Raw genomic sequence first — 56,224 nt, forward strand, 5'->3', positions numbered from 1 at the left:
ATCATGCTCACCTCCGGCTTCGCGTTCTCCGCCGCCGCGATGAACATCAGCGACCTGTCCGGCGCCGGGCTCGGCGTGCTGATCGTGCTCGGCGCGACCTCGTTCGCCGGCGTCGAACAATCGGTGGTCTACATCGAGGAGAGCAAAGACCCCCGACGCACCATCCCGACCGCCACCTACGTCACCATCGCCGTCATCGGCACCGCCTACGCCCTCGCGTCCTGGGTCCAGATCTCCGCCGCCGGACCCCGACCCATCGAACGCGCCACCGCCGAAGGCGCTGATCTGTTCTTCAACCAAGCCGCCGTCCTGCTCGGCGATACCGCGCTCACCGTCGGGAAAATCCTGCTCGGCACCGGCCTTGTCGCCGCACTCCTGGCCTTCCACAACGCCATCGCCCGCTACACCTTCGCCCTCGGCCGCGAAGGCGTCCTGCCTAGAGTGTTCGGCCGGTGCACGATCAAGGGCGCACCCCGCAACGCCTCCCTCGCCCAGACCACCCTCGCCCTGGCCGTACTGGTCCTCTACGCCATCGCCGGCTGGGACCCCCTCGTGCAGTTGTTCTACTGGGGATCCACCACCGGCGGCCTCGGCATCCTGCTGCTCTACACCCTGACCAGCATCGCCGTCATCGGCTTCTTCGCCCGCAACACCCACGGCGAGAACCTGTGGCAACGCCGCATCGCACCGCTGATCGCCACCGCCGTACTCCTGGTCGTCGCCTACCTCGCGATCGACAACCTCGCCGGACTGTACGGCGTCACTCCCGGCACCGGCCCCGCCCGCATCGTGCCCCTCGCGCTGGTGGCGATCTTCGCCACCGGCACCGCCTGGGGACTGATCCTCCGCCGTACCAATCCGCAGGTCTACCAAGGCATCGGTCGCGGTGCCCGCAGCGCCACCGCCTCCACCTCCGGCCTGTCCGCCCTCCTCTGACGAAAGGCAAACCGATGACCAGCACCGACACCGCCCCGACGCTGCGCCTCGCCGGCCCCGACGACATCAGCACCGTGGCCGACATCGTCGCCGAAGCGTTCGACCACCTGAAGGTCATCCACTACCTCGTCCCCGACCCCGGCCGGCGCAAGACGATCACCCGGGACTGGTACCGGCTCTACATCGCCCACGCCATCAACGGCGCGGGCCAGGTCGTCGTGACCGCGGACGCCGGCGCCGCCGCGGTCTGGTTCGACCGCACCCGTCCCTTGAGTGAGCCCGAAGGCTACGAGAAGGACCTGGCGGAGCTCGCCGGTGAGTACCTGCCCCGGTTCCAGCACCTCGATCTGCAGATGGAAGCCCACCACCCCACCGATCCGCACTGGCACCTGCTGTTCCTCGCCGTACGCCCGGACCGGTGGAGCCAGGGCCTGGGCAGCCGGCTGATGGACCACACCCATGCCCGGCTCGACGCCGACGGCATCCCCGCCTACCTGGAAGCGACCGGGCTCCAGAACCGGAAGTTGTACCAGCGGCACGGCTACCAGGACATGAGCCCGCCCACCATCGCGGTCACCGGCGACACGGTGCTGTACCGCATGTGGAGGCCCGGGCAGAGCGGCTGAAGTCCCCCGCCCCGCGTTCTCCGCCCGACGTTCAGCCAAGGACCCCGATCGCCATGACAGAACCCTCACCCGACTCGCGCGACCCCGCCGGCCTGATCGCCGAGCATCACCGTGACGTCGAGCGGCACGTCGCCTCCTTCGGCGAGGATCGCATCGACGTTTCCCGCCCGTCGCCGGCCCGCCGCTACAACGACCTGCAGGGTGGCAAGGACAACTTCCGGGCCGACCGTGACTCCGCCGCGAAGTTGCAGCAGGCCCTGCCCACCATCCGCCTGGCCGCCAAGGAACTACGCCGGTGTATGGAGCGTCAGGTCGCGTACCTCGCCGAACGGGGTGTGCGTCAGTTCCTCGACATCGGATGCGGGTTGCCGCAGGAGCCCAACGTTCACGAGATCGCCCAGGCCGTCGATCCCAGCAGCCGCATCGTGTACGTCGACTGCGACGAACTGGTCGGCTCACACGCCCGCGCGCTGCTCGTCAGCAGCCCGGAGGGCACGATCCAGTTCGTCGCCGGCGACCTGACCGACATCGGCACGGTCCTGCGCCACCGGACCACCCGTGACGTGCTCGACTTCAACCAGCCGATCGCGGTGCTGCTCCTGGCCGTGCTGCACTTCATCGTCGACGACCAGCGGGCGTACGCCGCCGTCGACCAGATCAAGGCCGCCCTGACACCCGGCTCGTACGTAGCCCTGACCCACGTCACCTTCGACGCGCTCGAACCCGAGACAGCCGAGCATCTCGCCGGGCTGGCCGCGAGCATGGAACACGGACCGTTCCGAGCGCGCACTCACCGGGAGATCGCGACGTTCCTCAGTGGATCGGAGCTCGTGGAGCCAGGTCTGGTGTCGACCGTCGAGTGGCACCCGGAGCGAGCCCCGGAGCCGCAGGCCACCGCCGAACAGGCAGTCGCATATGCCGCGATCGGCCGAATACCGTGATCATCCTGCGCCCGCCGAGACCAGGCGGTTCCCGGCACTCGTCACGCAGCCCGGCGTGGCGGCAGGCTACCAACTCGGTGAACGTCTGGACGTAAATACCATGTTATGGAGCATCATGACCACGTACCGTGAAGGTCATGATCGACCCCTCGGCTGACCGGGCGGTTTTCCGCCAGCTCGCCGATCTCCTGCGCGACCAGATCCAGTCGGGTGCTCTCGCGCCCGGTGAGCCGCTGCCCAGCGAGCTGCGGCTGGCCCAGGAGTACGGCATCAGCCGCACCACCGTGCGCCAGGCCATCGGTCAGCTCCGGACCGAGGGTCTGGTCACGGTGGACCGGCCACGAGGGACGTTCGTCCGCGTCCCGGAGCCGACCGAGCTCATCACCCTGCGCCGCGGCGAGAAGGCCGGCGCCCGCATGCCGACCGATGCGGAGCGCCGCGCCCACCGCCTCGCCGAAGGCGTGCCCGTCCTGGTCATCACGGCACCCGACGGCACCACCACCGTGCACCCGGCCGACCGGGTCCAGCTGACCCGTCCCTGAGCCGCACGCGGCTCGTCACTTCCGGGCCCGGCGGCGGAATCCGTGGGCCGCGTCCCACGACTCGATGACGAGGTGATCCGCGGGCACCCCGAGATACGTGAGGGACACCTCCGTCACGTCGATGCGGAAATAACCCGCCCCCGGCACCGAATCCTCTCCCGGCGTCGGCATCTCCACCGCCCGGCCGGCCAGCTTCGCGTCACCGGGCCACTGCTCCGGTGCGTCCGCCGGCGGCTCGAGGGTCGGGCTGTGCACCGCTATCCGCGGATCACGCCGCACGTCGAGCAGCTTCATCGAGCCGCCCATCATGCCGAACGTCACCTCGCCGTCCTCGAATTTCAGCTCTGTCGCACTGATCCGCGGTGCACCGTCACGGCGCAACGTCGCGATCGTCTTGTTGGTCCCCGCGTCGAAGCGGGCCCGCACCTTCGCCGCGAACTCGGCGAACTCGTCCTCGATCTCCTGCCACCTGGCCATGCACCGACCCTAGAAGCCGGGTCTGACAAAAACTCAGAACAGGTTGTACTGCTCGATCGCGACGGTGAAACCGTGCCCCGACTCGGTGTTCTCGCAGCGCATCGCCTTGCGGTCACTGCTGCACAGGAAGTCCCCGGCCCGCAGCGACCTGCCGTAGGCGAGCGTCTGCTTTCCACCCAGCACGGTGTCACCGGCACACGTGAACGTGGCCTCTTCCGTCCGGTGGACCGAGATTCCCGCACCCCAGTCGAGGTCGCAGTCGTCCGGCGCCGGCGGTGGCTGCCAGTTCTTGCGGACGATGTCGCAGCGGGCCCCCGACTCGTCGAGGTAGCAGCCGATGTTCCCGGACGGCGACACGAAGTTCGCGTCGCTGACTTCCTGCGGCGGCTGCGGAGACGGCAACGCGACACCGGTCGACGGCGGGCCGCTGGGCGGCGGCGCGTCGCCCAGCGCCGCGTTTGTGGCGATCGCCTCAGTGGTCGGTCGCGGCTCCACCCGGTCCGGCGACGCCGAACACGAAGCCAGGGCCGCCAGGGCTGCCACCAGCGTGATCGCCCCGCCCAGCCCGGCCCGTCCGCGCGCTGCTGCCACGTCACCTCCCAAAGGCGGAATGATAAGGGCGTGGAGCAAGAACAGTGAGCACCCGCGACGTACACGAATCGCTGCCGCCCGCGATGCGTTCCGCGGTCGACGACTTCGCGGTGCACCTCGCCCGCGTCGACAACCGCTCCGCGCACACTGTGCGGGCTTATGTCGGAGATGTCGTCTCGCTTCTCGATCATGCGGCGGCGGCCGGCTGTGCCGCCCCGGCCGATCTGGACATCACGGTGCTGCGGGGCTGGCTCGCGCAGCGGATGACCGACGGCGCCGCGCGTACCTCTCAGGCTCGTCGGGCCGCCGCGGCCCGGACCTTCACCGCCTGGGCGCACCGGTCCGGGCTCTGCCCGGCCGACGCCGGCGCGCAGCTGGCCAGCCCGCGGGCCCACCGCGACCTGCCGTCGGTGTTGCGCGCCGACCAGGCGGCGGACCTGGTCGTCACCACGGCCGACCCCCATGCGGTACGCGACCGAGCGGTCCTGGAACTGCTCTACGCAACCGGGGTACGGGTCAGCGAGCTCTGCGGCCTGGACAAGGCGGACATCGACGGGGGCCGCCGGGTGATCCGGGTCTTCGGCAAGGGCGCCAAGGAACGCATGGTCCCGTACGGCATCCCGGCCGAGAAGGCTCTCGACGACTGGCTCCGCCACGGCCGCCCGGAACTGGCCCGTCCCACCAGCGGCGACGCCCTCTTCCTGGGCGCCCGCGGCGGCCGGCTCCAGCAGACGGTGGTCCGCCGGATCGTGGCCGCGGCTGCCCAGGCCGCGGGCCTGCCCCACACCAGCCCGCACGACCTGCGCCACTCGGCGGCCACCCACCTGCTGGACGGAGGCGCAGACCTCCGCGCGGTCCAGGATCTCCTCGGCCACTCCTCACTGTCGAGCACCCAGATCTACACCCACGTCTCGACCGAGCGCCTCCGCGCCGCCTTCAAACAAGCCCACCCCCGAGCCTGACCGGGGCCGGCAACTGGCCGACGCCCCGCCGGCGACCGCAGGCCGGCCTCGCCCGGGCGGGCGACCGCAGGCGCACCGCAACCGGACGGCGACCGCAGGCGCGGGCCGGGAACGCCAGGGCCAGCGGCGGGCGGATCTCACAACCGGGCGACGACCGCAGGCGCGCCGCGCCCCGGCGGCGACCGAAGGCGCGCCGCGGCCCGGCGGTGGCCCGTCCGGGGAACGGCAGCGACGGACCCGCCGGCACCACGTACGATCAGGGCGTGAGCGTCGGAGATCCGCCCCCGCCCATCCCGGGAGCGCGGCTCCTCTTCTCGCTCGACCCGGCCACCGCCTACCTCAACCACGGTTCCTTCGGCGCCGTCCCCATCGGGGTGCAGCGCACCCAGCAGCGGCTGCGGGACGAGGTCGAGCGCAATCCGATGTCGTTCTTCGCCCACCCGGGGCTGACCGACCGGATCGTCCATACCCGACGGCATCTGGCGCACTTCCTCGGCGCCGATCCGGACGGCAGCGCCCTGCTGCCGAATGCCACCGCCGCGGTCTCGCTGGTGTTGCAGTCGGTCCGGCTCAAATCCGGCGACGAGGTGCTGCTCACCGATCACGGGTACGGCGCCAACGCGCTCGCCGTCCGGCGTCAGTGCCGGCGGGACGGGGCCAGCGCGCGCACGGTCGCCCTGCCGCTGGATGCCACCGATGCCGAGGTCGTGTCGCGGATCCGGGGGGCGTTGCGGCCCGGCAAGACCAAGCTGCTGATCGTCGACCAGCTCACCTCGCCGACCGCGAAGGTGCTGCCGGTGCGCGCGATCGCCGACGCCGCCCGGCAGCATGACATCCCGGTGTTCGTCGACGCCGCGCACGTGCCCGGCATGCTGCCCGTGCGGGTCGACCGGCTGGGCGCCGACTTCTGGGTGGGCAACCTGCACAAGTGGGCCTTCGCGCCGCGGGGCACCGCCCTGCTCGCCGTGGCCCCGGCCTGGCGCCGGCGGATCGAGCCGCTCGTCGTCTCCTGGGAGCACGACGCCGGCTTCCCGCTGTCGGCCGAATACCAGGGGACCATGGACTACTCGTCCTGGCTCGCCGCGCCGGCCGGGCTGTTCACCCTGCGCACCCTGGGCGTCGAGGCCGTGCGGCGGCACAACGCGGCGCTCGCGGCGTACGGTCAGCGGCTCGTCGGGGCGAGTCTCGGCCTGGCGCCCACCGACCTGCCGGACCCGGGCGCGGCCGAGGCCGCCATGCGGATCGTGCCGCTGCCGTCGGGGATCGCCACGACGCAGCCGGAGGCGCACGCTCTGCGCCAGCAGATCGCCGACAAGCTGGCGACCGAGGTCGCGGTGAACGCGTGGGGCGGCCGCGGCTGGCTGCGGCTGAGCGCCCAGATCTACAACCGCCCCGAGGAGTACGAGAACCTGGCGGAACGCCTGCCGCCCCTGCTGGCATCCCTGCGCTGAAGTCCGCAACACGATCACAGCGGCAGCAGCCGGACGCGCCCGAGGCCGAGCAGCGTGAGCGGGTCGAGGTAGTCCGCGCCGCGGCGCAGCCCCCAGTGCAGACAGGCCGCCGACGGACAACCGGGGTGACCGGCCGCCAGTGTGCCGAGCGCATCCCCGGCCGCGACGGCGTCACCGGGCCGGCGCGCCTGGACGACCACCGGCTCATACGTGGTCCGCAGGCCGCCGGGATGCGCCACGCTGACGACCCCACGCCCCGCGACCTGCCCGGCGAACACGATCGTGCCCGCTCCGGCGGCCCGCACCACCGAGCCGGGAGCGGCAGCCAGGTCCGTTCCGCGATGACCGGGCAGCCACGGGCGTGGCGGCGGATCAAAACGCCGCACGACCCAGGCGTCGTCGACCGGCCAGCCGAACGCCCCACCGGCCTGCGCCGGAACCGCAGCCGGGAGACCGCCCAGGACCATGAGCGCCGAAAGCAAGAGCACCATGCCAGGCATGGTGCTCTCTCCTGGGATCAGCCGCGACCCGCCCTGTGGACAACCGCGGTCGCCCGCCTAGCTGCCGCCGAAACCGGCCTCGTCCGGCAGCGAGATGTCCGGCTTCTCCAGCTCCTCCACGTTGACGTCCTTGAAGGTCATCACGCGGACGTTCTTGACGAAGCGGGCCGGCCGGTACATGTCCCAGACCCACGCGTCGTGCATCTCGACCTCGAAGTAGACCTCGCCGTCGGAGTTGCGGACGTGCAGGTCCACCTGGTTCGCCAGGTAGAACCGGCGTTCCGTCTCCACCACGTAGGAGAACTGTCGGACGATGTCGCGGTACTCCCGGTAGAGCTGCAGCTCCATCTCGGTCTCGTACTTCTCGAGATCCTCTGCGCTCATCGCTTCTCGCCCTCCATGGCCTCATCTTCCCCCACCGGCACCGGCGGCCGAGGCTGCTCGCCCGACGCCACGCCGACGGTACCCTCCACTGCTGGCCAGAGCATCAGCGGCTCGGCGTTGACCGGGGGCAGATCCGCCGGGCGGCGGGCCCGCGGCGGCCGGTTGCCGCGCCCGGAGACGGCCGCCACGTTCACGTACGAGAAGCGGTGCTCCGCGCAGGGCCCGTGCCGGGTAAGCGCCGCGCTGTGCTCGTCGGTGATGTAGCCCTTGTGCACCGCGAACCCGTAGTCGGGGAACTTGCCGTCCAGCTCCACCATCAGCCGGTCCCGGGTGACCTTGGCGAGCACGCTGGCCGCCGCCACGCAGGCCGCGACCCGGTCACCCTTCCACACCGCCAGACCCGGTGCCCCCAGCCCGTCGACCGGGAAACCGTCCGTCAGGACGTACTCGGGGCGGGTGGTGAGCGACGCGAGCGCGCGGCGCATCGCGGCCAGGTTGCAGACGTGCAGGCCGCGGCCGTCCACCTCGGCCGGCGGGACGATCACCACCGACCAGGCCAGCGCCCGCGTGACCACCTCGTCGTAGACGCGTTCGCGGGCGGCCGCGGTGAGCAGCTTGGAGTCGGCGAGCTCGTCGATCTCGCCGCGCTTGCCCTCGGGCAGGATCGCCGCGGCGGCGACCAGCGGTCCCGCGCAGGCGCCGCGGCCGGCCTCGTCGGCCCCGGCCACGTGCCGGAAGCCGCGGCGCTGCAGGGCGCGCTCGAGGGCGTAGAGGCCGCCTTCGCGGCGCACCACCGTGCGGGGCGGGCTGAGCATCAGAGGACCTTACGCAGCAGGTCGGCGAGCCCGATCGGGAAGATCTGCTCGGTCGTGGTGTCCAGCTCGGCGGTGGACCACCAGCGGTTGCCGGTGATGCTCCGCTGCTCATCGGCGTCGAAGCCGGCGGTGTCGACCTGCCACGACTCCACCCGCAGCAGGAAGAAGTCCTGCTCCTGGCGGTACTGCCGGTTGTCGTAGCTGAACTCGGTGGTCTCGTGGTGCACCGGCTCGCCCAGCTCGGCGGGGTCGGTCCGCAGGCCGGTCTCCTCCCGCAGCTCGCGCGCCGCGCCCTGGACGGGCGTCTCGCCCTCGTTCAGGCCGCCGCCGGGGGTGAACCACCAGTGCTGGTCCGCGCGTGCCGGGTCACCGCCGTGCAGCAGCAGAACCCGCTCCGCGGCATCGATGAGAAGCACCCGGGCCGCCCGGCGGTCGATGAACGTCACGCCCCCAGCCTATTGCGCCGATGGACGATCTTGACGCCGGGTCAGTTGGCCGGCGCCGGGTCCGGGACGTCGTCGAACTCCCTGGGCACGGACAGCCAGGTCGCGCGGGACACCGGCCAGAAGATCGTGAACGCGCGCCCGATGATGGCGTCGGTCCTGATCGTGGCCGCCTGGATGTTGCCCTCGGTCTGCTCGTAGTGCTCCAGCGAGTCGCCGGACGCGGAGCGGTGGTCACCCATGACCCAGAGCCGGCCGGCCGGCACGGTGACGTCGAACTTCTGGTCCGCCGCCGGGTCCTGCTTACCGTCCGCGTCGGTGTAGATGAACGGCTCGTCCAGCGAGTGCCCGTTGATGATCAGACGCTCCTGGTCGTCACAGCAGACCAGGTGGTCGCCGCCGACGGCGATGATGCGCTTGATGAAGTCCTCGCCCTCGGCACCGCTGCTCTGCCAGTCGGTCGGGGCCTTGAAGACCACGATCTCGCCCCGGCGGGGCTCCCGGAAGTCGTACACGAGCTTGTTGACCAGTACCCGGTCCCAGATGTTGAGCGTGTGCTCCATCGAGGGCGACGGGATGTAGAAGGTCTGCAGCACGAAGAAGCGCACCAGGACGGCGACGAGGATCGCCACTCCCAGCAGGATCGGAAGCTCGCGCCAGAACGAACCGCTGCGCTTGGTGGGCTCGGTGTGCTCGTCAATCACGATCGGAGCCTACGTCCCCGGGGCCGCAACCACAGTCCGGAACGCGCGGATACGCCGACACTTAAGAGGAACGGCAGCATAACGGCAGCGGTGACGGGATCGGGGGCGCGCCGGGGAGATTCACCGGTTTCCGCGGCCGCGACCGGGTGGGCCGCCGCGTACGCCTTCCAGTTGTCCGGCACGGAAAGGCTGGTGAAGTGGCTCGTCGGCCACACCACCACGAAGGCCCGGCCGATGATGTTGTCGATGGGCACCGGGCCCTGGCAGCGGGCGTCCTGCGACACCAGGCGGTGGTCGCCCATGACGAACATCTCACCCGCGGGGACGGTCACCTCGGCGAACCGGCGGCTGGTGCACTGCCGCGGATTCGGCGGGGCGTCCAGCGGCGAGTCCTCGAAGATGTACGGCTCGTCGACGGGCTCGCCGTTGACGGTGATCCGGCCCTGCTCGTCGCAGCAGGCGATCTTGTCACCGGGCAGGCCGATCACCCGTTTGATGAAGTCGCGTTCGCCCGGACGGCTGACCCCGACGAGGTCGCCGATGGTGCGGCCGAGCTTGGCCCCGAAGGTGTTGCTGATCGGCTCGGTCGGCTGCTCGGGTGCCCAGTTGTCGGTGCCGCGGAAGACCACGATCTCGCCGCGCAGCGGATCGCGCATGTCGTAGACGACCTTGTTGACCAGGACGCGGTCCTTGATCGCCAGGGTGTTCTCCATCGAGCCGGACGGGATGTAGAACGCCTGCACGAGGAAGGTGCGGATCAGCACAGCGAGGCAGAAGGCCACCACCAGCAGCAGCGGCAACTCCTGCCAGAGGGGCATCTCCTTGCGCCGGATCACCCGCCCGCGGCGACGTCCGGAGGAGGAGGGTCGATACCCCTGCATCGGTTCCACGCTACGCATCTCCCGCCGCCGTCCGGTCGAACCGCCCCGGATACAGCACTACCGCCCGGGATCCCCGTGAGGGACGTGTCGGGCGGTAGTGCGAATGGTCCACCAGCACGGCGACTGCCGCAGTGGCACTGATTCCCATCCGTCACTGACGCAAGCGTAATGCGCCCGCGCAGCAAACGTCAGTCCGAGTGAATACGGCCCGGACCGTTAGTGGGTTCAGCTGACCGTCTGCTTCTCGCGGAGCTCCTTGATCTTGGCCTTCTTGCCCCGGAGCTCACGCAGGTAGTACAGCTTGGCGCGACGCACGTCACCGCGGGTCACGACCTCGATGCGGTCGAGCTGCGGGCTGTTGATCGGGTAGGTCCGCTCGACACCGACGCCGAAGCTGATCTTCCGGACCTTGAAGGTCTCGCGCAGCCCGCCGCCCTGGCGGCTGATCACGACGCCCTGGAAGATCTGGACGCGGGAGCGGTTGCCCTCGACGACCCGGACGTGCACCTTGACGGTGTCACCGGCCCGGAAGTCGGGGATGTCCGTGCGCCGCGACTGGGCGTCGAGCTGGTCCAGCGTGTTCATCGCTGCATCCTCGTCGTACTCAAAGCGCACCGGGAGTTCGATGCGCGATTGGGTGATCCTGACCCGCTGACATCGGTGCAGGGGGTCCTCGTCCGGCCGGCCACGGCGTGGGGCGCGAACGGCAACCTCACTACTTTGCCACACCCGGGGGCGGGATCTGAAATCCGGCCTCGTCCAGGGCGGCCCGGTCCTTCTTGTCGAGAAGGTCGACCGGATAGCCGGCCATCATGTCCGGGCGCCGGGCCGCGGTGCGCAGCAACGATTCGGTACGCCGCCAGCGCGCGATCCGCCCGTGGTCCCCCGACCGCAGCACCTCGGGCACCGCCCTGTCCCGCCACACGGCCGGCTTGGTGTAGACCGGCGCCTCCAGCAGCCCGGCGGCGTGCGACTCCTCGGTCAGCGAATCGGCGTTGCCCAGCACCCCGGGCAGCAGACGGGTGACCGCTTCCATGATCACGATGACCGCGACCTCGCCACCGAAGAGCACGTAGTCGCCGAGCGACACCTCACGGACCGGCATCCGGGCGGCGGCGTCGTCGAGGACCCGCTGGTCGATGCCCTCGTACCGGCCGCAGGCGAAGATCAGATGCTCCAGCCCGGCCAGCTCGTGCGCGTCCGCCTGGGTGAACGGCTTACCGACCGGTGACGGCACGACCAGCGTGGAGGAAGGCCCGGCGACCGCGTCCAGCGCCGCCGCCCACGGCTCCGGGCGCATGACCATTCCGGGACCACCGCCGTACGGGGTGTCGTCCACCGTGCGGTGCACGTCCGAGGTCCAGGTGCGCAGATCGTGCACGGCCAGGTCGAGGATCCCGGTGCCGCGGGCCTTACCGATCAGCGACAACTCCAGCGGAGCGAAATACTCCGGGAAGATGGAGACGACATCAACGCGCATCAGAGGTCGAGCAGACCCTCGGGCAGGTCGACGAGGATGCGACCGCCGGCCAGGTCGACCGTCGGCACCATCTGGCTGACGAACGGGATGAGCGCCGTACCCCCGGCGGCCTTCTTCAGCACGATGAGGTCGGAGGAGGGCGCATGGTCGATCCGGTCGACCGTGCCCAGCACGGTGCCGTCGACCGACTCCACCGACAGGCCGGCGAGCTGGTGGTCGTTGAACTCGTCGGGATCGTCCGGTTCGGCGATCTCCGAGCTGTCGACCTGCAACAGCACGCCGCGCAACGCCTCGGCGGTGTTGCGGTCGATGACGCCCTCGAACTGGGCGATGCCCTTGCCCTGATGCCAGCGGATCGCCTCGAGGACGAGCTTCGCGGGCACCTGGTAGGGAATCCCCACGACGGCGGCAGCCGCCGGGCCGGTGCTCACCCGGCGGTCCCGGGGGACCTCCGTGGTGAACGCCGACCCGGCGGCGAATCTCGCCTCTGGATCATCGGTCCGCACCGTCACCAGCACTTCCCCACGGATTCCGTGGGGCTTCCCGATCTGACCGACGACCAGCAACATCAGGCGGCAGCTCAGTACGCGTCGACGATGTCGACGCGGATGCCGCGCCCACCGATCGAACCGATGACCTGACGCAGCGCCTTGGCCGTACGCCCGCCACGCCCGATGACCGTTCCCAGGTCCTCGGGGTGCACACGCACCTCGAGCCGCTTACCGCGGCGCGAGTCGACCAGCCGGACCCGGACGTCGTCCGGGTTGTCGACGATGCCCTTGACGAGGTGCTCCAGCGCAGGCCGGAGCGCCCCGTCAGTTCCCGTCGGCGCCGGCACCGGCCGGGTCCTTCGCGTCCGCCGCGACAGCCTCGCGGTTCGGCTCGGCCGGGTCGACGGCCTTGGTGTCGCTCGGGCGGGTCTCGGCAACCTCCGGCGCGGCCGGGGTCTTGTCAGCAGCCTTGTCGGCCTTGTCGGCCTTGTCGGCAGCCTTCTCGGTCGCCTTGGCCTTCTTGGCCGGCTTGGCAGCCGGAGCCTCCGCGACGCCGGCGGCGGCCTTCGCCTCGGCCTCGTAGGTCGCCAGGCGGCTGACCTTCTCGGCCTTCATGAGCAGCGGCGGCGGGGCCGGCAGGCCCTTGAACTGCTGCCAGTCGCCGGTCTTCTCGAGCAGACGCTGCACGGCCTCGCTCGGCTGCGCGCCGACCGAGAGCCAGTACTGCACCCGCTCCGACTTCACCTCGATGATCGAGGGGTCTTCCTTGGGCTGGTAGATACCGACGTACTCGATGGCGCGGCCGTCACGCTTGGTGCGCGAGTCGGCGACGACGATGCGGTACTGCGGGTTGCGGATCTTGCCCATCCGCAGGAGCCGGATCTTTACGGCCACGGTCTTGTTCGCTCCTGTTGCGATGACGACCGGCCCGCCTGGGAGCCGGTACGTGGGTGAGAGAACGGAACCCACGTGGGGATATGGGACCGATGCCTCGAGGACTGGCGGTGCGTGGAGGAGTTAGAGGGCACCTCACGCACGCCGGACCCGTCCATTCTGCCAGAGAGCCCGGGCTCGTCCCAATCGGGCCTGCATCCTTGGCTCTCGGCATCTCGTTCTTGGATGTCGTGCCTGGTTGCATGGTTCTGACCGTCGCTCCCGCCGATTGCCGGGTTCGTGCTTTGTTCCCTCTGGTTTGCGCTGGTTGCATGGTGGGGGCAACGGCTGAGTCCCGCGCACAAGCGCCGGCCCGTCGCCGAACAGACGAGGCCGCGCAGTAGACCAGTTCGAGTGCTATCGCACTCACTGCGCCGTCTGTCTCACCGTGGGAGCTGCGAGGGAAGGTCGAGGTGCTGGTTTGAAGCGGCTTCACCGTTGCGGCGCACAGCGACGTCAACTACGACGACAGCCCAGCCGGCAAGTGGCACCGACGGGTTGGTGAGCAGTGGTGTGGCTTGAGTGGTGCTCGGGGCTTGCTCGCGTTGCTGTGTCAGCGCTCACCAGCGAGTCCGCGGACTTTCGGGTTCGGGTCGGTCCGGGGATCGCGAATCCGTGGATTCGGGGTTCGGGAGGGTGGCGGGGTGGCAGGTGTGGGTGAGGTGCACGGGCTTGGGGGCGGGGATGACCCACGCGGATATCAAGCCTGACGGTCCGCGTGGGTCATCCCCGCCCCCAAGCCCCACCATGCAACCACCAGTACTTCAGACCCGGGGAGCAGCGGGCCGGTCCCAGCCGGGGGGCAGGGAGGTGGGGACGGGCCAGGACGGGTCCGGGTCGTAGGAGGTCCAGGTGCCGTCGAAGGGGAAATCGCCCGCCTCGATCGTTTTGATCACGCGGAGTCCTTCGGCTCGGACCGCTGCCGCGTCGTGGACCCAGTAGTGGTCCGGGAAGGCGAGGCGCTCGGTGAACTCGTCCTCGTCCTTCCACTTCCACGTGCGGTCCGGGGCCACCACCAGGTCCAGGTCCTGGTCGATCACGTCGACGCCCGCCACCCCGCCGTCGTCCCAGCGAATTGCTCTTTCTTCCAGGTTGACGTACCAACCCGTGAAGGCGCCCTGGTCGTCGCGGAAGAGCCAGACCGAGTGGTCCGCGTCCGGCGGGATGAACTTGAGCAGGCCCGGGCCCTGCCAGGTGTCGGCGGCGAGCCGGGTGCGCAGGCCGGTCCATTCGCTGAACGGCATGTCGCGGATGCCGCGGCCGTCCTCGGCCACCTCGATCACCACCGCCGAGCCGCGGGCCAGCCAGAGCAGCAGCCCGCGGTCGTCGTCGGAGACCACCCGGCACGGGCGTACGGACGCCAGCCGCGGCCCGTCGATGTTGCGGTAGAGGACCTCGCGGCCCGGCGCGTAACGCACGGGCACGCTCAGTACGACCGGGCCAGGATCGCGACCAGGTCCGGCTCGTCGTCGCTGTCCGGCATCGAGCCGTCCTCGCGGAACAGGCAGCGCACGGTCACCGCCTTGCCGTTCGCCTCGGCCTCGCCCTCGGTGCCGACGACCGACCACGGCACCCGCGCCCAGCCGGTCTGGGCCGCTTCGATCGCGTCGCCCAGCGTCTTGACGTCGACCGTGTTCGTCTCGCGGAACGCCAGCGCGTCGTCGTACATGCGCTGCTGGTCGGTCTCCAGGGCGGCGGCCACGGTCGCGGCCACCTCGCCCAGCGCCACCGGCGTCTTGCTGCCGTCGATGCGGCGGGCCACCACGGCGTTGCCGGCGGCCAGGTCGCGCGGGCCGACCTCGATGCGTACCGGAATGCCCTGCAGCTCGGCGTCGACGGCCCGGCGGCCGAACGGGATGTCGGCCCGGCCGTCCAGCTTGACCCGCACGCCGGCCGCCTTGAGCTCGTCGGTCAGCCGGCCCGCGGCCTCCAGCACGCCCTCGCCGGCCTTGACCACCATGACCTGGGCCTGGATCGGTGCGATCCGCGGCGGCAGGCGCAGGCCGTTGTCGTCGCCGTGCACCATGATCAGTCCGCCCATCATCCGGGTGGAGGTGCCCCAGGACGTGGTCCAGGCGTGCTCGACCTTGCCGGCCGCGGACGAGTACGTGATGTCGAACGCCTTGGCGAAGTTCTGCCCCAGCTCGTGCGACGTGCCCATCTGCAGGGCCTTCATGTCGCCCATCATGGCCTCGACGGTCATCGTGTTGGTCGCGCCGGCGAACCGCTCGCCCTTGGTCTTGCGACCGGGTACGACCGGGATGGCCAGCATCGAGACCATGAAGTCCTCGTACACGTTCTTGTGGATCTCCCGCGCGTGCTCCCGGGCGTCCTGCTCGGTGGCGTGCGCGGTGTGGCCCTCCTGCCAGAGGAACTCGGTGGTGCGCAGGAACGTGCGCGGGCGCAGCTCCCAGCGCACGACGTTGGCCCACTGGTTGAGCAGCAGCGGCAGGTCCCGGTAGGAGTCGACCCACTTGGCCATGAACTCGCCGATGACGGTCTCGCTGGTCGGCCGGACGACCAGCGGCTCGGCGAGCTCCTTGCCGCCGGCGTGGGTGACCACGGCCAGTTCGGGCGAGAAGCCCTCGACGTGGTTGGCCTCGCGGCGCAGGTAGCTCTCCGGGATGAACAGCGGGAAGTACGCGTTCTGCACGCCCGCTTCCTTGATCCGCCGGTCCATGTCGGCCTGCATGTGCTCCCAGATGGCGTAGCCGGCCGGCCGGATCACCATCGTCCCGCGCACCGGGCCGTTGTCGGCGAGTTGCGCCTTGGCGATGAGGTCCTGGTACCAGCGGGGGAAGTCCTCCGCACGGGGAGTGAGCACGCGAGCCATGAGGCAGCATCCTAGCGAGACCCGTGCGCAACCGACCGGGCGGCCGTCCCGTGTCCATCTGCGAGGGGCGGTGGAGATGACCGACGACTTCGACGATTTCTACCGGGACACGTCCCGCAGGCTCGTCCGGTACGCGTACGGGCTCACCGGGGACCCGGCCGAGGCACAGGACCTGGTGCAGGAGGCGTACGCCCGGGCGTGGCAGCGGTGGCGGCGGTTGTCCGGTTACGAGGAGCCGGAGGCGTGGTTGCGCCTGGTCGTCAACCGGCTCTCCGCGGACCGGTGGCGGCGGCTGGGCGTACGCCGGTCCCGGGCCGCGGCCGATCCGCCGCCCGCACCCGCGGCACCGCCGTCGGAGGACACGGTCCTGCTGGTCCGGGCGATGCGGACGCTGCCGCCGGCCCATCGCCGGGCGCTGACCCTGTACTACCTGCTCGACCGGTCCGTGGGCGAGATCGCCGCCGAGACCGGGGCCTCGACCGGCACGGTGAAGTCCTGGCTGGCGCGGGGCCGGGCCGGTCTGGCCGCCACGCTCGGCACGCTGGAGGCCGCCGCCGACCCGGCGCCGGCCGCGGGAACCCGGAAAGGAGCCGGCCATGCCCATTGACCTCGACGACCTGTTCACCTCGCTGGGCCGGCACGCCGACGCCATCCCGCTGGCGCCGGCGGAGCAGGCCCGGCACCGGGGACGGCAGCGCACCCGGACCCGGGCGATGGTCGCGGCGGCGGCCGCGGTCGCTCTGATCGCCGCCGGCGCGGGCGCCGTCATAGTGCGGCACGATCGGCAGTCCGCGCCGGTGACGTCGAAGCGCGCGCTGCCCGCGGTGGGCGCACCGATCGAGTTCGGTGACAAGGCGCGGGCCGCCACCGTGGCGGGCACCGACGGCCGGCTCTACACGGCCTGGCAGACCCTCAACGGCCAGATCAGCATGACCGCCGTGGAGCTGCGTACCGGCGCGGTCGCCTGGCCGGCCCGGCCGCTGGGCAGCCGCACCGATGAGCTCCTCGCCGTCGACGTGTTGCCGCGGGCGCTGGTGGTCACCCTGCGCCACGGATCCGGCAACACGATGCACATCTACGACCCGGCCGACGGCCGGCAGCGGTGGGCATTGCCCATCGAGGACGGGGACGAGGTCGTCCAGCACCAGTCTGTGCTGGTCCGGGCCTCGGCGAACGGCCGCACGGAGGCGTTCGACTGGGCGAGCGGGACACGGCGCTGGCAGCTGCCGGCCCAGGCCGACCGGCCGGTGTACACGCTGGGCACCTATCTCGACCGCAACGAGGACCTGCTGCTGGGCCGGCCGTTCTTCTTCACCGACGACCGGCTGGTGCAGGTCACCCGGGCGGGCCAGGTCCAGGTGCGGGACATCACGACCGGCGAGCTGCGGCGTACGGTCACCGCCGCCCCGCCGGACACCGATCCCCGCACCTATCTCGCGTACGACGGGTGGCTCTACAACGACGAGCACGAATGTTGCGAGCAGAACGGCTTCCGGGTGCGGGCGACGGACCTGCGTACCGATGGGGGCGGTTCCGAGGTGGTGTTCACCCGGGGTCCCGGGCATCAGGTCGACATGGTGCAGATGTGCGGTGAGCTGCGGGTCTGCGTGAGCGACCAGGACCGGGACGGCACCGGTACGGTCTCGGTGCTCCAGGGGGCGACCGGCCGGCAGCTGTGGCAGGTGCCCGGGGCGAAGAACGGCACCTCGGTCGCCACCGTGCACGGCTACACGCTGGTCGGCGGGGCCGAGGGCGAGCGGGTGGTCTACGACCGGGACGGCGAGCGGGTCTTCTCGACGCCGGCCGGCTCGGTGACCTGGCTCGACACGGACACGCTGCTGTTGCTGCCGAGCTTCGTGCCCGGTCCGGCCGGCAAGGTCACGCTGCCGGACGGGAAGGTGACCGTGCTGGGTGAGGTGCCACCGGCGTCCGACGCGTGCGCCTGGACGCCGGACCGGCTGGCCTGCCCGGTCGGCACCAGCCTGCGGATCTGGGACCTCAGCGGATGACCGCGCCGCGCAGCACGATCCGGCTCGGGGCGCGGACCACCCGCAGGTCCCGGCGCGGGTCGGCCTCGTAGACCACCAGGTCGGCGAGGCCGCCCTCGACCAGGCCGGGAAAGCCGAGCCAGGCCCGGGCCCGCCAGGAGGCGGCGGCCAGCACGTCGGCGGCGGGGATGCCGGCCTCGTGCAGCAACAGCATCTCCTCGGCGGCGAGACCGTGCCGGATGCTGCCGCCCGCGTCGGTGCCCACGTAGATCGGCACGCCGGCCTCGTGCGCGGACGCCACCACCTCGGGGAAGCCGTCGCGCAGGGCCAGCATGTGGTCGGCGTACCCGGGGAACTTGGCCCGGGCCTGGTCGGCGATGCCGCCGAAGGTCCGAATGTTGATCATCGTGGGGACCAGGGCGGTGCCGCGGCGGGCCATCTCGTCGATCAGCTCCAGCGACAGGCCGGTGCCGTGCTCGACCGAGTCGACGCCGGCCCGGACCATCTGGGCCACGCCCTCCTCGGAGAACGTGTGCACGGCGGCCCGGGCGCCGGCGGCGTGGGCGGCCTCGACGGCGGCGGCCATGGTGGCGGGATCCCACGAGGGGGCGAGGTCGCCGACGGACCGGTCGATCCAGTCGCCGACCAGCTTCACCCAGCCGGTGCCGGCCTCGGCCTGGGCGGTGACGGTCGCGACCACGTCGGCCGCGTCGACCTCGATGCCGATGTCGCGCAGATAACGCCGGGTGGGGGCGACGTGCCGGCCGGCGCGGACCAGCCGCGGGATGCCGGGCTCGTCGTCGAGCTCGGGATAGGGGTACGGCGAACCGGCGTCCCGCAGGGCCAGCACACCGGCGTCACGGTCGGTGTGGGCGAGCTCGCGGGCCTGGTCGAGGCTCTCGATGGGCTTGGCGCCGTACTGGATGCCGAGGTGACAGTGCGCGTCGACCAGCCCGGGAACGACGTAGCCACCGTCACTGATGGTCTCGGCGCCGGCGACGGGCTCGAGGGTGATGCGGTCCCCCACCAGCCAGAGATCGCGGATCTCGTCATCGGGCAGCAGAACCCCACGCACATGCAACGCCATGCGTAAGTCCTACCCGATCAACACCTCACTTGTCCGGAGGGGTGACCTCGCGGATCCGGTCACGGCGTCGGGTCCAACCCGGCAAGTCAAGCGTGACTTCCCAGGGACGTGCGATGGTGAGCAAGCCGTCGGTCTGCAGTCGTTGCTGGTAGGAGCCGCCTGCACCGAGGAGGAGCTCGGTCAACGTGATGCGCTCAGCCAGCGGATCGATGATCCAGTAGGCCGGGATGCCTGCATAGGCATACAGCTGAGCCTTCTCGTGGCGATCACTGACCGCCGATGACGGCGACACAACCTCCACCACCAGGACCACGTCCGCGGCCAGGACCGGGCTGCGATTCGCACCGGTCTCGCGCATCACCAGCACGTCGGGACGCGGTTCGTTGCGGCTGTCGATCAGAACCGACGAGTCCTCGCCGGGCATCAGGCCGTCAGGGCAGTTGACGTCCAGCGCATTTGCAGTCATGCGAGCGATGAATGAATGAATCGGCATGGGTGCCGGGGTCAAAGCAAGCCTTCCGTTGATCAACTCATAGTGAAGATCCTCGGGAAGGCTTGCCACGTCGTCGACGGTCCAGTCTCGCTTGTCCGACAGGTGCACAGCAGCAGTCATCGGCTCCTCCTCAAGGGGATCACCGATGACCATACTAGCTCCATGCCTAGTTGTCGTGCGTCAATATCAGCGCTTGTCGTCGCCGGGCTTTTTGGGGTTGTTGAGCTTGTTGAAGTCGATCTTCGGGAGCTTGAAACCCGGGGGCAGGCCCTGTGCCCCGCCCAGCGCGTTCGGGTCCAGGCCCGGCGGCAGCTGCGGCATTCCGCCCGGGAAGCCACCCGGCATCCCGCCGCCCACGCGCGGCCGGTTGCCGCCCTTGGTGCCCTTGCGCTTGTTCTTCGGGCTCTTGGTCGCCTTGCGCCGGTTGCCGCCGGGCAGGCCCATCATGCCGCCCATCTGCTTCATCATCTTCTGCGCGTCGGTGAAGCGGTTGAGCAGCTGGTTGACGTCCATCACCGTCACGCCGGAGCCGTTGGCGATGCGGGCGCGGCGGGAGCCGTTGATGATCTTCGGGTTGGTGCGCTCGCCCGGGGTCATCGAGCGGATGATCGCCGTGACCCGGTCGAAGTGGCTGTCGTCGAGCTCGGCGATCTGGTCCTTCATCTGCCCCATGCCGGGCATCATGGCCAGCACGTTGGCGATCGGGCCCATCCGGCGCACGGCGATGAGCTGGTCGAGGAAGTCCTCCAGGGTGAACTGCTCGCCACCGAGCAGCTTGGAGGTCATCTTCTCTTTCTGATCCTCGTCGAAGGCCTGCTCGGCCTGCTCGATGAGGGTCAGCACGTCGCCCATGCCGAGGATGCGGCTGGCCATCCGGTCGGGGTGGAAGACGTCGAAGTCCTCGAGCTTCTCGCCCGTGGAGGCGAACAGGATCGGCTCGCCCGTGACGTGCCGCACCGACAGCGCCGCACCGCCGCGGGCGTCGCCGTCGAGCTTGGAGAGGACCACGCCGGTGATGCCCACGCCGTCGCGGAACGCCTCGGCCGTGGTGACCGCGTCCTGGCCGACCATCGCGTCGATGACGAAGATGACCTCGTCCGGGTCGACGGCGTCGCGGATGTCGCGGGCCTGCTGCATCATCTCGGTGTCGATGCCGAGGCGGCCGGCGGTGTCGACGATGACGATGTCCTTCGCCGTCCGCCGCGCGTGCTCGATCGAGTCCTTGGCCACCTGGACCGGGTTGCCGACGCCGTTGCCGGGCTCGGGGGCGTACACGTCCACGCCCGCGCGGCCACCGAGGACCTGGAGCTGGTTGACCGCGTTGGGGCGCTGCAGGTCACAGGCGACCAGGAGGACCTGGTGGTTCTGGCCCTTGAGCCAGCGCGACAGCTTGCCGGCCAGCGTGGTCTTACCGGAGCCCTGCAGACCGGCCAGCATGATCACCGTGGGCGGCTGCTTGGCGAACTGCAGCCGCCGGCCCTCGCCGCCGAGGACGGTGATGAGCTCCTCGTGGACGATCTTGATGATCTGCTGGGCCGGGTTGAGCGCCTGCGACACCTCGGCGCCGCGGGCCCGCTCCTTCAGATTGGCGATGAACGACTTGACCACCGGCAGCGCGACGTCCGCCTCGAGCAGCGCGAGACGGATCTCGCGCGCGGTGGCGTCGATGTCGGCGTCGGTGAGCTTGCCCTTGCCGCGGAGCTTGGTGAAGATCCCGGAGAGGCGGTCGCTCAAGGTGTCAAACACGGCGCAACTTCCCGTTGGTCAGAGGTGAGGAGATGACCGCAAGCCTAGCCGCCCGGTCGCACGCTCACCGGTTGCGCATCCGGTACGTCTTCGCCGCCGCCTCGATCCGCCGCTGGTTGCGGGTGCCCGGGGCCAGCGAGCGCTTCGCCCGGCCGTACAGGTAGACGCCGCCGCCGACCACGATCGCGCCGACGATCAGGTAGGCCAGCGCACCGACCAGCACCTGCAGCAGCTGGACCGCGATCCAGCCCACCACGACGACGCCGGCGATCGTTGCCACCAGGTACGCGATTGCCTTGCCCATGTCAGCCTCCCGAAGAGATACCCACCCGTGGTCCACCATGCCTCGCCCACGCAAGCGGGCGCATCGGGGCGGACCCGTAGGGGTGGCCGGGCGGCGTTCGGCCCCGCCACCTGCGTAAATCGCGTATACCGCAAGTAAATGGGCCCAACCCCGACATAGTACAGATGTCCGAAAAGCCGACATCGACCGCAACCTTCTGATGAATCACGCCGTTGAGGCACGAGGAACCGGGCGGCTGATCGATCGGCCCCGACGAACATCCGGCGGAAGGACTACGGCGTGCCCCTGCGGCGGATCCTGCGACTGGCGCCCTGGGGAGTCCGGGTGCGCATCCTGAGCACGGTCCAGCGCCGGGTTCTGCCGCACGTCGCGCCGGAGCAGCGGCTCGGGATGGCCCGCCGGATCGTGCACCTGTCCGCGCCGCCGCGGCTGCCGCTCATGCGGACCGCGACGGACGCCCCGACGATGCGGGTCCGGGCCGGCCGGGGCTGGGTCACCGCCCGCCGGGACCCGGCGGCCAGCCCGGCCGGGGTACGGCGGCAGAACCTCGACCGCGTCATCGCCGCCCTGGAGGCCGCCGGCGTCGACTGGTTCCGGGTGCCCACCCGCGCGCTGCTGCAGACCGCGGTGGCCGTACCGGTGCAGCACCGGGCCCTGGTGGTCCGCCTCCTGGAGGAGCTCACCGGGACCGACGCCGGGGTTCTCCAGGTCGTGCGCCCGAGCGGGCACAAGGGGCGCCGGGCCCGGCGCACCGCGGAGATCCTGCGGGTCTGCTGGCCGGTGACCGATCCCGGCGGCAGCATGCTGCTCGGTCTCGACGTGGGCTGCGACATCGAGTTCTGGCGCCAGCAGGACGGCATCCTCAGCGGGCCGCGGGCGAACCCGATCGCCGACGTGATCCCCGCCGGAGAGCCGGTGGTCAGGGCCGGCGAGCCCGCGTTCGGCGCGTTCAGCGCGCCCGACGATCCCGTCCGCTACCGGACCCGGGAGATCTTCACGACGCCCAGCCTGGACCGGATCAGCTTCCCGATCGACGCCGTCTTCACCTGGGTCGACGGCGGCGACCCGGCCTGGCAGGCGCGCAAGGCCGCCGCGCTGGCCGACAACACCTGGCTGCACGGGGCCAGCAAGCTGGCCAACAACGACTCCCGGTACGCCTCCCGCGACGAGCTGCGCTACTCGCTGCGCGCGCTGCACTGCTTCGCCCCCTGGATCCGGCACATCTTCCTGGTCACCGACGACCAGGTGCCGGCCTGGCTGGACACCACGCATCCGCGGATCACGGTGGTCAGCCACAAGGAGATCTTCGGCGAGACCGGCACCCTGCCGACGTTCAACTCGCAGGCCATCGAGTCCCGGCTGCACCGCATCCCCGGACTGAGCGAACACTTCCTCTACCTCAACGACGACGTCTTCATCGGCCGGCCGGTCGGGCCCGAGCTGTTCTTCACGCCCGGCGGGCTGACCCGCTTCTTCCCGTCCACCGCACTGGTCGACGCGGCCCCGCGCAGCCCGACCGACCCGCCGGCGGACTCGGCCGGCAAGAACAACCGGGAGCTGATCCGGGCCGCCTTCGGCCGCGTGCTGACCCGCAAGATGAAGCACACCCCGCACCCGTCGCGGCGCAGCGTCATCGCCGAGATCGAGGAACGCTTCGCCGAGTACGTCGAGGCCACCGCCGACCACCAGTTCCGGCACCCCGACGACATCTCCCTGCTGTCGTCGCTGCAGCAGTACTACGCCTACCTCACCGGGCGGGCGGTGCCGGGCACGATCCGGTTCCGCTACACCGACCTGGCCGCGCCGGTGACCCCGTTCAAGCTCGCCGAGCTGCTGCGGCACCGCAACCTCGACGCGTTCTGCCTCAACGACATCGACTCCGACCCGGCCGTGGCAGCCGACCAGGAGGCGATGCTGGCCGACTTCCTGCCCGCGTACCTGCCGTTCGTCTCGCCGTACGAGCTGAACTCGCCGCGGGCCGCCACCACCGCACCGCCGGCCCCGCCCGCCCTGCCGGGCCGCCAGGTCGGCCGCGCCGCCGTGGCGGCCACGGGCGCGCTGCCCGCGCAGCACGACCGCGGCACCGGAGAACAGACCTCCACCAACACGCCCGTCGCCTGACCGGCGCCCGACCAAGGAGTTGCATCCCGTGAGTTACGACGCCGTCATTCTCGGCCTCGGCTACGTCGGCCTGCCGCTGGCCCAGCAGGCCATCCGGGCCGGCCTGTCCGTGCTCGGCTTCGACGTCAACGCGGCCGTGGTCGATGCGCTCGGCGCGGGCCGCTCGCACGTCGACGACCTGTCCGACGCCGACGTGGCCGAGATGCTCGCCGGCGGTTTCCGGACCACCGTGGACGAGAGCCTGATCGCCGCCGCGGACGTCGCGGTGATCTGCGTGCCGACGCCGCTGTCCGACGGCGACGGACCCGACCTGCGGGCGGTCACCGGCGCCACCGAAGCCATCGGGCGCAACCTGCGTCCGGGCATGCTGGTCGTGCTCGAGTCGACGACCTACCCGGGCACCACCGACGACGTGGTCCGCCCGCTGCTGGAACGGCTCTCCGGCCTGGTCGCCGGGCGCGACTTCCACCTGGCGTTCTCGCCCGAGCGGATCGACCCGGGCAACGAGCAGTTCGGCCCGCGCAACACCCCGAAGGTGGTCGGCGGTTACACCGCCGGCTGCACCGAGCGGGTGGCGCAGTTCTACGGGCGGTTCATCGACACGGTGGTACGCACCCGCGGCACCCGGGAGGCCGAGACGGCCAAGCTGCTGGAGAACACGTACCGGCACGTCAACATCGCGCTGGTCAACGAGATGGCGCGGTTCTGCCACGAGCTGGACATCGACCTGTGGGACGTGATCCACGCCGCGTCGACCAAGCCGTTCGGCTTCCAGGCGTTCTATCCCGGGCCGGGCGTCGGCGGGCACTGCATCCCGATCGACCCGAACTATCTGAGCCACAACGTGCGCAGCAAGCTCGGGTACCCGTTCCGGTTCGTGGAGCTGGCCCAGGAGATCAACGCGACGATGCCGGCGTACGTGGCGCGGCGGGCGCAGAACCTGCTCAACGCCGACGGGCAGGCCGTGCACGGGGCGCGGGTGCTGCTGCTCGGGGTCACGTACAAGGCCAACATCGCCGACCAGCGCGAGTCGCCCGCCACCCCGCTGGCCCGACAGCTCGCCGCGCTCGGCGCCAAGCTCAGCTACCACGACCCGCACGTGCTGCGGTGGCACGCCGGCGACGTCGAGGTGCCCCGCACCGACGATCTGGAGGGTGCGGCCGCGGCCGCCGACCTGGTGATCCTGGTGCAGCACCACCGCGAGTACGACGCCGACCACCTGGCCGGGATCGCCAAGCGGTTCTTCGACACCCGGGGCGTGACCCACGGCGCGGAGGCGCACCGACTGTGACCGAGATGAGCACCGCACCGGTCACACCCGCGCCCCGGCGGCACCGGCCCACCGGCGCGGGACCGGGCGTCGCGCCGGTGCCGGAACCGGCGCGCTTCCGGCGGGACATCGAGGGGCTGCGGGCGGTCGCGGTACTGCTCGTGGTCGCGTACCACTGCGGTCTGCCCTTCATCGGCGGCGGCTACGTCGGCGTCGACGTCTTCTTCGTCATCTCCGGCTTCCTGATCACCGGGCTGCTGCTGCGCGAGGCGCAGCGGACCGGCCGGATCTCGATCCCGCGGTTCTACGCCCGGCGGGCCCTGCGGCTGCTGCCCGCCTCGACCGTGGTGATGGTCGCGACGGTGGCCGCCTCGGCGCTGTGGCTGCCGCCGTTGCGGTTGTCCGAGATCGTCTCCGACGCGCTGCACACCTCGATCTACGCGATGAACTGGCGGCTGGCCGCCATCGGCACCGATTACCTGAGCGCGGAGTCGGCACCCTCGCCACTGCAGCACTTCTGGTCGCTCGCCGTGGAGGAGCAGTTCTACCTCGTCTGGCCGCTGCTGCTGCTCCTCGTCGTGCGCCGCGGTGGCCGGGGCCTGACCACGGTGCTGGCGGTGCTGACCGCCGGCTCGCTGGCGGTCTCGATCTGGCAGACCCGGCACAACGCCGGGTGGGCGTACTTCGGGGCGCACACCCGGGCCTGGGAGCTGGGCGCCGGTGCGCTGCTCGCGATCGGTGCCGACCGGTTGCGGCGGCTTCCCCCGCTGCCCGCGAAACTGCTGATCGGCAGTGGACTCGCGGCCGTGGTGGTGTCGGCGCTGAGCTACACCGCCGCGACGCCGTTCCCCGGGTACGCCGCCCTGCTGCCCGTGCTCGGCACCGCGGCGGTCATCGCCGGCGGCTGCGCGCGCCCGGCCGGTCTGCTCGGAGTGCCGGTGCTGCAGGGCATCGGCCGGCTGTCGTACTCCTGGTACCTGTGGCACTGGCCGGTGCTGCTCATCGCCCCGTTCGCGCTCGGCCGCCAGCTCACCACGTGGGAGAACGTGCTGGTGGCCCTGGGCGCCCTGATGCTCGCCGCGCTGACGTACGCGCTGGTGGAGAACCCGGTCCGGCACCTCGTCGCGCTGCGGGACCGGCCCTGGCGGGGGCTGACCGCGGGCGCGGCCGTCTCGGTGCTCGCCGCCGGTCTGTGTGTCCTGATCACCGTCCTGGTCGGCGGCACCGGCGGCACCGGCTACCGGGCACCGGCCCTGACCGGCGTGGCCAAGCTGCAGCAGAACCTCGCCCTGGCCGCCGGGATGCCGGCCGTGCCGGCGAACCTGACCCCCGCGCTGGCCGCGGCGGCCAAGGACAAACCCCGGCTGTACGCGGACAAGTGCTCCCCGGCGTTCGCCGACCCCGAGGTGAAGACCCCGTGCGCCTACGGCGATCTGACCTCGGACACCACCGTCGTGCTGTTCGGCGACTCGCACGCCGGTCACTGGTTCCCCGCGCTGGAGGCGATCGCCCGGCAGCGGCACTGGAAGCTCGTCGTGGTCACCAAGAGCGCCTGCTCGGCCGCGGACGTGGTGATCTACGAGGACGCCCTCAAGCGCCGCTTCACCGAATGCGTCCAATGGCGCCGGTCCGCCTGGCGCCACATCCGCTCGCTGCGCCCGGCGAAGGTCATCATGGCCTCGACGCTGCCGAACGCCCCGCTGCTGGACGTGACCGGCTCGCTGGACGACGCCTGGTCGGCCGCGTGGCGCCGCTCGCTCGACGCGGTCAAGGGACCGGGCACCGAGGTGTACTACGTCAACGACACCCCGTGGCAGGCCCGCAACGTGCCCGACTGTCTGTCGGCGCATCTGGACGATCCCGCGGCGTGCGCCCGCAGCCGGGCCGACGCGGTCCAGTTCCGCAAGCGCCGGGCGCTGATCGCCGGAGTGGCCCGGGCCGAGGGCGCGACGGTCATCGACCCGCTGCCGTGGTTCTGCACCGCGACGACGTGTCCGGTCATCGTGGGCAACCTGCTGGTCTACAAGGACCAGCACCACATCACCACGGCGTACAGCCGGTTGCTCGTACCGCTGCTCGCGGAGGCATTGCGCCGATGAAGCTCCCGTTCCGCAACCGGCCGGGCCCGCGGCCGCAACCCCGGTACGGCACGCAACTCCGCGGCAACTGAGCACTCACACCAAGGCACCTGAAGAGGCATCAGCGCACCCCTCGGGTCTTCCGAAGGGAATGGCGTACCTGGCGAACAAGACGTCCAGGCGGTGTTCCTCGAAAGGTTGACCCGTGCAGAAGACCCTGGTCCGTCGCCTCGCCACCCTCGCGATGATCCCCGCCACACTGATCGGCATGATCGCGGTGGCCGCCCCGGCCGAGGCCGCTGTCTCCTTCACCACGCTGCAGACGCAGGTCGTCAGCCTGTCGAACCAGGAGCGGGTCAAGGCCGGCTGCAAGGGCCTGCGGGTCAACGCGGAGCTGCTCTGGGCGGCCCGCGGCCACAGCAAGTACATGGCCACGACCGGCAAGTTCAGCCACACCGGGTCGGCCAGCTCCACGTTCGTCGCCCGGGCCAAGGCGGCCGGCTACACCGCCGCGCGCAGCGAGAACATCGCGTGGGGCTACCGCAGCGCGGCCGAGGTCGTCAAGGCGTGGATGAAGAGCCCGGGCCACCGCCGCAACCTGCTCGACTGTGGTGCCAGGACGTTCGCCGTCGGCGTCGTGTACTCCGCCAACGGCACGCCGTACTACACCCAGGACTTCGGCAGCCGCTGACCGCGGCGCCGCCCAGGCTCCACCCACCCCCCGAAAGACCGGCCGGCATGCCCCCGCATGCCGGCCGGTCCCCTTTCTCAGACGGTGACGGGCGCCCCGGTACGCGAGTACGCCAGCACCGCATGCCGTCCGAGCAGCACCCGCTCCTCGGTCAGCCCCGGCACTTCCTCGGTCCACCGGCGTACGGCGTCCCGCTCGTCCTCGCGGTTGGCGTCGTCCAGCACCACGGTGGCCGTGGCGGCGAGCCGCTCGGCCAGCACCGACAGCGCCGGGTACCGCGCGTCCGGGCCGGTGGCCGCGGGCGGGCCGTCGACCAGCAACAGGTCGATGCCGGTCAGGTCGGTCAGCTTCCCGGCGTCGTACCACTGGTAGGTCTTGCCGTTGACCGTGAGCTCGCGCAGCGGGGCGTCGCGGACCTCGGCGACGGCGTTGAGGTCGTGGGCGGCGAGCATCGTCCGGGTCTGCCGGGCGTAGTCGGCGTCGTGGTCGAGGGAGACGAGCTTGCCGCCGTACTCCTGCAGGGCGTACGCCAGCCACACCGACGAGGTGCCGCTGCCCAGCTCGACCACCAGCCGGGGCCGGCGCAGCCGGACCAGGTGCAGCAGCTCCAGCAGGTCGGTCGGGTTCAGCGCGAAGTCCCCCGAGGACGGCATCGGCGCCCGCGGCGTGAACTGCTGGAAGAGCTGCACCAGCGCCTCGATCTCCCGGCTCTGGGCGCGCAGCAGCAGGTCCGTGCCGTGCCCGCTCTGCCGCAGCCCGCGGGTGACGGTCCGGGTCAGCTCCTGGTGCCGGTCGCCGGCGGTGAGCCGTTCCTTCTCCACCGTCGCCACGACGCGCCGCTGCAGCTGCTCCACGACCGTGCGCAGTTCCCGGTGCGCGTTCTGGTTGGCGCGGTGGACCCCGCCGATCCAGCGGGACAGGTGCAGGATCCCGAGCAGGACGGCCAGCAGCAGCCCGGCCACCAGCGACAGCGCGAGGCCCTGGTTGCCCGCCCCGGCCGACCACCAGACCCCGGCGCAGAGCGCCAGGATCACCATGAGGACCACTGCCTGGGGGCGTGTCAGGCTGCGCAGCCGCACCGCCAGCCGACCGCCGAACCGGGCCAGGCTGCTCATCGAAGGACCTCCAGAGTCATGCGCGCCGGGCCCGGCGCGGGTCAACACGATCGCCTAACGCCCGCGGCGACACCGCCGTTACGCCCGGGCGATCAACGCGCCGCGTTGGGCCGGGGCGACCGGGTGCGGCGCGGTGACGATTCCCGCGATGCGGTCGACGAAGAGTTGCGGGTCGTGGGCCTTGGCGACGACGGCCCGGGCCCGGCGGCTCTGCTCGGCGTAGAGCTCGCGGTCCGCGTGGTACCGCTGGATCGTCGCCTCGGCCTCGCCCGGTCCGCAGTAGACGGCGGCGTCGCCGAACACCGCCGCGTGCCGCTCGGGCATCACCACGACGCAGCCCAGGGCGGCCGCCTCCAGGGCCGGCCGGGAGAACGTCTCGATCCGGTCCGGGCTCGGGAAATGCAGGTAGAAGTCGAGCTGGTGGACGAAGGTCCGCAGGTCCAGATCACCGGCGTCGTAGACCAGCCGGGACCGCGGGCCGCCGGGGTGATATCCGGTACGCGGCCAGTCCGGCAGCCGCAACCGCACGTCCCACTCGCCGACCTCGTCGTAGACGGTCAGCGCGGCCCGCACGTCCCCGGGCCAGACCGCCTCGTCACTGAGGTCGGTGCCGACCACGGCCGGCCACTTGCCGGCACAGTCCCGGGCGGCCGACCAGCGCTCCCCGTCCACCACAGCCGGCAGGTCGTACGGCGTCAGCTCGACGGTCCCACTGCGCAGCACGGCCCGCACCTGCGGGTCCTGCGGGCACCAGAGCGGCTCGCTGCCGAACATCCGCAGCGCGGCCCGGGAGCAGTCGGCCGGCACGTACCGGCGGTCGACGTCCGCCAGCCGTCCCGGAGCCTCGTCGGCCACGATCAGCACCTGCCGGCCGCGCAGCAGACACGCGTCGTCCGGCGGGAACTGCAGCACGGAGGCGTGCCGTACGACGATCAGCTCGGCACGGTTCTCGTCGCCGGGCAGCACCTGGTCCACCCGACCGTCGTTGACGAGCTGCTGCAACGCCCCGCAGAGCGGCCACCGGCGCCGGGCCGGCGGGCGCAGCGATTCGAGCTGCATCACGGCGACGCGCAGGCCGCGCGCGATCAGCGCCCGGATCTCCTGCAGCCCCGACTGCTGCGCGCCCTGCAGGAAACGCCAGTCGGCGACCATCACGACGTCGTACTCGGGCCGCTCGGGCGCCTCACCGCGGGCCAGCCGCAGATGGTCCGGGGCGGCGAAGGGCCGGCGGCTGCCGTCGCGCGGGCGCAGCGGATCGGCGGCCCGGGCGGCGATCCGCGAGTGCCAGCGCTGGTACGCCGACATGTACGCCGTCCGCGCCGGATGCATCCAGTACGGCCGGATCTCCGCGCGCGACAGCGAGCCCAGCGCCAGCCGGATCAGCGCCAGCGGCCGCGAGTCCAGGTGCCGCACGGCGGCCTCGCCGAAGACCGCCACCATCCGGCCGATGTACTCGGAGTCGGCGGCCTTGCGCACCGGATCGAAGTAGCCCAGCCGGTCCATCACCTGGCCGCGGCGGAACAGCAGCGAGGACGGGTTGAACCGGCTGCGGCGCACCCCGGGCCGGGTGACCAGCAGCTCCTCGGAGACGCCCAGGCCGTCGGAGGTGGTGGCGACCAGCCGGCGGTCCTCCAGCATCGGCCTGACCTGCAGCTCCAGCCGCCGCGGGTGGGACCAGTCGTCGGAGTCCTGGAACGCCACGAACTCACCCTCGGCGGCGTCCAGGCCGGCGTTGCGGGCCGCGTAGGTGCCACGGTTCACCGGCTGCTTGACCAGCCGGATCCGCCCGCCGAGCGCGACCGCCCGGGCCAGCACGGCGTCGAACTCCGGCGGCGACGCGTCGTCGACGATGATCACCTCGACGTTGCGCCACGACTGGTCCAGGATCGAGCGCACCGCCGTGATCAGTCCCTCGTCGGGGTGGAACGCGGTGACGATGACCGAGATCCGCTGCGGCTCGTCGATGCCGGCGACGGCGGTGGCGACGGTCAGCCGGTCGAACGGCGGCACCCCGGCCTTGTGCTCCAGGGCCAGCGGCGGCTCGGGCAACAGCTTGCGGAACGCGGTCAGCCAGCCGATCACCGGACCGGTGCCGGCGAACGGATTGGCCAGGTCCAGCTCCAGATCGCCCCGCACGCTGTCGGTGATCCGCCGGTACGCCGCGAGCAACGGCCGCGCCCGGGTCGCGCCCTGCCAGGCCAGGGCCAGCTGGACGTGCAGGCCCTGGTGGGCGGCGGGCAGCGCGTCGGCGCCGAGCGCGGTGCGGATCAGGTCGTATACGGCCAGGGCGTCGGTCCGGTCCTCCGGCAGCATGTCCTGCTGGGCCAGGGTCTGGGCCAGCCCGGCGAGGACGGCCGGCTTGACCGCGCGCCGGCGCTGCTTGAGCCAGCGGGTGTCCCCGGCGCGGGCCGCGGTGAGCAGGTCGGCGTAGGAGGCGCCGGAGTCACCGAGCCCCGAACGGGCGAGCAGCTGCCGGGCGCCCAGCGAACGGATCCGGACGGCGGTCGGCGGGATGGCCATCCGGACGTGGTAGCGGGCGACCCTCAGGTAGTCGTCGAGCAGACCGGGTGTCTCCCCCATGCGGCAACAGACCTCTTCACGTACGCCCTGGATGTCGCTAGGCGCAACGCCGGCAACCCGATCGAGGTGACGGCCTCAGACCGCGGCGGCGAGGACCGCTGCTTCGACGCGGTCGCGTTCGGCCGCCTCGGCCCAGGCGCCGACCAGGTAGAACGCGTCCACCACGTCGCCGCCCAGGGTGGAGATGCGGGCCGCGCGCACCTCGGCGCCGGCCTCGTCGAGCGCGCTCGCCACCCGGAAGAGCAGGCCCGCGGAGTCCGCCGCGCGCAGTTCGAGCACCACCGCGTCGGTGGCCGCCGCGCGGTGCCAGACCACCCGGGGGGCCGCGCCGCCGCGGGCCGACATCGCCCGGGCCCGCAGCCGCTGGGTCACCGACACGTCCCCGGCCGCGACCCGGCGCAGGTCGGCGGCGAGCGCCACCGGGTCGGCCGGGGAGCCGTAGCGCGGCTGGGTGCGGAACTCGACGATGGCCCGGCCGTCCACCGTGCTGGCGTCGGCCGCGATCACGTCGAGGCGGTGCATGGCCAGGCACGCGGCCACCGAGCCGAGCAGGCCCCGGCGGTCGGCCGCGGCCACCGCGACCACGTCCCCGTCCAGGTGTACGGCGGGCAGTTCACCCGAGAGCAGTTCCGCGTCGGGCTCGGGCGGCTCGGGCAGCGCCCCGGTGTCCAGCGCGGTGTGCACCCGGCGGACCAGCTCGGCGATCAGCCGGCCCTTCCAGTCCGACCACGCGGCCGGCCCGGTGGCGTGCGAGTCGGCCCGGGCCAGGGCGTGCAGCAGGTCCAGGGTGGCCGGGTCGCCGACCGCCTCGGCCACGGTGGTGATGGTGACCGGGTCGCTGAGGTCACGGCGGGTGGCGGCGTCGGGCAGCAGCAGGTGCAGCCGGACCAGCTTCTCCACCGTGGCGACCTCCGCCGGGGACAGGCCGATCCGGGTGGCGATCTCGGCGGCGATCGGGGCGCCCACGACGCTGTGGTCGCCGGGCAGGCCCTTGCCGACGTCGTGCAGGAAGGCGCCGATCAGCAGCAGGTCGGGGCGGTCCACCTCGCGGGTGTAGGCGCTGGCCTCGTAGGCCGCCTGGACGAGGTGCCGGTCCAGGGTGAAGCGGTGGATCGGGTGGTGCTGCGGGAGGCTGCGCATCCGGGCCCACTCCGGCAGCCACGCGTCGATCAGGCCGTACCGGTCGCAGGCCTCCCAGGTCGGCAGCAGTCCCTGGCCGGAGCCGAGCAGCGAGACCAGGGCGGCGCGGGCCGCGGGCGGCCACGGCGTCGGCAGCGGCGGGCTGAAGGAGGCGAGCCATTCGCAGGTGGCCCGGGCGATGGGCAGCTGCACGGTCGCGGCCGCGGCGGCCACGCGCAGCGACAGGCTGGGATCGGGCACCGGGCCGATGGCGGTACGGGCGAGCACCAGCTCACCGTCCTGCTCGACCACGTCCCGGGCCACCGGGCGGCGCGTGGGAGCACCGGCCGGGGCACCGCGGCGGCGTCCGGTGCGCAGCCGGTCGGCGGCCCGCCAGGCGTCGTCCAGGGCGTGTGCGATGGTCCGGGCGTCGCCGGCCACGCGGCGCAGTAGGGCGTCGCCGTCGTCGACCGCCAGCAGTTCGGCGACCGCGGCCCGTTCCTGGGCGACCAGCCGGTCCACCCGGCGGCCGACGGCGAGGTGCAGGGCGTCGCGGGTGTCGAGCAGCCGCAGGTTGGCGGCGCGGACCGCGGGGCGCATCGTGTCGGCGACGCCGGCCCGGCCGATGCCGCGCAGGATGGTGAGGTCGCGCAGGCCGCCGGCGGCCTCCTTGAGATCACCCTCGAGCAGGAAGGCCAGCTCGCCGTGGGTCGCCCAGCGGCTGGACGTGAGCTCTCGGAGCTGGGGCAGCAGCCGTACGGCGGTGCGGCGCCACTGGTCCGAGGTGGCGGCGATCAGCTCGGCGGACAGGGCGGCGTCACCGGCGACGTGCCGGGCGTCGAGCAGGCCGAGCGAGACCTTGACGTCGTCGTGGGCGACGGAGAGCGCCTCGGGCAGGGTACGCACGGAGTGGTCCAGGCCCAGCCGCGCGTCCCAGATGGGATACCAGAGGGCCGACGCGATCCGGTCGATGCCGGCCGTGCCGTTGTGCAGCAGGACCAGGTCGAGGTCGCTGTAGGGGGCGCAGTCCCGCCGGCCCAGGCCGCCCACGGCGACGAGGCTGACACCGGGCAGGTGGGCCGGGAACATCGAGGCCAGCCACGCGTCGAGCGCCGCGGCCCGGTCAGCCCGGGCGGCAGTGCCGATGTGCTCGCGAAGGGTGTCCAGCGAGCCGCCGGACGGCACCTGAGGTGGCGCCGACGGCTCGCTGACCACGTAATTCACTCGTCAGGCAATCAGAGCGCGTCGAGACCGCGCTCGCCGGTGCGGACCCGGACGACGTCCTCCACGGACGTCACCCAGACCTTGCCGTCGCCGATCTTGCCGGTCCGGGCCGAGGTGACCACCGCGTCGACGACCTTCTCGACGTCGATCTCGTCGGTCAGCACCTCAACCTTGATCTTGGGCAGGAACTCCACCGTGTACTCGGCACCCCGGTACACCTCGGTGTGGCCCTTCTGCCGTCCGTACCCCTGTACCTCGCTCACGGTCAGACCCGCCACGCCGAGCGCGTGCAGAGCCTCCTTCACCGCGTCGAGCTGGTACGGCTTGATGACCGCGGTCACCAGCTTCATGCTCAGTCCCTCCATCGCAGCCATCAGTGAAAGTTAACCGGAGACCTTTTCACTGACGGGAGCTTTCCCCTCAGTGCCGGCCGCAGGGTTGATCCCGGCCATCGCGAACGCGCCGCCGGAACCGGTCGTGGGCGAGAAGTCGTACGCGCTCTCCGCGTGCTCGCCGACGTCGATGCCGGACACCTCGGTGTCGTTGTCGACCCGCAGGAGCTTGACGGCCTTGAGGATGAGCGCGAGCACGACCGCGATCACGAGGGAGTAGAGCGTCACGACCGCACTGCCGACGAACTGACGCCACAGCTGGTCGACGCCACCGCCGTAGAACAGGCTCTCGCGGGCGGCCACGGCGTTGACCTGGCTGGTGGCGAAGAAGCCGATGGCCAGCGAACCGATCCAGCCACCGACGAAGTGCACCCCGACCACGTCGAGCGAGTCGTCGTAGCCGAGCTTGTACTTCAGGCCGACCGCCAGGGCACAGACGGCACCGGCGATGATGCCGAGCACGACCGCGGGCAGCGGGGCGATGAAGCCACAGGCCGGAGTGATGGCGACCAGGCCGGCCACCGCGCCGGAGGAGGCACCGACCAGCGTCGGCTTACCGTCGCGGAGCCACTCCACGATGATCCAGCCGAGCACGGCGGCCGCCGTGGCGACCTGGGTGTTGACGAACGCGACCGCGGTGACGCTGTCGACGGTCAGCTCCGAGCCGGCGTTGAAGCCGAACCAGCCGAACCAGAGCAGGCCGGCGCCGAGCGCGACGAACGGCACGTTGTGCGGCTTCATGACCTCGCGGGGCCAGCCGATGCGCTTGCCGAGGACCAGGATCAGGCCGAGCGCCGCGGCACCGGCGTTGATGTGCACCGCGGTGCCACCGGCGAAGTCGAGCGCGCCGAGCTTCGCACCGATCCAGCCGCCGCCCCACACCCAGTGCGCGACCGGGACGTAGACCAGGGTGAACCAGCCGAGGGCGAAGAGCACCCAGCCGCCGAACTTGAGCCGGTCCGAGACCGCGCCGCTGATCAGCGCGACGGTGATGACGGCGAACATCATCTGGAAGACCATGAAGGCGTAGGTCGGGATGCCGGTGCCGGCGCCCGCGACCATCCACTCCTCGCCGATCCAGGTGGTGCCGGTGCCGAAGTACTGGCTGAAGCTGCCGATGATGTTGTTGGCACCCGCGCTGTCGTTGGTGCCGAAAGCCAGGGTGAAGCCGTAGATGACCCACAGGACGGAGATGAGCCCGATGCTCGAGAAGCTCATCATCATCATGTTCAGGGCGCCTTTGGACCGGTTGAGGCCACCGTAGAACAGCGCCAGGCCCGGAGTCATAAGCAGAACGAGCGCAGACGACAGGAGCAACCAGGCGGTATTGCCGGTGTTGATCTCCACGCTGCCTCCTCTCGGATAAAGGTGTCCTCCCACGCGGTCCAGAAGGCAGCGTCGCCCTGCTGGCCGGTTCGGGCGGAAGCCTTTCGCCCCGCTGTTTCGCGCATGGTGTACGCGCGGTTTCCGACGAGTGACGGCTTGTTTCGTACGTGTGAAGAAACTCTCACAGCCCCGGGTCAGCGGAGGGCGTACTCCAGGGTGTGCCGCTCGTAGTCGAGCAGCCGGAGGTCACGCATCGGCCGGCGCAGGTGGCCCTTGTGCACGATCCGCACGAAGGCCGGGTCACCGGCGGCGGCCATCCGGCGGATGCCCTCCACGTGGTCCACGATCCGCTTGCGGATGGTGCGGACCAGGCGGTGCCGGTCCCGCGGGATCAGCCCGTACGCGTCGGCGAACAACCGCAGCCGGCGTGGCCTGTTCGGCCTCTTCCAGCCCAGCGTGTAGGAGTCCCGGTCGCTGAACAGCGGCACCCAGGTCCAGGCCGCGTACGCGACGTCGTAGATCCGGGCGCCGGGCGAGGCCAGGTCGAAGTCGATCAGGGCCAGCGTGCCGTCCGGGCGCCAGACCACGTTGTGCGGGGCGGCGTCGTGGTGGCAGATCACCTCGGTGTCCGGCGGCGGCGGGCCGAACGAGCGCCAGACCGCGCCGGGCGGGGGCTGGAAGCCGTACTGCGCGTCGTGGAACATGCGCAGCATCGTGGCCACCGTGACCAGCGCTTCCTCGGTCGTCCAGTGCGGGGCCAGCGGGTACTCGCCGCACTCGCCGTCGAGGTACGACAGGACCTCGCGGCCGCGGTCGTCCATGCCCAGGGCGTGCGGCGACCCGGTGAAGCCGACCCGTTGCAGGTGGTTCAGCAGCGAGTGCACGGCCGGGGTCCACGGCCCGGCGTTCCGGCGGACCGTGTCGCCCACCTTCGAGACCGTGCTGACGTTGCCGCCGTGGAGCGGGATCTCGCGAAGGTCGCGTTCCTGCGTCACCCACGACCTCCCCTAGAAGTGCCCCGCGGTACGGGCCTGCCGCCCCCGAGACTACGCGTCGGTGCCAAGCAGGGCCTCGACGAAGGCGGCGGGTTCGAACGGCGCCAGGTCGTCCGGGCCCTCGCCCAGACCGACCAGCTTGACCGGAATTCCCAGCTTGTTCTGCACGGCGATGACGATGCCGCCCTTGGCCGTGCCGTCCAGCTTGGTGAGCACGACGCCCGTGACGTCCACCACGTCGGTGAAGACCCGGGCCTGCTCGAGGCCGTTCTGACCGGTGGTGGCGTCCAGGATGAGCAGCGTCTCGTCGACCGGCCCGTGCTTCTCCACGACCCGCTTGACCTTGCCCAGCTCGTCCATCAGGCCGACCTTGTTCTGCAGCCGGCCGGCGGTGTCGATCAGCACGGTGTCGATCCCGGTGTCGATGCCGCGCTTGACCGCGTCGAACGCCACGCTGGCCGGGTCGCCGCCCTCGGGGCCGCGGACCGTCTCGGCGCCGACCCGCTCACCCCAGGTGGCGAGCTGCTCGGCGGCCGCGGCGCGGAAGGTGTCGGCCGCGCCGAGCAGCACCGTACGGCCGTCGGCGATCAGCACCCGGGCGACCTTGCCGCAGGTGGTGGTCTTGCCGGCGCCGTTGACCCCGACCACCAGCACGACCGCGGGCCGGCCGTCGTGCGGCGCGGTGCGCAGGCTGCGGTCCATGCCCGGCTCGAGGGCGGCGGTGAGCTCCTCGGCGAGCTGCTGGCGGACCTCGGCCACGGTCCGGGTGCCCAGCACCCGGACCCGCTCGCGCAACCGCTCGACCAGCGCCTGGGTGGCCTCGACGCCGACGTCGGCGGAGATCAGGCTGTCCTCGATCTCCTCCCAGGCGTCCTCGTCGAGGTGGTCGCGGGAGAGCACACTGAGCAGGCCCTTGCCGAAGACGCTCTGCGAGCGGCTGAGCCGGGCCCGCAGCCGCACCAGGCGGCCGGCGGTCGGCTCCGGCTTCTCGATCGTCGGTGCCTGCACCAGCGGCGGCAGCTCGTCCGGCAGCGGCGGGAGCGTCGGCTCCTCCACCGGTGCTGTCGGCGGGCGCTCGAGCGTGGTGGTGGCGGAGCCACCGGTCGGCGGCAACTCGCGCCTGCGGCGCCGGGGCACGACCAGACCGATGGCCCCGACCACCAGCACCGCCAGCAGGATGAGGGAGGCGACCACGTATTCCATTCCGAAATCCTGACAGATGTCCCCGGGGCCCGTGGCGCCACCCGTCCGTGTCCCCCGCCACGCCCGGTGACCTCCCGCTGTCCGAACGCACGCTGGCGGAAGTCCGGACCACTCGGGGAGGATGGTCAGCATGTCGCGCCACCCGGTGAACCGTTGACCGCCCATCTGCTGATCGGCCCTGTGCTGCGCCGCGTGGTGGGCGACCAGGCCACGATCTGGGTCGAGACCACCGCGCCGGCCGAGGTACGCGTCGAGGTCGCCACCGGCGGCACCGGCGCCGCCGGCACCTTCTCCTGTTACGGCCACCACTACGCGATCGTGATCGTGGAAGGGCTGGCCCCGGGCACCGCCGGCGAATACGAGGTGTGGCTCGACGACCGGCAGGTGTGGCCGCAGCCGGAGTCGCCGTATCCGCCGAGCATGATCGTGACCCGCGAGGCCGAGGACGCCGCTCAGCCGGTGAGCATGATCTTCGGCTCCTGCCGCGAGGCCACCCAGCACGCCACCGGGCGCAAGCTGCCGCCGGACGCGCTGGACGCGTACGCCCGGCGGTTGATGACCGACCCCCGCTCGCCGGAGCTGCGCGCCGACCTGGTCGTGCTGCTCGGGGATCAGGTCTACGCCGACAAGACCTCGGCCAAGGTGCGCCGCTTCCTGCGGCGGCGCCGGTCGGCCGGGCACCACGGCCCGGCCGACGAGGTGGTCTCCTTCGACGAGTACACCAAGCTCTACCTGGAGTCCTGGCGGGATCCGGAGGTGCGCTGGCTGCTGGCCACCGTGCCGTGCGTGATGATCTTCGACGACCACGAGGTCATCGACGACTGGAACACGTCGGCCGCCTGGCGCGCGGACATGTCCTCGCAGCAGTGGTGGTCCGAGCGGATCGCCAGCGGGCTGGCCTCCTACTGGATCTATCAGCACCTGGGCAACATGAGCCCGGACGAGCTGCGCGCCGACCCGCTGCTGGCCAAGATCACTTCGGTCGAGGACGCCACGTCGCTGCTGCACGACTTCGGCCTCTCGGTCGACAAGCCGTCCTCGGCGGAGAACACCGACCGGCCGTACCAGTGGAGCTTCGCCCTGGACATCGGCCGGACCCGGCTGATCATGCTGGACAACCGCTGCAACCGGGTGCTCACCCCGGGCCGGCGCGAGATGCTGCCGGCGGCCGAGTGGGGCTGGTTCGTCGACCAGGCCCACGGCGACTACGACCACCTCGTGGTCGGCTCCTCCCTGCCCTGGCTGATGCCACCGGCGATCCACCACCTGGAAGCCTGGAACGAGCGGCTCGCCGACTCCTCCGGGGCCCGGCGCGCGGCCCTCGCGGAGCGGGTACGCCGGGCCTTCGACCTGGAGCACTGGGCGGCGTTCACCCGCTCGTTCAACGCGCTGACCGAGCTGTTCCGGCGCCTCGGCGAGGGCGGGCCGGACGCACCGGGCCACCGCGTCGGAGCCGGCGGGGCGTACGCGGCACCCGCCTCGATCAGCGTGCTCTCCGGCGACGTGCACCACTCCTACGTCGCCCGCGCCGACCTCGGACCGGCCGTGACGACGCCCGTGCACCAGCTCACCTGCTCCCCGATCCACAACCAGGTGCCGGCGGTCATGCGGCCGTTGATGCGGTTCAGCTGGTCGAGGCTGGCCGCGAAGGGGGTCCGCGGGGTCGCGCGCAGCGCCGGGGTGCAGCGTCCGTCGGTGCGCTGGCGGAGGCTGGCCGGGCCGTACTTCGGCAACGCGGTGAGCACGCTGCGGCACGTCGGCGCCCGGGCCGACGTACGGGTCGAAGGAACAACCAGGGACGGCGAGCTGCACACGGTGGCGGATGTCCAGCTGCACCATGCGCTCCGGCACGACCCGGTGCAGTCGGAACTGTCGTAGGGATGGTCCAGGATGTGATCGTGACTTCCTGGACCGCGCCCACCGCGCATCGTGTCAAAGAGCCCTTCACCGGGGACGAGCGAGCCATGCTGGAGGGCTGGCTCGACCTGCACCGGCAGACCCTGCTCACCAAGTGCGCCGGGCTGACGGCCGAGCAGCTCAAGCTGCGTTCCGTCGAGCCGTCGGGCCTGTCACTGCTGGGCTTGCTCCGGCACCTGGCCGAGGTGGAACGCGGCTGGTTCCGGATCCACGCGGCCGGCGAGCAGCTGCCCGCCATCTACTGCTCGGACGACAACGAGGACGGCGACTTCGACGACGTGGAGCAGGCTGACGCGGCGGCCGACCACGCCACGCTCCTCGCCGAGATCGAGGCGGCCCGGGCGGCGGTCGCCGGCCTGCCGCTGGAGCACGAGTTCTCCACCGAGCGGCGCCCGGTGGTCAGTCTCCGCTGGGTCTATCTGCACATGATCGAGGAGTACGCCCGCCACAACGGCCACGCCGACCTGCTCCGCGAACGCATCGACGGTGTCACCGGCGACTGAGCCGGCTCAGTGGCCCTTCGGCAGCGCGGCGGCACCCTGGTCCTGCAGCGAGAAGGTCGTCTCCATCGGGCTGGCGCCGCGCTTCTCGGCGACCAGGCCGGCCCCGCCCAGCGGATGCCACTGCAGGAAGACATCCCCGTTGCGCACGGCGTAGGTGCTGCGGCCCTCGTCATCCTCGCCGGCCGGCTCGAAGGTGAACAGCTGCGCCGGCTCGCCCGCGTCGCACGCCGCCGTGACCACGGTCAGCGGCTCCGTCCCCGTCCCGCTGAGCTGGAGGCAGAAGGGCTCGCCGCCGGCCCGCAGCGTGCCGGTCTTGATGAGGCGTTCCTTCGCGCCACGGCCCTTGGGCACGGGCACGAAGAGTGCCCGCTCGGCGTAGTCGTCGATCACCTGGACCCGGCCGGCGACGGTCACCGCCAGCGCCGAGCCCGGCAGCTCGTTGTCGTCGAGGCGCGGCAGGAACAAGACCTGCCGCTTGCCGTCCAGCGCACCCGCCGGCGCCGGCGCGCTGCCGAGACCCGAGCTGGCGCTCGGCTGCGCGGAAGCAGCGGCGCGCGACGCGACAGGCGCCTCGGTCGCCGCCGGGGTGCCGCCGTCCGCGGAGCAGCCCTGCAGGGCGAGCACGAGAACAACCGCCCCGGGCAGAGTCTTACGCATCGACATCCTCTCAGCCGCGGCCAGCCTACGTCGCCGCCGGAAGATCAGCCGGGTACGGCGATCAGGCCGGGAGGGCGAGCGCCTTGCGCAGATAGGGGATGTTCTGCGGACCGGTCCAGCGCAGCGCGGGCATCTTGGCCACGCGGGCGCCGCGCACGGCACGGTCGTCGTCGTCCACGAACAGGACCCAGGGCGGTTCGACGTCCAGGGCCGCGCAGGCCCGGGTGAAGAATTCCGGGGCCGGCTTGTGCACCTTCAGCTCCCAGGAGCTGACCACGGTGTCGAACTCGTCCGCCAGGCCGAGCTCGGTCAGGTCGCCGCGGAGCAGGTCGGTCGCGTTCGTCGCCAGGCCCACCGGACGTCCCGCCGCACGCACCTCGCGGACGAAGGCGAGCACCTCTTCGTCGATCGTGCCCCGGTGCTCCTGCCACCGGGCGACCGCCGCCTTGGCGTCGGCCTCCGGCAACGGCAGGCGCATCGCCACCAGCCGCATCCACTCGGCGTCCGTGATCTCGCCGGCCACCGCGGGCCGCAGCAGCTCCCAGGACATCGCCGTCTCGATCAGGGTGCCCGGCGCCAGCCCGTACGACTCCTCCACCGCCGCCGGCACCGCGGGATCCCAGCGGCGCAGGACGCCGTCCAGGTCGATGAGCATGGCCTGGGCGGGTTGGCGGAGCATGTGGGGTCAATCCTCCGGTTCTCGGTTCAGCCGCTGGCTGATGACCTGGGTGACGCCGGCACGCATCGTGACGCCGTAGAGGGCGTCGGCGACCTCCATCGTGCGCTTCTGGTGCGTGATGATGAGCAGCTGGCTCTTCTCCCGCAGTTGCTGGAAGAGCGTAATCAACCGGCCCAGGTTGACGTCGTCGAGGGCCGCCTCGACCTCGTCCATGATGTAGAAGGGGCTGGGGCGGGCGCGGAAGATCGCGCACAACATGGCCACCGCGGTCAGCGAGCGCTCGCCACCGGACAGCAGCGACAGCCGCTTGATCTTCTTGCCCGGCGGGCGGGCCTCGACCTCGACACCGGTGGTGAGCATGTCCTCGGGGTCGGTGAGCACCAGCCGGCCCTCGCCGCCCGGGAAGAGCACCTGGAACACGGCCTGGAACTCGCGCGCGGTGTCCTCGAACGCGGAGGTGAAGACCTCGAGGATCCGGTCGTCGACGTCCTTGACCACGGTGAGCAGGTCCTTGCGGGTGGCCTTGAGGTCCTCGAGCTGGTCGGAGAGGAACTTGAAGCGCTCCTCCAGTGCGGCGAACTCCTCCAGGGCCAGCGGGTTGACCTTGCCCAGCAGCGCCAGGTCGCGTTCGGCCTTGTTGGCCCGCTTCTCCTGGGTGGGCCGGTGGAACGGCACCGGCTCGGGGGGCTCCTTGCCGTCCTTCTCGGCCTGCGCGGCCTCGGCCTGGGTGGGCGGGACGAGCTGGTCGGGGCCGTACTCGGCGACCAGGGTGTCGACGTCGAGGGAGAAGTCCTCGGCCGCCTTGGCCTCGAGCTGCTCGATGCGCAGCCGCTGCTCGGCCCGGGCCACCTCGTCGCGGTGCACCTCGTTGGTGAGCCGTTCCAGCTCCGCGACCAGGCGCTTGGCGGTGGCGCGGACCTCCTGGAGCTCGGCCTCGCGGGCGGTGCGCGCGCGGGCCAGCGCGTCGCGCGCCTCCACCGCCGTGGCCAGGGAGACCGCGACCCGCGACATGGCGGCGGCCGCGCCCAGGGCGACGGCCTTGGCGATCTCCGCACCGCGCGCCCGGGCGGCCCGGCGGGCGGCCGCGCGCTCGCGGGCCTGGCGTTCCTGGGTGGCCTGGCGCAGCAGCGAGTCGGCCCGGCCGGCGATCGAGGAGACCCGCTCCTCGGCCGTACGGACGGCGAGCCGGACCTCCATCTCGTTCTGCCGGGCCTGCGGCACCAGCGCCGAGAGCGTGTCGCGTTCCTCGGTGGAGGGTTCCTCGTCGATCGGGGTGGCCTCGGCCAGCCGCAGCCGCTCCTCCAGCTCGGCCAGCCCGGCCAGGTCCCGGTCGCGGTTGGCCTCGGCCTTCTGCCGGGAGGCGCCCAGGCGCTCCGACTCGGCCTTGGCGGACCGGGCGGCGGCACCGAGCTCGGCGAGCCGGCGGGCGGCGGCGTTGCGTTCACCCTCGGCGGCCCGCTTGGCGGCGGCCGCGACGGCGACCGCCTCCTTGAGCTCCGCGACCTCGGCGCGGGCGTCGTCGAGCTGACCTTTCAGGACGCCGATGGACTCCTCGGCGGTCTCCCGGTTGGCCCGGGCCTCGTCCACCGCGGCCTGGACCTCGATGTAGCTGGTGGCCTTGCCGGAACCGCCGGCGGCCGCGTGCGCACCCAGCACGTCGCCGTCGGGGGTGACCGCGCGCAGCTCGGCGTTCTGTCCGACCAGGCGGGTCGCGGCGGCCAGGTCGGGGACCAGGACGACGTCGCGCAGCGCCCTGTTCAGCGCCGGGCGGATGGTGTCCGGGCAGTCGATGACGTCGGGCGCCCAGGCGGCACCCTCCGGCAGGGCCGGGCGCAGACTGTCGAGCGGGCCCTGCATGCCGGGCGCGGCCGGACCGGCGACCACGAGCGCGGCCCGGCCGGCGTCCGCGATCTTCAGGGTGCGCATGGCCTCGACGGCCTCGTCGATGCCGGTGAGGGCGACCGCGTCGGCGAGCACGCCCAGGGCCGCCGCGAGCGCGGCCTCGTGGCCGGGCCGGACGGTGAGCATCGAGGCGAGGCTGCCGAGCAGGCCGGGGATCTGGTCGGCCTTGCCGAGCAGCGCGCCGGCGCCGTCCTTGCGGCGCAGGCCCAGGGCGAGCGCCTCCTCGCGGGCCTTCCAGCTCGCGGCGTCCTTCTCGGCCGCCCGCTCGGCGTCGGAGAGCTCCTTGACCACCGCGGCCGCGCGGTCGTGCGCGGCGACGGCCTCGGCGTGCCGCTCGTCGAGCTCGGCGTTGTCCCGATCGGCCTCGGTGGACTCCGCGGACACCGCGTCCACCTCGGCCTGGGCGGCCTCGGCCCGCATGAGGGCGTCGTTGTGCGCGACCGCGAGCCGCTCGATCTCCTCGGCGGCACTTCCGGTACGGGCCCGGGCCGCGTTCACGTTGCCGGTGAGCTTGGCGAGTCCCTCGCGGCGGTCGGCGATCGCCTTGGCGGCCGCCCGCAACGCGCCCTCGGCCTGCAGCAGCTGCCGTTCCAGCTCCTGGCGGTGCTCGACCGCCTCGGCCAGCCGCATCTGGTCCTCGGTGAGGGCCTCGCGCAGCTCCTCCTCCTGCTCGCGGACCCGCTCCGCCTCGGCCTCGAGCTGGTCCGGGTCGCGGCCCGTACGCTCGTCGTCCGGCGCCGCGGCGAGATGCCGCAGCCGCTCGGAGGCCAGCTGCTCGGTGGAGCGGAAGCGTTCCTGCAGCGCGGAGAGCTTGTACCAGGTGTCCTGGGCGGCGGCGAGCAGCGGCGCGTCCTCGGCGTGCGCTGCCTCCAGGTCGGCCAGCCAGCGCTGGACCTCGCGGTTCTCCTCCTCGACCTGCTGGCGGCGCTCGCGCATCGCCGACTCGTCGGCGATCTCCTTGTCCAGCGTGGTGCGCAGCGTGTGCAGGTCGTCGGCGAGCAGCCGCAGCCGGGCGTCGCGCAGGTCGGCCTGGATGCCGGCCGCGCGCCGGGCCACCTCGGCCTGCTTGCCCAGCGGCTTGAGCTGGCGGCGCAGCTCGGCGGTGAGGTCGTTGAGCCGGTTGAGGTTGGTCTGCATCGCGTCGAGCTTGCGGATCGCCTTCTCTTTGCGCTTGCGATGCTTGAGGACGCCGGCCGCCTCCTCGATGAAGGAGCGGCGGTCCTCGGGCTTGGCGTGCAGCATCGCGTCGAGCCGGCCCTGGCCGACGATGATGTGCATCTCGCGGCCGATGCCGGAGTCGCTGAGCAGTTCCTGGATGTCGAGCAGGCGGCAGGAGCTGCCGTTGATCTCGTACTCGCTCTCGCCGGAGCGGAACATCCGGCGGGTGATCGAGACCTCGGTGTAGTCGATGGGCAGCGCGCCGTCGCCGTTGTCGATGGTCAGGGTCACCTCGGCCCGGCCGAGCGGGGCCCGCCCGGCGGTGCCCGCGAAGATGACGTCCTCCATCTTGCCGCCGCGCAGCGCCTTGGCGCCCTGCTCACCCAGGACCCACGCGATGGCGTCGACGACGTTGGACTTACCGGAGCCGTTGGGGCCCACCACACAGGTGATGCCCGGCTCCAGCCGCAGCGTCGTAGCGGACGCGAAGGATTTGAAACCCTTGACCGTCAGGCTCTTGAGGTGCACGGATCTCCGGGGGTCGGCGGTGTTCTGCTGGTCAGCAGGTTACCCGCAGGCGCACGCCATGTCCGTGCACGCCGCGCGTCCCGGATCGTGCCGGTCTCGACCCGACCCGACGCGTTTGTCGGAATTGGCGGCACGCGGGGCCGGCGCACACGGAGCAAAAAGATGCGCGCCGCCACTTGTGCCGTGGAGGCGCGCTTTGCGGGGTGCGTCGCGTGGTGCGAGGGGATGTGGGCGCCGGGTCACGGCGCCCGGTGAAGCTCAGGTCAGCGCCGGCTCGGTCAGCCGCAGAAGATCGTCTGCCTCCGCGGCGGCAGCCGCGAGACGATCGTTCTCCGCCCGGAGGCGGGTGATCTCGAACTCCAGAGCCTGCACCCTGGAACGCAGTCGGGTGACCTCGTCGAGCAGGCGCCGGTCGGGCGCCGCACCTACGTGGCCGTAGAGGGCCTTCGCCATTTCGTCTCCTTGTAAAGCGCTGCCGGAAAGGCCGGCCAAACGCGCGCCCAGTGGTACCGCACACCTTTGTGCCCACGGACACGCGTGAGCACAAACTCCTGCACCCGGGGACGTGCTGTGGATGCAGATTTTCCGTGCCCAGGACTCGACTGGACACAGATGGGCGCGACTGGCGACACCTCCATGGTGCGCTGATACCCACAGTCCGTCAAGCCGTGGGAACCGCGTTGCACCCGCTTGACCAGTGAATCACGCCACCCCGCGGGCCTTATCCAGGACTTATTTCTTTCTTAGCCGGTTTGCCCGGACCGCGCGGGGCTGCTTACCGTCTCCCGGGTCGAAACCTCTCGATCCCTCGAGGACCACGGAGGCACGACGTGCAGGGGCCAGCCGACCAGAGACCATCCGGGCGACACCGCGACCGGCAGGCGATGCCGTCGCCCGTGACCTTCGGCCTCTCCGTGATCGCCGTGCTCGCCGTCCTCGGCGCCGGCGCTGTGCTGCTGCCCGCCAGCTTCACCGGCTCGGGCACCCCGGCCGAGCAGCCGGAAGCCGCCGTCGCCGCCTTGGCGCCGGGTGCCGGTGGCGGGGCACCCGGCGCCAGGGCGGCGCGGCCGTCCGTCGCGCCGCCTCCGCCGTCCGCGTCCGCGTCGGCACCGGCCGCCGCGCCGTCCACCGCGGCGCCCAAGCCGAGCCGGACGGCCACCAAGAAGCCGGTCGCCAAGAAGCCGGTCGCCACCAGGAAGCCGACCCGCCAGCCGACGACCAGCGCCCCGAAGGTGGGTGCCGGGTTGGCGGCCCAGGAGACCGAGGTCATCCGGCTGGTCAACGTGGAGCGCGACAAGGCCGGCTGCGGCTCGGTGCGGCTCAACACCAAGCTCCGGACCGCCATGCGGCTGCACCTGCAGGAGCTCGGCACGCATGGTGACCTCTACATCAGCCACGTGAGTGACGACGGCCGGGACTTCGTCACCCGGGCCAAAGAGCAGGGCTACAACGACCCGGGCGGGGAGAACGTGGCCCGCGGCCAGCGCGACGCCGCGGACGTCATGACCAGCTGGATGAACAGCGAGGGGCACCGCGCCAACATCCTGAACTGCGATTTCAAGGCGCTCGGCGCGGGCGCGGTCAAGGGCACCGACGGCACGATCGTCTGGGGCCAGCTTTTCGGACGTTCTTGAGCAAACAGCCCGGAAAAACAGACAAATAGTGCGACCGACTGTCGCCTAGGTGACAGCCTCCCGTTACTTTTCGCCGCTGCGTCGTTGCAGCCATCGTGATAACACCCCCGTCGCGCCCGTGGTGCTGACCGCATGCGCATCTGTCTGCTCACCGGGGGCGGCTACCCGTTCCGCCGGGACGCCCTCGGCGGCTGGTGCCGCACGCTCGTCGACGGCCTCGGCCGGTTCACCTTCGACCTGCTGACCGTCACCGACCGCGAACCACCCGGCGGGCCGGCGTACCCGCTGCCCCGCCACGTCGTGTCCGCCTGCGCCGTGCCGCTGAGCCGCGAGATCCGGCGGCGCCCGGGCAACGACGACAACGCCACCGCCGCCGCTGTCCTGCTGTGCCGGGGGCTGCTGGGCGAGGCCGATTCCAAGGCCGCCGACGGCCTGTTCGCCCAGGGTCTGCAGGGGCTCTCCATGCTGGCCGAGTCGGCCGACCACCCGCTGAACGCGGTGCCGCTGACCGACGTGCTGCTCGACGCGTGGCGCACCGGCCGGACGTCGGCCGGCGAGGAACGGCTGCCGCGGCTCAGCCTGCGCGACGCCCGGACGGCCGCCACCCTGCTGCGCCACGCGGCCCGGGCGTTGTCCGTACCGGTGCCCACGGTGGATCTCGTGCACTGCGTCGGCGGCACCACGCCGCTGCTCGCGGCCCTGGCCGGCCGGTGGCGGACCGGGATGCCGCTGCTGCTGACCGAGGCGCGGGCGCCGGTGGCCCGGCCCCGGGCCGGCGAGGAACGGCTCTCCCCCGCGGTCCGCACGGTGCTGCGCCGGTTCCGCCGGGCGGTGGCCCGCACCGGGTACGCCGAAGCCGGCCTCATCGCCCCGTTGAGCGCGTACCACCACTCGTGGGCGCTGGGGCACGGTGCCGAGCCCGGCCGCCTCGTCCCGGTGCCCGCGGGAGTGGACCCGGTGGACTTCCCGTCCGCACCCGAGGCGAGGACGCAGCCGGCCATCGTCTGGGCCGGTAGCGGCGGCCCGGACAGCGGGCTGCGCGGGCTGCTGGAGGCGTTCGCGATCGTGGCCGCCGCCGTACCCGGGACGGTCCTGCACCTCGTCGGCGTCACCGCCGCGCACGAGGACCACTGCGCCGAACAGGTCGAACGCACCGGGCTCGGCCGGGCCGTCCGGCTGCACCCGCTGCCCGCCGACCCCCGCGACCGGTACGCCACCGGCCACCTCGTGGTGCACGTGCCGGGACCGTCCGACCCGCCGCACCGCCTGATCGAGGCGATGATGTCCGGCCGCGCCGTGATCGGCGTCGACGTGGGCCCGGTGGCCGAGACCCTCGGCGACGCGGGCACGCTCGTCCCCGGCAACGATCCCGCGGCGCTCGCCGAGGCGTGCGTCAGCCTGCTGCGCGCACCGGCTCGCCGCCGGGCGCTGGGGGACGCGGCCCGCCGCCGGGCCCTGGCCTGCTTCACCGCCGACCGGGTGGTCCGGGTCTACGGCGCCCTCTACACCGACCTGGCCGGGCCACCCCCGGCCCCGTCCTACGAGCTCGCGCTGGCCGTGCCCGCCCCCCGCGACGCCCGGCCGGCCACCGTGCGCTGGCTCGCCGAGGCGGGTGAGGACCGGTGACCGGCCTGGCGGTCGGACCCGGCCTGCGGCGGGCACCCGCTCTCAGGGTCACGCTGCTGCTGCGCTGCGCCCTGTACCTCGGCCCGCTCAGCGTCGCCGTCGCCGCGGCCGGCCTGCTCGGCAGCCTCCCGTGGCAGGTGCCCGCCGGCACGCTGGTGCTCGGCTGGAGCGTCACGCAGATCCTCACCGGCACCGGGGCCGTCGTGGCCCGGCGCGGCGGGGCCGGCGCCGGAACCCGGCTCGTCGGGCTCGGCTTCCTCACCGCCGCCGCGCTGTGGTGCGCATTCGTGCTGCTGACCCCGACCGCCATGACCGGTGCCGCGCCGGGCCGGGCGATCGCCGTCGGCGTCTGCGGTCTGGTCAGCCTGGCCTCGGTCACCGCGGCCCTGGTGGGCCGCAGCGAGGCGGCGGTCGTGCGGTGGAGCCTGCCGTGCTGGCTGCTGGCCGCCGTCTCGGTCGCCGGCGCGATCGGTGACACCTGGGCTGCCCGGGTGCCGGTCACGCTCCTGCTCCCGATCGCCGTCACGGCCGCCGCGTTCCGGGCCTTCCGGCCCGCGTTCCGGCGTACGGCCACCCTCGTGCTGCGGGGCGACGAGCTGCGCGGCGCGGTCGGCCGGGCGGTGCTCGGCGCCGGGCAGGCCGCGTCCGCCGTCCTGCTCTGGCGGGCCGGGCCCCCCGCGGCCACCTCACCCGCCGTGCTGCCGCTGCTGGCCGCCGCGCCGGTGCTCGAGGCGCTGATCGGCTGGCACCGGCGCCAGGTCGAGAGCAGCCTCGACGTGGCCGAGAGCGACGAGGAACACCGCGAGCACGTCGGTGGCGTGACCGTGGTGACCGTCGCCGCGTTGCTGCCGCCATTGGCCGCCGGGATCGCCCTCGCACTGGCCGCGTACCAGTTGCCGGCCGGGGTGATCGGTGCGCGGGAGGGAGTGCTGGCGGTGGCCGGCGGGATCCTGCTCAGCGGCGTACTGGCCATCACCCTGCTGCTCGCCGCGCGGGGCCGGACCTTCGTCGCTGCCCTGCTCGCCGTCGCGCCGCCGCTCGCGGCGGTCACGGCACCGCTGGTCCCGTCGCTGCCGCTGGACCCGCTCCGCACCGTCGTCGCCATCCTGGCGGCGACCCACCTCGTCGGACTGCTGACCGTCGCACACACCGCCGCAGACCCCCGGAGGACGTCGTGAAGACCCTGTTCCCCCCGTACGCCCAGCCCTCGCCCGACCTGGCCCCGGACCACGACACCTGGGTCGTGCAGGAACGGCCCGGCGCCCGCCGCTCGGTGCACCGGATCCTCGGCCGCATCGACCTGGACTGGGGCGGGCGTTCGCTGGCCGACGTGCTCGCCGACGTCGACGAGTGGCGCGCGGACGGCGCGGAGGGGCTCTTCCTGGACCGGGCGCCGGCGGGATCCGGCGGCGTCGGACCGGTGGCGCTGACCGTCCGGCTCGCCGCGCGGCGCGGGCTGCACCGCATCGTGCTCAACCCGGGCGTGCCGACCCACCCGCTCTACCGCGACCTGGGCGTACGGATCTGCACCTTCGACGGGCCCTGGTCGGCGTACCAGGGCTGGGCCGGCGACGGGGTGCTGCCCGGTGACGGCCATCTGGTGCACGGGGTGCCCACGCCACTGCTCACCGCCGCCCGCCGGCTGATGGGCCGCCGCGGTGCGGGCTTCGGGCTGGCCACCGACACCAGCCCGTACGTCAGCGCAACGGCAGGCGGGGGCGGGGCTGGCAGCGCGGACAGCTGTAGGACGAGCGGTTCATGAACTGCTCGCGGCGCATGATCGAGCCGCACCGGTGGCACGGCTGGCCCTCGCGCCCGTACGCGTTCAGCGACCGGTCGAAGTAGCCGCTCTCCCCGTTGACGTTGACGTAGAGCGCGTCGAAGGTGGTCCCGCCCGCGACGATCGCCTCGCTGAGCACGTCACGGACGTGGGCCAGCAGCCGGCGGACCGCGGGACGGGTGAGCGCGTCGGTGGGCCGGGCGCCGTGCAGCTGGGCCCGCCACAGTGCCTCGTCGGCGTAGATGTTGCCGACCCCCGAGATCAGCGTCTGGTCCAGCAGGGCCCGCTTGATCTCGGTGTGCTTGCCGCGCAGCCGCGCCACGAACAGCTCGTCGTCGAAGAGCGGGTCCAGCGGGTCCCGGGCGATGTGGGCGATCTCGTCGGGCAGCTCGGCGCCGCCCTCGGAGACCGACAGCCCGCCGAACGTGCGCTGGTCCACGAAGCGCAGCTGCGGGCCGTCGTCGGCGAAGGTGACCCGGACCCGCAGGTGCACCTCGTCCTGCGCCCCGGCCGGCTGCATCAGCAGCTGCCCGCTCATCCCGAGGTGCGCGATGACCGCGTCACCCGAGTCCAGCGGGAGCCACAGGTATTTGCCGCGCCGGGCGACGTCGGTGATGGTCCGCCCCTTGAGGACGGCGGCGAAGTGCACGTCGCCGGGCACGTGGCGGCGGATCGCCCGGGGATGGCGCACCTCGACGGTGTCGATGCGCCGGCCGGTCACCCAATTGGCCAGTCCCTGACGGACGGTCTCGACCTCGGGAAGCTCGGGCACGGGGGTCCTTCGGGGGTGGGGTCAGATCGTGTAGGGCCAGACGGCGACCAGGTAGGCGCCGTACCAGAGGCCGAACGCCGCCCAGGCGGCGATCGCGAGCACCGCGACCCGGGGCCGGGCGCGGGCTGCGGCGACGACCGAAGGCAGCAACGTCAAGAGTACGGGCAGCAGCAGGCGCGGCTTGGAATGGTAGAAACCCGCCTGCCCGTAGGCCAGCACCATCGCGACGAGCCCGTAGACGGCCAGCGGCAGCCAGGGCCGGCCGGCCAGCGCGACCCCGGCCGCGGCCAGCGCGGCCAGCAGGATCAGCGCGACGCTCATCGGCACCCAGCCCTCCCCGACGGTCAGCGTGCCGGTCAGGAAGTCGATCGTGCTGGCCCCGAAGTCGAAGGACGTGCCCCAGCCCGCGGTCTGGATCTTGAACCAGGCGTCGGCCTCCCCGACCCGCCACGCCACCCAGCCGAGGTAGGCGGGCACCCCGGCGAGGGCGACGGCGGCCGCGGCCAGCGGCGGCCACTTGCGGTCGGGATGGCGGCGCACCGCGATGACCGCCGCGACCGCCAGGGCCACCGCGGCGGCCGCACCGGTCGGCCGGGTCAGGGCGGCGCCGAGACCGAGCAGCCCGGCGGCCCACCAGACCTGGCGGTGGGCGGCGACGAACATGCCGGCGACCAGGGCCAGGAACAAGCTTTCCGAGTACGCCATCGACAGCACCACCGACATCGGCGCACCGCAGCAGATGGCGACCAGAGCCCAGCCGGCCCGGCGCCCGTAGAGCGAGGTGCCGAGCAGATGCAGGGCGACCGCGGCGCCGATCGAGGCGAGCCAGCTCACCGTGAGGGCCGCGCTGCCGGAGTCGAGGCCGAGCGCCGACAGCAACCGGATCAACATCGGATACAGCGGGAAGAACGCCAGCTCGTTGCCCTGCAGCGCGCCGTCGGCGCCGTACGTGTAACCGCTCGGATAGCCCGCGGCGACCCGCTGGAACCAGCCACCGTCCCAGATCAGCAGGTTGCGGCGCAGCCCGGCCGGTTCCGCGGTGGCGTGGTCCAGCACGACCAGGAACACCAGCTGGACCAGCCGGGTCAGCGCCAGGATGCCGACCGCGATCCCGGCACCGCGCCAGCGGCCGGCTCTGTCCCAGAGCCGCTCGGCGACGCCGGCCACGTCCGGGCCGGACTCGCGCACCGTCACGCTCACCGCTCGGCGGCCTCGGGCGTGGTCTCCGCCTCGGGCAGCTCGGTGTGGCCGCCGCCGGCCACCGCGTTCTTGCTCTCCGCCTCCGGCAGCTCGGTGTGGCCGCCATCGGCCACCGCGGCCTTGCTCTCCGCCTCCGAGAGCTCGGTGTGGCCGCCGCCGGCCACCGCGGGCGGCGGGGTCTGTGCCTCGGTCCGCTCGGTCAGGGTGCGCCAGGCGGCCGCGGCGGCGCGCTGCTCGGCCTGCTTCTTGCTGCGCCCGTCCGAGCCGCCGTAGCGCTCGCCGGCCACCACGACCCACGCCGTGAACGTCTTCGCGTGGTCCGGACCGGCGTCGTCGATCACGTAGTCCGGCACTCCCAGGCCCAGCGCCGCGGTCAGCTCCTGCAGGCTGGTCTTCCAGTCCAGCGCCGCGCCGCGCCCGGCGGACTCGGCCATCAGCGGGTCGAACAGCCGGTGGATCACGTCGCCGGCCACGCTCAGGCCGTGCTCGAGGTAGATCGCGCCGAGCAGCGCCTCCAGTGTGTCCGCCAGGATGCTGGCCTTGTCCCGGCCGCCGGTGGTCTCCTCGCCCTTGCCGAGCAGCAGGTGCGGACCCAGGCCGTGCGGGCCGAGGGTGCGGGCGACGTCGGCCAGCGCGTGCATGTTGACCACGCTGGCGCGCAGCTTGGCCAGCTGACCCTCGGGCAGGTCCGGGTGGTTGTGGAACAGCGCCGAGGTGATCACCACACCCAGCACCGAGTCGCCGAGGAACTCCAGGCGCTCGTTGGTCGGCAGACCGCCGTTCTCGTACGCGTACGAGCGGTGGGTCAGCGCGCGTTCGAGCAGCTCGGGTTCGAGGGGAATGCCGAACGCCTCTTCCAGTGGTTCGGTCGAAGGCCGCCGGCGCTTGTCGTTACTGCTCATGAACCACCTCTGGGGTCTTCGTGCGCCGCGGGGCTCGGATGCCCCGCCGGGAACTGGATCAGGTCGGCGATGACCGGCACCGCGGCTCGGCGGTGCAGGTCGGCGGCGAGAGCGATGCCCGCGGCGATGTCGTCGGCGGTTGCGGCGCCGTGACAGACGACGACTGTGCCGCCGACGCCGAGCAGGATGGCCGCCCGGGGCGGGACGTCGTCGTGGCCCGGGGGCCGGATCAGCGCGTACGCCGTCTCCAGGCCCTTGAGCAGCACGTTGCCGGTGAAGCCGTCGGTCACGACGACGTCGGCGGCGGTGCCGGTCACCACGTCGTTGCCCTCGACCAGGCCGGTGTAGCGGCCGCCGGCGGGCAGCTCGAGCGCCGCCAGCACGGCCGGAGCGGCCCGGCGCAGGCGGTCGCCCTTGCCGCGCTCGGTGCCGATGGTGAGCAGGCCGACGCGGGGGCTGACGAGGCCGTGCACGACGGCGGCGTAGGCGGCGCCGAGCCGGGCGTGCATGGCGAGGGTCTGTTCGTCCGGGTCGACGGAGGAACCCACGTCGAGCAGGACCAGCCGTCCCGCGACCGTGGGCAGCACCGCGGCGAGGGCGGGACGGCGCACGCCGGGCCAGCGGCCGAGGCCGAGAGCGGCGGAGGTGACGGTGGCGCCGGTGTTGCCGGCCGAGACGACCGCGTCGGCGTGACCTTGCGCGACAGCCAGTATGGCCGTGCGGACGCCGGATTCGACGCGGCTGAGCGCCTGATCGGGACCGGCGGCGCGGCTCATCGCCCGGTCGGGCCGGATGGGCGGACCGTCGCCGCGGCGCGCACCGGCCGGCGGGAGGTGTCCGCGATCCGGGCCGGCGGATTCGTGGTCGACCGGGCCGGCGCCTCGGCCGGCGGATCCGTCGTCGACCCGGCCGGCGCCTCGGCCGGCGGATCCGTCGTCGACCGGGCCGGCGGGGGCCGTGATGCTGCTCACCCGGGCGCGGTCGGCCGGTGGCAGGGCACGGCGAAGGGCGTCGGCCGCCTCGAGGGGGCCGACGAGAATCAGCTGGAGGGACGGATCGGCCTGGCAGGCGCGCAGAGCGCCGTCAACCACGACGGCGGGAGCATGGTCCCCGCCGAGGAGGTCGACGGCGATCCGCGCGGTGCCCGGCTCCGGTACAGCCCCGGCCGAGATGACTCGGCCGGCCTGCTCCGGAGCCCGGGCACCGGACGTTCGCCGCTCAGGTGTGACCCGCCCGATGATCGGGCTCGTCACTCCGTGGTGCTCAGACCTCGAGGACCTGACGGCCGTTGTAGGTGCCGCAGACCCCGCACGCAGTGTGCGGCAGGTGCGGCGACTTGCACTGGGGGCACGCCACGGTCTGGACCGCGGTCGCCTTCCAGTTCGCCCGGCGGGACCGGGTGTTGCTGCGCGACATCTTGCGCTTGGGGACGGCCACGGTACCTACTCCTCGATCATTTCGGGGTCTTGCTCAGTTCGGTTCTTCAGTTCTGGTCGTGCGGCGAAGCTGCCGTCGGCGACCCGGCTGACAGGTCACGCAGGGCCGCCCAGCGGGGATCGACCTCGTCATGGCTGTGGTCAGCCGGGACGTCGTCGAGATGCACCCCGCACTCGGGGCACAGCCCCGGGCAGTCCGGCCGGCAGACCGGGTTCGTCGGCAGCGTGAGCACCACCGCGTCACGCACCGCCGGCTCCAGGTCGAGCAGGTCCCCCTGCATCCGGCCCACCTCGTCCTCGTCCGTCGTCTCCTCCGTGGTGCTGGCCGCGTAGGCGTACAGCTCCGCGATGTGGACGTCGAACGGCTCCGAGATGTCGTTGAGGCAGCGACCGCACTCGCCGGAGAGCGAGCCACGGACGTTGCCGCTGACGTAGACGCCCTCGGAGACCGACGTCAGGCTCAGATCGAGCTCGAGGTCGGAACCCGTGGGCACCGAGATCAGTTCCAGACCGAGGTCCGGCGGTGCCGGCACCACCCGTTTCAGGGCGCGCGTCGCCCCGGGCTGGCGCGGGAGCTTCGTCGTGTCGACGACCAGCGGCTGCCTGGGATCGAGGTGGTTCTGCGTGTGCTTGGGCATCATGATTCCTCAGCCTGTGGGTAGGCCGACAGGAAAGGTTACCTGAGCAGCGGGCTCAGCGTCGAATCGGGTCGGCGGAGCGGTGCGGGCTCAGAACGGCAGCGGCCGTTCGTTCTCCTCACCCTGGAAGGTGCCGATCTCGCGCAGCGCGTGCATCTTGTCGCGGCCCCGCTCTATCGACGACAACGCCCTGGTCAGGAACTGTTCGAAGTTGGCCAGCGCGGTGTCGACGTAGTCGTCGACCTCCTCGCGCAGCCGCTGGGCCTCCGATCGCGCCTCGGCGACGATCCGGGCGCCCTCGTGCTCGGCCGAGACGGTGATCTCGTTGACCGAGACCAGCCGGGCGTGCTCCGTCTCACCCTCGCCGATGATCCGGTCGGCCTCCCGCTTGCCTGCGTCGATGATCTTGTCGCGTTCCTCGAGTAGCGCCACCGCTCGGCGCAGGTCGCTCGGCAGCTCAGCGCGCAGCTCTTCCAGCAGCGCGATCATCTCGCCGCGGTCGAACATGAAGTTGGTCCGGGACATCGGCACCGAGCGTGCCGCCTCCACCATGGAGATGATCTCGTCGATGCGGTCGAGCGGATCCACCGGCGCCTCACTCCTGTCATCTCACACTCACGCTGAGTGGGTGCGATCACGTTACTGCCGTACCCGATGATGCATCCGCGAAGGGCACGCCGTCAGTTTTGCCGCAGTCTGGTCACGAGCCGCTCGCCGACGAAGTCGGGGACGTAGGACGAGGCGTCCCCACCCCACTTGACCACGTCCTTGACCAGACTGGAGGACAGGAACGAGTACAGCGGATTGGTCGGCATGAACAACGTCTCCACGCCGGAGAGCCCGATGTTCATCTGCGCCATCTGCAACTCGTAGTCGAAGTCGCTGACCGCGCGCAGGCCCTTGATGACCACCGCCGCACCCTGGGCCTTGCAGAAGTCGACCAGCAGGCCGTGGAAGGACTCGACCCGCACGTTGTCGTACGCGGCCGTGGCCTGCCGCAGCATGCCGATCCGTTCCTCGACGGCGAACAGCCCGGTCTTCGAGTGGTTGATCAGGACGCCCACGATGACCTCGTCGAAGAGCCGGCTGGCCCGTCCGATGATGTCGAGGTGGCCGTTGGTGACCGGATCGAAGGACCCGGGACAGACCGCGCGTCTCATGATCGGCGAC

General features: G+C 72.1%; 56 protein-coding genes and 1 pseudogene (1 of these 57 cut by a window edge). 18 read left to right on the forward strand and 39 right to left on the reverse strand.

Annotation, left to right across the window (positions count from 1 at the left end):
* The 4 genes from Aau02nite_RS30580 to Aau02nite_RS30595 form a co-directional block, all read left to right on the forward strand.
* A partial coding sequence (locus Aau02nite_RS30580; protein WP_212992070.1) for an APC family permease occupies window positions 1-936 on the forward strand: 936 nt, incomplete at its 5' end.
* Between the two features lie 14 nt (window positions 937-950).
* Window positions 951-1,562, forward strand: coding sequence for a GNAT family N-acetyltransferase (locus Aau02nite_RS30585; protein WP_212992071.1), 612 nt, complete (start codon window positions 951-953; stop codon window positions 1,560-1,562).
* A 53-nt stretch (window positions 1,563-1,615) separates the two neighbouring features.
* Window positions 1,616-2,503: an SAM-dependent methyltransferase gene (locus Aau02nite_RS30590; protein ID WP_212992072.1), complete on the forward strand. Its 888-nt coding sequence runs from the start codon at window positions 1,616-1,618 to the stop codon at window positions 2,501-2,503.
* Window positions 2,504-2,640: 137 nt separating this feature from the next.
* On the forward strand, window positions 2,641-3,045 hold the full coding sequence (locus Aau02nite_RS30595) for a GntR family transcriptional regulator (protein WP_212992073.1): 405 nt from the start codon (window positions 2,641-2,643) through the stop codon (window positions 3,043-3,045).
* Window positions 3,046-3,060: 15 nt separating this feature from the next.
* On the opposite strand, the gene Aau02nite_RS30600 is transcribed toward Aau02nite_RS30595, so the two are convergent.
* The gene (locus Aau02nite_RS30600; RefSeq protein WP_212992074.1) at window positions 3,061-3,522 is read right to left on the reverse strand and encodes a pyridoxamine 5'-phosphate oxidase family protein; all 462 of its coding nucleotides are present in this window, start codon (window positions 3,520-3,522) and stop codon (window positions 3,061-3,063) included.
* Between the two features lie 33 nt (window positions 3,523-3,555).
* On the reverse strand, window positions 3,556-4,113 hold the full coding sequence (locus Aau02nite_RS30605) for a DUF6636 domain-containing protein (protein ID WP_212992075.1): 558 nt from the start codon (window positions 4,111-4,113) through the stop codon (window positions 3,556-3,558).
* Window positions 4,114-4,196: 83 nt separating this feature from the next.
* Between Aau02nite_RS30605 and Aau02nite_RS30610 the strand changes: the two genes are divergently transcribed.
* Window positions 4,197-5,075, forward strand: a complete 879-nt coding sequence (locus tag Aau02nite_RS30610; protein ID WP_212992184.1) for a tyrosine recombinase XerC — start codon at window positions 4,197-4,199, stop codon at window positions 5,073-5,075.
* A gap of 263 nt (window positions 5,076-5,338) precedes the next feature.
* On the forward strand, window positions 5,339-6,526 hold the full coding sequence (locus Aau02nite_RS30615; RefSeq protein WP_212992076.1) for an aminotransferase class V-fold PLP-dependent enzyme: 1,188 nt from the start codon (window positions 5,339-5,341) through the stop codon (window positions 6,524-6,526).
* Window positions 6,527-6,540: 14 nt separating this feature from the next.
* Here Aau02nite_RS30615 and Aau02nite_RS30620 read toward each other — a convergent pair whose 3' ends face one another.
* From Aau02nite_RS30620 to proS, 13 genes and pseudogenes are all read right to left on the reverse strand, one after another.
* Window positions 6,541-7,017, reverse strand: coding sequence for a murein hydrolase activator EnvC family protein (locus Aau02nite_RS30620; protein WP_212992077.1), 477 nt, complete (start codon window positions 7,015-7,017; stop codon window positions 6,541-6,543).
* Window positions 7,018-7,083: 66 nt separating this feature from the next.
* Window positions 7,084-7,410, reverse strand: coding sequence for a DUF2469 domain-containing protein (locus Aau02nite_RS30625; RefSeq protein ID WP_023561849.1), 327 nt, complete (start codon window positions 7,408-7,410; stop codon window positions 7,084-7,086).
* Entirely contained in the window at window positions 7,407-8,225 is an 819-nt protein-coding gene (locus Aau02nite_RS30630) for a ribonuclease HII (protein WP_212992078.1), read from the reverse strand. Before Aau02nite_RS30630 ends, Aau02nite_RS30625 begins: the two co-directional genes overlap by 4 nt.
* Entirely contained in the window at window positions 8,225-8,671 is a 447-nt protein-coding gene (locus tag Aau02nite_RS30635; protein ID WP_212992079.1) for an NUDIX hydrolase, read from the reverse strand. Before Aau02nite_RS30635 ends, Aau02nite_RS30630 begins: the two co-directional genes overlap by 1 nt.
* A 41-nt stretch (window positions 8,672-8,712) precedes the next feature.
* Window positions 8,713-9,372, reverse strand: a complete 660-nt coding sequence (lepB, locus tag Aau02nite_RS30640) for a signal peptidase I (RefSeq protein WP_212992080.1) — start codon at window positions 9,370-9,372, stop codon at window positions 8,713-8,715.
* The gene (lepB, locus tag Aau02nite_RS30645) at window positions 9,369-10,253 is read right to left on the reverse strand and encodes a signal peptidase I (protein WP_246595565.1); all 885 of its coding nucleotides are present in this window, start codon (window positions 10,251-10,253) and stop codon (window positions 9,369-9,371) included. Before lepB (Aau02nite_RS30645) ends, lepB (Aau02nite_RS30640) begins: the two co-directional genes overlap by 4 nt.
* A gap of 225 nt (window positions 10,254-10,478) precedes the next feature.
* Window positions 10,479-10,838, reverse strand: a complete 360-nt coding sequence (gene rplS, locus Aau02nite_RS30650) for a 50S ribosomal protein L19 (RefSeq protein ID WP_203774624.1) — start codon at window positions 10,836-10,838, stop codon at window positions 10,479-10,481.
* Between the two features lie 130 nt (window positions 10,839-10,968).
* The gene (gene trmD, locus Aau02nite_RS30655; protein ID WP_212992082.1) at window positions 10,969-11,733 is read right to left on the reverse strand and encodes a tRNA (guanosine(37)-N1)-methyltransferase TrmD; all 765 of its coding nucleotides are present in this window, start codon (window positions 11,731-11,733) and stop codon (window positions 10,969-10,971) included.
* Window positions 11,733-12,299, reverse strand: a complete 567-nt coding sequence (gene rimM / locus Aau02nite_RS30660; RefSeq protein ID WP_212992185.1) for a ribosome maturation factor RimM — start codon at window positions 12,297-12,299, stop codon at window positions 11,733-11,735. Before rimM ends, trmD begins: the two co-directional genes overlap by 1 nt.
* Window positions 12,300-12,313: 14 nt before the next feature.
* The gene (locus Aau02nite_RS30665) at window positions 12,314-12,571 is read right to left on the reverse strand and encodes an RNA-binding protein (RefSeq protein ID WP_184990105.1); all 258 of its coding nucleotides are present in this window, start codon (window positions 12,569-12,571) and stop codon (window positions 12,314-12,316) included.
* Window positions 12,572-12,677: 106 nt separating this feature from the next.
* A pseudogene (gene rpsP / locus Aau02nite_RS30670) lies at window positions 12,678-13,118 on the reverse strand (30S ribosomal protein S16); the annotation flags it as partial.
* A gap of 803 nt (window positions 13,119-13,921) precedes the next feature.
* Entirely contained in the window at window positions 13,922-14,575 is a 654-nt protein-coding gene (locus Aau02nite_RS30675; RefSeq protein WP_212992084.1) for a ribonuclease FAU-1 family protein, read from the reverse strand.
* An 8-nt stretch (window positions 14,576-14,583) separates the two neighbouring features.
* A complete protein-coding gene (gene proS / locus Aau02nite_RS30680) occupies window positions 14,584-15,990 on the reverse strand; it encodes a proline--tRNA ligase (protein ID WP_212992085.1) in 1,407 nt (468 codons plus the stop codon).
* Between the two features lie 76 nt (window positions 15,991-16,066).
* Between proS and Aau02nite_RS30685 the strand changes: the two genes are divergently transcribed.
* Window positions 16,067-16,597, forward strand: coding sequence for a SigE family RNA polymerase sigma factor (locus Aau02nite_RS30685; protein WP_212992086.1), 531 nt, complete (start codon window positions 16,067-16,069; stop codon window positions 16,595-16,597).
* The gene (locus tag Aau02nite_RS30690) at window positions 16,587-17,999 is read left to right on the forward strand and encodes an outer membrane protein assembly factor BamB family protein (protein ID WP_212992087.1); all 1,413 of its coding nucleotides are present in this window, start codon (window positions 16,587-16,589) and stop codon (window positions 17,997-17,999) included. The genes Aau02nite_RS30685 and Aau02nite_RS30690 overlap by 11 nt, the downstream gene beginning before the upstream one ends.
* On the opposite strand, the gene Aau02nite_RS30695 is transcribed toward Aau02nite_RS30690, so the two are convergent.
* The 4 genes from Aau02nite_RS30695 to Aau02nite_RS30710 form a co-directional block, all read right to left on the reverse strand.
* Complete coding sequence (locus Aau02nite_RS30695) at window positions 17,989-19,065, reverse strand: amidohydrolase family protein (protein ID WP_212992088.1); 1,077 nt, start codon at window positions 19,063-19,065, stop codon at window positions 17,989-17,991. The two genes, Aau02nite_RS30690 and Aau02nite_RS30695, sit on opposite strands and share 11 nt — an antisense overlap.
* 25 nt (window positions 19,066-19,090) lie before the next feature.
* Window positions 19,091-19,711 carry a Uma2 family endonuclease gene (locus Aau02nite_RS30700; RefSeq protein ID WP_246595566.1) on the reverse strand — a complete coding sequence of 207 codons (621 nt, stop codon included), beginning with the start codon at window positions 19,709-19,711 and terminating at the stop codon, window positions 19,091-19,093.
* Window positions 19,712-19,744: 33 nt separating this feature from the next.
* Entirely contained in the window at window positions 19,745-21,304 is a 1,560-nt protein-coding gene (gene ffh, locus Aau02nite_RS30705) for a signal recognition particle protein (protein WP_212992089.1), read from the reverse strand.
* A gap of 64 nt (window positions 21,305-21,368) precedes the next feature.
* Complete coding sequence (locus Aau02nite_RS30710; protein WP_212992090.1) at window positions 21,369-21,608, reverse strand: hypothetical protein; 240 nt, start codon at window positions 21,606-21,608, stop codon at window positions 21,369-21,371.
* Window positions 21,609-21,887: 279 nt separating this feature from the next.
* On the opposite strand from Aau02nite_RS30710, the gene Aau02nite_RS30715 reads away from it, so the two are divergent.
* The 4 genes from Aau02nite_RS30715 to Aau02nite_RS30730 all read left to right on the forward strand — a co-directional run bounded on the left by Aau02nite_RS30715 (window position 21,888) and on the right by Aau02nite_RS30730 (window position 27,768).
* Window positions 21,888-23,729: a stealth family protein gene (locus Aau02nite_RS30715; protein WP_212992091.1), complete on the forward strand. Its 1,842-nt coding sequence runs from the start codon at window positions 21,888-21,890 to the stop codon at window positions 23,727-23,729.
* A gap of 28 nt (window positions 23,730-23,757) precedes the next feature.
* Complete coding sequence (locus tag Aau02nite_RS30720; RefSeq protein ID WP_212992092.1) at window positions 23,758-25,020, forward strand: nucleotide sugar dehydrogenase; 1,263 nt, start codon at window positions 23,758-23,760, stop codon at window positions 25,018-25,020.
* A gap of 5 nt (window positions 25,021-25,025) precedes the next feature.
* On the forward strand, window positions 25,026-27,098 hold the full coding sequence (locus Aau02nite_RS30725) for an acyltransferase family protein (protein ID WP_212992093.1): 2,073 nt from the start codon (window positions 25,026-25,028) through the stop codon (window positions 27,096-27,098).
* Window positions 27,099-27,282: 184 nt separating this feature from the next.
* The gene (locus Aau02nite_RS30730) at window positions 27,283-27,768 is read left to right on the forward strand and encodes a CAP domain-containing protein (RefSeq protein WP_246595567.1); all 486 of its coding nucleotides are present in this window, start codon (window positions 27,283-27,285) and stop codon (window positions 27,766-27,768) included.
* 77 nt (window positions 27,769-27,845) lie between these two features.
* On the opposite strand, the gene Aau02nite_RS30735 is transcribed toward Aau02nite_RS30730, so the two are convergent.
* From Aau02nite_RS30735 to ftsY, 7 genes are all read right to left on the reverse strand, one after another.
* The gene (locus Aau02nite_RS30735) at window positions 27,846-28,883 is read right to left on the reverse strand and encodes a class I SAM-dependent methyltransferase (protein ID WP_212992094.1); all 1,038 of its coding nucleotides are present in this window, start codon (window positions 28,881-28,883) and stop codon (window positions 27,846-27,848) included.
* A gap of 78 nt (window positions 28,884-28,961) precedes the next feature.
* Window positions 28,962-31,463 (reverse strand): glycosyltransferase, encoded by a 2,502-nt coding sequence (locus tag Aau02nite_RS30740; protein WP_212992095.1) that lies wholly within the window; start codon window positions 31,461-31,463, stop codon window positions 28,962-28,964.
* Between the two features lie 75 nt (window positions 31,464-31,538).
* Window positions 31,539-33,767, reverse strand: a complete 2,229-nt coding sequence (locus tag Aau02nite_RS30745; protein ID WP_246595580.1) for a [protein-PII] uridylyltransferase — start codon at window positions 33,765-33,767, stop codon at window positions 31,539-31,541.
* Between the two features lie 50 nt (window positions 33,768-33,817).
* The gene (locus Aau02nite_RS30750) at window positions 33,818-34,156 is read right to left on the reverse strand and encodes a P-II family nitrogen regulator (RefSeq protein ID WP_199752384.1); all 339 of its coding nucleotides are present in this window, start codon (window positions 34,154-34,156) and stop codon (window positions 33,818-33,820) included.
* A gap of 33 nt (window positions 34,157-34,189) precedes the next feature.
* On the reverse strand, window positions 34,190-35,545 hold the full coding sequence (locus tag Aau02nite_RS30755) for an ammonium transporter (protein ID WP_212992097.1): 1,356 nt from the start codon (window positions 35,543-35,545) through the stop codon (window positions 34,190-34,192).
* A 173-nt stretch (window positions 35,546-35,718) separates the two neighbouring features.
* Window positions 35,719-36,519, reverse strand: coding sequence for a phosphotransferase (locus Aau02nite_RS30760; RefSeq protein ID WP_212992098.1), 801 nt, complete (start codon window positions 36,517-36,519; stop codon window positions 35,719-35,721).
* Between the two features lie 51 nt (window positions 36,520-36,570).
* The gene (gene ftsY, locus Aau02nite_RS30765; protein WP_212992099.1) at window positions 36,571-37,722 is read right to left on the reverse strand and encodes a signal recognition particle-docking protein FtsY; all 1,152 of its coding nucleotides are present in this window, start codon (window positions 37,720-37,722) and stop codon (window positions 36,571-36,573) included.
* A 153-nt stretch (window positions 37,723-37,875) separates the two neighbouring features.
* Here ftsY and Aau02nite_RS30770 point away from each other — a divergent pair, with 153 nt between their 5' ends.
* Together Aau02nite_RS30770 and Aau02nite_RS30775 are read left to right on the forward strand one after the other, a co-directional pair.
* On the forward strand, window positions 37,876-39,600 hold the full coding sequence (locus tag Aau02nite_RS30770) for an alkaline phosphatase D family protein (RefSeq protein ID WP_212992100.1): 1,725 nt from the start codon (window positions 37,876-37,878) through the stop codon (window positions 39,598-39,600).
* 2 nt (window positions 39,601-39,602) lie between these two features.
* The gene (locus Aau02nite_RS30775) at window positions 39,603-40,142 is read left to right on the forward strand and encodes a DinB family protein (protein WP_246595568.1); all 540 of its coding nucleotides are present in this window, start codon (window positions 39,603-39,605) and stop codon (window positions 40,140-40,142) included.
* A 6-nt stretch (window positions 40,143-40,148) separates the two neighbouring features.
* Here Aau02nite_RS30775 and Aau02nite_RS30780 read toward each other — a convergent pair whose 3' ends face one another.
* The 4 genes from Aau02nite_RS30780 to Aau02nite_RS30795 form a co-directional block, all read right to left on the reverse strand.
* A complete protein-coding gene (locus Aau02nite_RS30780; protein WP_212992101.1) occupies window positions 40,149-40,799 on the reverse strand; it encodes a hypothetical protein in 651 nt (216 codons plus the stop codon).
* 61 nt (window positions 40,800-40,860) lie between these two features.
* Window positions 40,861-41,478 carry an HAD family hydrolase gene (locus tag Aau02nite_RS30785; protein WP_212992102.1) on the reverse strand — a complete coding sequence of 206 codons (618 nt, stop codon included), beginning with the start codon at window positions 41,476-41,478 and terminating at the stop codon, window positions 40,861-40,863.
* A 6-nt stretch (window positions 41,479-41,484) separates the two neighbouring features.
* Complete coding sequence (gene smc / locus Aau02nite_RS30790) at window positions 41,485-45,066, reverse strand: chromosome segregation protein SMC (protein WP_212992103.1); 3,582 nt, start codon at window positions 45,064-45,066, stop codon at window positions 41,485-41,487.
* A gap of 258 nt (window positions 45,067-45,324) precedes the next feature.
* Window positions 45,325-45,519, reverse strand: coding sequence for a hypothetical protein (locus Aau02nite_RS30795; RefSeq protein ID WP_125804837.1), 195 nt, complete (start codon window positions 45,517-45,519; stop codon window positions 45,325-45,327).
* Window positions 45,520-45,950: 431 nt separating this feature from the next.
* On the opposite strand from Aau02nite_RS30795, the gene Aau02nite_RS30800 reads away from it, so the two are divergent.
* The 4 genes from Aau02nite_RS30800 (at window position 45,951) to Aau02nite_RS30815 (ending at window position 50,088) form a co-directional block, all read left to right on the forward strand.
* Complete coding sequence (locus Aau02nite_RS30800; RefSeq protein ID WP_212992104.1) at window positions 45,951-46,700, forward strand: CAP domain-containing protein; 750 nt, start codon at window positions 45,951-45,953, stop codon at window positions 46,698-46,700.
* Between the two features lie 132 nt (window positions 46,701-46,832).
* Window positions 46,833-48,326, forward strand: coding sequence for a DUF3492 domain-containing protein (locus tag Aau02nite_RS30805; RefSeq protein ID WP_212992105.1), 1,494 nt, complete (start codon window positions 46,833-46,835; stop codon window positions 48,324-48,326).
* Window positions 48,323-49,504 carry a hypothetical protein gene (locus Aau02nite_RS30810; protein WP_246595569.1) on the forward strand — a complete coding sequence of 394 codons (1,182 nt, stop codon included), beginning with the start codon at window positions 48,323-48,325 and terminating at the stop codon, window positions 49,502-49,504. The genes Aau02nite_RS30805 and Aau02nite_RS30810 overlap by 4 nt, the downstream gene beginning before the upstream one ends.
* Window positions 49,501-50,088: a putative glycoside hydrolase gene (locus Aau02nite_RS30815; protein WP_212992106.1), complete on the forward strand. Its 588-nt coding sequence runs from the start codon at window positions 49,501-49,503 to the stop codon at window positions 50,086-50,088. The genes Aau02nite_RS30810 and Aau02nite_RS30815 overlap by 4 nt, the downstream gene beginning before the upstream one ends.
* Here Aau02nite_RS30815 and mutM read toward each other — a convergent pair.
* The 9 genes from mutM to rsmD form a co-directional block, all read right to left on the reverse strand.
* Entirely contained in the window at window positions 50,024-50,878 is an 855-nt protein-coding gene (mutM, locus tag Aau02nite_RS30820) for a bifunctional DNA-formamidopyrimidine glycosylase/DNA-(apurinic or apyrimidinic site) lyase (RefSeq protein WP_212992107.1), read from the reverse strand. The genes Aau02nite_RS30815 and mutM overlap by 65 nt on opposite strands.
* A gap of 21 nt (window positions 50,879-50,899) precedes the next feature.
* Window positions 50,900-52,072, reverse strand: coding sequence for a putative hexosyltransferase (locus tag Aau02nite_RS30825; protein WP_212992108.1), 1,173 nt, complete (start codon window positions 52,070-52,072; stop codon window positions 50,900-50,902).
* A gap of 2 nt (window positions 52,073-52,074) precedes the next feature.
* Window positions 52,075-52,980: a ribonuclease III gene (rnc, locus tag Aau02nite_RS30830; protein WP_246595570.1), complete on the reverse strand. Its 906-nt coding sequence runs from the start codon at window positions 52,978-52,980 to the stop codon at window positions 52,075-52,077.
* Window positions 52,977-54,152 carry a phosphate acyltransferase PlsX gene (locus tag Aau02nite_RS30835; protein WP_438841187.1) on the reverse strand — a complete coding sequence of 392 codons (1,176 nt, stop codon included), beginning with the start codon at window positions 54,150-54,152 and terminating at the stop codon, window positions 52,977-52,979. Before Aau02nite_RS30835 ends, rnc begins: the two co-directional genes overlap by 4 nt.
* Before the next feature lie 91 nt (window positions 54,153-54,243).
* Window positions 54,244-54,417, reverse strand: coding sequence for a 50S ribosomal protein L32 (gene rpmF, locus Aau02nite_RS30840; protein WP_097318372.1), 174 nt, complete (start codon window positions 54,415-54,417; stop codon window positions 54,244-54,246).
* Window positions 54,418-54,463: 46 nt separating this feature from the next.
* Window positions 54,464-55,054 (reverse strand): YceD family protein, encoded by a 591-nt coding sequence (locus tag Aau02nite_RS30845; RefSeq protein ID WP_212992110.1) that lies wholly within the window; start codon window positions 55,052-55,054, stop codon window positions 54,464-54,466.
* 90 nt (window positions 55,055-55,144) lie between these two features.
* Complete coding sequence (locus Aau02nite_RS30850) at window positions 55,145-55,642, reverse strand: SPFH domain-containing protein (RefSeq protein WP_212992111.1); 498 nt, start codon at window positions 55,640-55,642, stop codon at window positions 55,145-55,147.
* Between the two features lie 92 nt (window positions 55,643-55,734).
* Window positions 55,735-56,214: a pantetheine-phosphate adenylyltransferase gene (gene coaD / locus Aau02nite_RS30855; protein WP_212992112.1), complete on the reverse strand. Its 480-nt coding sequence runs from the start codon at window positions 56,212-56,214 to the stop codon at window positions 55,735-55,737.
* Window positions 56,211-56,224, reverse strand: partial view of a 16S rRNA (guanine(966)-N(2))-methyltransferase RsmD gene (rsmD, locus tag Aau02nite_RS30860; RefSeq protein WP_212992113.1) — the 3' end only. The gene runs 562 nt beyond the window's last position; only the last 14 of its 576 coding nucleotides appear in the window; the start codon falls outside the window, past its right edge — the gene reads right to left on this strand; its stop codon occupies window positions 56,211-56,213. The genes coaD and rsmD overlap by 4 nt, the downstream gene beginning before the upstream one ends.

This window comes from Actinoplanes auranticolor, assembly GCF_018332655.1.
In the GTDB taxonomy this organism is placed as follows: domain Bacteria; phylum Actinomycetota; class Actinomycetes; order Mycobacteriales; family Micromonosporaceae; genus Actinoplanes; species Actinoplanes auranticolor.

Coding starts and splice junctions, on each gene's coding strand:
- Aau02nite_RS30795 (WP_125804837.1), bottom strand. CDS start 45,519: ATGGCGAAGGCCCTCTACGGCCACGTAGGTGCGGCGCCCGACCGGCGC.
- Aau02nite_RS30690 (WP_212992087.1), top strand. CDS start 16,587: ATGCCCATTGACCTCGACGACCTGTTCACCTCGCTGGGCCGGCACGCC.
- Aau02nite_RS30725 (WP_212992093.1), top strand. CDS start 25,026: ATGAGCACCGCACCGGTCACACCCGCGCCCCGGCGGCACCGGCCCACC.
- Aau02nite_RS30695 (WP_212992088.1), bottom strand. CDS start 19,065: ATGGCGTTGCATGTGCGTGGGGTTCTGCTGCCCGATGACGAGATCCGC.
- trmD (WP_212992082.1), bottom strand. CDS start 11,733: ATGCGCGTTGATGTCGTCTCCATCTTCCCGGAGTATTTCGCTCCGCTG.
- Aau02nite_RS30785 (WP_212992102.1), bottom strand. CDS start 41,478: ATGCTCCGCCAACCCGCCCAGGCCATGCTCATCGACCTGGACGGCGTC.
- Aau02nite_RS30585 (WP_212992071.1), top strand. CDS start 951: ATGACCAGCACCGACACCGCCCCGACGCTGCGCCTCGCCGGCCCCGAC.
- Aau02nite_RS30750 (WP_199752384.1), bottom strand. CDS start 34,156: ATGAAGCTGGTGACCGCGGTCATCAAGCCGTACCAGCTCGACGCGGTG.
- Aau02nite_RS30780 (WP_212992101.1), bottom strand. CDS start 40,799: ATGCGTAAGACTCTGCCCGGGGCGGTTGTTCTCGTGCTCGCCCTGCAG.
- Aau02nite_RS30700 (WP_246595566.1), bottom strand. CDS start 19,711: ATGGTCATCGGTGATCCCCTTGAGGAGGAGCCGATGACTGCTGCTGTG.
- ftsY (WP_212992099.1), bottom strand. CDS start 37,722: ATGGAATACGTGGTCGCCTCCCTCATCCTGCTGGCGGTGCTGGTGGTC.
- coaD (WP_212992112.1), bottom strand. CDS start 56,214: ATGAGACGCGCGGTCTGTCCCGGGTCCTTCGATCCGGTCACCAACGGC.
- Aau02nite_RS30590 (WP_212992072.1), top strand. CDS start 1,616: ATGACAGAACCCTCACCCGACTCGCGCGACCCCGCCGGCCTGATCGCC.
- rnc (WP_246595570.1), bottom strand. CDS start 52,980: ATGAGCAGTAACGACAAGCGCCGGCGGCCTTCGACCGAACCACTGGAA.
- Aau02nite_RS30740 (WP_212992095.1), bottom strand. CDS start 31,463: ATGGGGGAGACACCCGGTCTGCTCGACGACTACCTGAGGGTCGCCCGC.
- Aau02nite_RS30595 (WP_212992073.1), top strand. CDS start 2,641: ATGATCGACCCCTCGGCTGACCGGGCGGTTTTCCGCCAGCTCGCCGAT.
- Aau02nite_RS30775 (WP_246595568.1), top strand. CDS start 39,603: ATGGTCCAGGATGTGATCGTGACTTCCTGGACCGCGCCCACCGCGCAT.
- Aau02nite_RS30710 (WP_212992090.1), bottom strand. CDS start 21,608: ATGGGCAAGGCAATCGCGTACCTGGTGGCAACGATCGCCGGCGTCGTC.
- Aau02nite_RS30620 (WP_212992077.1), bottom strand. CDS start 7,017: ATGGTGCTCTTGCTTTCGGCGCTCATGGTCCTGGGCGGTCTCCCGGCT.
- Aau02nite_RS30630 (WP_212992078.1), bottom strand. CDS start 8,225: ATGCTCAGCCCGCCCCGCACGGTGGTGCGCCGCGAAGGCGGCCTCTAC.
- Aau02nite_RS30805 (WP_212992105.1), top strand. CDS start 46,833: ATGCGCATCTGTCTGCTCACCGGGGGCGGCTACCCGTTCCGCCGGGAC.
- Aau02nite_RS30610 (WP_212992184.1), top strand. CDS start 4,197: ATGCGTTCCGCGGTCGACGACTTCGCGGTGCACCTCGCCCGCGTCGAC.
- Aau02nite_RS30600 (WP_212992074.1), bottom strand. CDS start 3,522: ATGGCCAGGTGGCAGGAGATCGAGGACGAGTTCGCCGAGTTCGCGGCG.
- Aau02nite_RS30735 (WP_212992094.1), bottom strand. CDS start 28,883: ATGAGCAGCCTGGCCCGGTTCGGCGGTCGGCTGGCGGTGCGGCTGCGC.
- lepB (WP_246595565.1), bottom strand. CDS start 10,253: ATGCAGGGGTATCGACCCTCCTCCTCCGGACGTCGCCGCGGGCGGGTG.
- Aau02nite_RS30845 (WP_212992110.1), bottom strand. CDS start 55,054: ATGCCCAAGCACACGCAGAACCACCTCGATCCCAGGCAGCCGCTGGTC.
- rplS (WP_203774624.1), bottom strand. CDS start 10,838: ATGAACACGCTGGACCAGCTCGACGCCCAGTCGCGGCGCACGGACATC.
- Aau02nite_RS30685 (WP_212992086.1), top strand. CDS start 16,067: ATGACCGACGACTTCGACGATTTCTACCGGGACACGTCCCGCAGGCTC.
- Aau02nite_RS30800 (WP_212992104.1), top strand. CDS start 45,951: ATGCCGTCGCCCGTGACCTTCGGCCTCTCCGTGATCGCCGTGCTCGCC.
- proS (WP_212992085.1), bottom strand. CDS start 15,990: ATGGCTCGCGTGCTCACTCCCCGTGCGGAGGACTTCCCCCGCTGGTAC.
- Aau02nite_RS30625 (WP_023561849.1), bottom strand. CDS start 7,410: ATGAGCGCAGAGGATCTCGAGAAGTACGAGACCGAGATGGAGCTGCAG.